This window comes from Streptomyces sp. NPDC086080 (genome assembly GCF_044540255.1).
Classification (GTDB): domain Bacteria; phylum Actinomycetota; class Actinomycetes; order Streptomycetales; family Streptomycetaceae; genus Streptomyces.
Genome location: NZ_JBITRU010000027.1, coordinates 1 through 56,660, shown reverse-complemented (window position 1 = coordinate 56,660; position 56,660 = coordinate 1). Strand labels below are relative to the sequence as shown.

Here is a 56,660-nt window from a genome sequence, read left to right as displayed (position 1 = left end):
AGACCGCGCCGGGGCAGCACATCGAGGAAGGCCTTGAGCAGGCCGGAGTACGAGGCCTTGTACACGGGGGTGGCGATGACGACGCCGTCGGCCTCGGCGAGCAGTTCCGCCGCCGCGGTCAGCCGGGGATGACCGGCGTCGCCGCGCAGCAGGGCGTCGGCGGGCAGGTCCCGCACGGCGAGGTGACGGGTCTCGTGGCCGTCGCCCGCCAGACGGGGCACGACCTGGGTGAACAGGACCTGTTCGGTGCAGGAGTCCGGCGAGGTACTGCCGGAGACGGTCAGAAACGTGGCCATGGCTGGTCTCACCTCACGACGACGGACGGGGGGAGCGGCTCCGGTGTGGGATGTGCTGCGGGACGGGGCGTCAGTTCGTGCTCGTGGGCGCGCCGGTAGCCGCGCCGGTCGTAGAAGTGCGAGCCCAGCAGCCCCAGCAGGACGGAGCCGAGCGCGTACGCTCCCAGGGCCAGCCACGCGGTGGTCACCTGTGAGGCGTCACCGCCGTAGAACAGCAGGGACCGGATGCCTTCGACGACATGGTGGGCCGGCAGGAGCTGTCCGAGCGCGTTCAGGCCGGCCGGCAGGGCCTCGGGCGGGATGGCGCCGCCCGACAGAGGAATGCCGATCAGGGTGACCACGAGGAGGGCGAGGATCTGGCCGGGGGCGCCGAGTACCGCGAACAGGGCGAGGTCAGCAGCGTGACGGCGGCGCAGGCAAGGCCGCAGAAGGCCACCAGCCGGCCGGGGGCCTGGGCGCCGAGGTCGATGCTGACGAGGCCCACCTCGGCGACCACCGCTCCGGCGGCGAATCCCATGACGGTGCCGATGACCGCCTTGGCGAGGAACGTCGAGGAGCGGGCGATCCCGACGACCGGCTTCAGCAGCCGGCGAGGGCCGATCTCCAGGGGGAGGTAGCCGAGCCGGGCATCGACGAGCATCGTCAGCAGGCTGGCCGGCAGGAGCCCGGAGATGAGCAGTGCGACGGCGAGGTAGAGCGGGACGGTGCCACCGGAGGACGCCGAGCCGGTGTCTGCGGGCTGCTGCTGCGCCGTGACCTGGACGGGGTCGTGGAGGAGGGCGAGGAAGCCGGGGGTGGCGGCCGCGCTCTGGGGCTGAGCGCCGGCGCGGGTGGGGTCGGCGGCGCGGCCTGCGGTGGCCGTGGGGTCGGCGGTGGCCTTCTGCGCCGCCTTGGCGCGGGCGATGAGCTGGGAGCCCAGCTGGGCGGAGGCCTTCGCCGCGGTCTGGCGTACGGCCTTGTCCGCCATCGAGGCCGCCATGCCGCCCACTCCCCGGTGGGTCAGTACGGCCAGCGCGGGACGTTCGGCGGAGCTGCCCGCGGTCAGCAGGGAGAGCGACTTCTCGGTGAAGTCGCGGGGGACCTCCAGTACGGCGTAGGCGTCCTGGTCGGCCAACGCCCGCTCGGCGTCCGCCCGGTCGGCCACGACGGTCCACTCCACCCGGTCGTCCCGCGCGGCGGCGCGGGTGATGCCCCGCACCAGCTGCGCCCCGAGGTCGACCTTCGTGCCGTCCGCCGCCGTGACGCCCTCGTCCTCGGAGACGAGGATCAGGGGCAGCCGGTGCAGATGACCCTCGGGGTCGGTGGCCGGGGCCAGATAGCTGAAGGTGCTCAGGGCGGCCAGCACACAGCCCACCACCACGACCAGCCAGGCGCGTGGCTGCTTCCAGACGTTGCTGGCTCGCACGGCGGCATCCTCTTTCGTGTTCGGGCTTGTCGTCATCACTGCGTCATCGCACCGCCGTCGCACGGTCGGTCCGCCGAGTGAGTCCCAGCCGGCCGCGCAGCGTACGGCGGACGCGTTCGGCCCGCGGCGGCAGCACTCCGCGCTCACGCAGCAGGGGCAGCGTCACGCGGGCGAAGATCTCCAGCGAGGCGGGCCCCGCGGGGAAGTCCAGCAGCAGGCCGTGCGGCCGCTCGGTGCGGACCAGCTTCTCCAGGAGGCCGGCGCTGTCCTCGGCGCTCTCCTCGGGGCGCGCGGACGGTGTCGGGGGCAGGGTCACGGGCGTCAGACGCGGCAAGGGCGCCCCGCTGTCCTCGACGGCCACGTGCCAGTCGGCGGCCGACGGCGACCACGAGGTCAGGACGACCGGCTGCTGCTCCGGGGTGCCCTCGAAGCTCTGCCGTACGGCCGCCAGGTACGCCTCGGCGTCCGGCGTACCGGCATCGTCCAGCAGGAGCCCGGCGCGGCCCTCGGAGACGAGGTCGAGCGTGGCAAGCTCACGGGCAAGGTGATCCGGTACGCAGGAGGCCGGAGACACCTCGGCGACCAGGCCGAGTGCGACGGTACGGGCGGCGACGTCGGCGAGGACGCCGACGGGCTCGACGGTGGGCCGGCCCGCCGGGTCGCTCCCGCGGAGGACCAGCGCGTCGACGCCGGCCCGGTCCGCGGTGACTGCGGCGTCGGCCAGCGCCCTGAGGCTCGCGCGTGCCGGCCGGTCCGGTGCCACGGTGGCGGACAGGGCCGCGAACAGCCGTACGGCAGAGGGGCGTCGGTCAGGCATGGACGCCTCCCGGGGCGAGTGTGGGGTCCGGCAGGCCGAGGGTGCCGCGCAGGTCCCGGCCGTCATAGGCGTTCGGGAACAAGCTGCGGCGCCACAGTTCGGGGACGACGTGGTCGACGAAGTCGACGAGCGGGCCGGTCTGCCCGGGGAAGGAGAGCAGGAAGCCGTCGGCCGCGCGCTCCTCGTACCAGCGCTGCATGTGGTCCGCGAGGTGCGCGGGGGTGTCCGTCCTCGACGGAGTCAACGCCGGCCAGATCAGTACGTGTTCGGGGTTCCGGCCCGCCTCGCGGACGCCGTCGGCGATCTCGGCGTAGCGGCGGCGGGCCGAGGGCAGGTCGGGCGGGGAGGTGAGGACGACGTCGGCGTACCGGGCGGTGAAGGTGTCCCCGGCGGTGGGATCGTCGGTACGGAAGAGCACCAGCTGCCGCTGTACGGGCGGTGCGATGCCGGGCGTGCCGTCGCGGTGGGCGGCGTCCCACAGTCGCAGCGTCTCGTCCACGGCCGTCCCCGCCGGACCCGTGATGTGCCAGCCGGCCCGGCCCGACGAGAGGACGTCCAGCGAGACGTGTCGACGGACCAGTCGGTGCGGGTCCCAGCCGCTCGGCGAGCCCGTAGCGACGAGCCCGATGTGTTCGGTGGCCCCCGACAGTCCGGACAGCAGGGTCACCGGGTCCGGCGCTTCGGGCGCGCGTGGTGCCGGGGCGAGGATCGCGTCGACGCGGCCTCGCTCCAGCTCCATGGCCAGGAACTCCTGGAACGGATAGTCGAGTCGGCCGGGCAGCAGGACGCCCAGCGTCAGACGCCCGGGCGGTGCGTGCAGCATGGCGGTGTCCCCTCGTTCAGCTCGTCTCGTACATGTCGTGGGCCGGGGTGGTGACCGGCGTGCGTCCCGCGGCGACCGACCGCACGAGTTCGCCCAGGAAGCGGGGCACGCTGTCGCTTTGCCAGGGGAAGAAGTGGTCGCCGGGCAGCACCCTGAGGCCTCTCCACAGCCGCGCGTGCCGCTGCCAGCCGGCCACCTCGTGCGGCGGGTGGACCGGGTCCTGGCCCCCGGCGAGTGCGTACAGCGGTACGGGGACCTCGCGGACTTCCGTCCGCCGGGCACGGCCCAGCAGACGGAAGTCCGCCTGAAGCGGGCGCAGCACCAGCGCCCGCATCCCGGGATCGGCAAGCACGGGGGAGGGAGTGGAACCCAGGCCTGCCACATGGTCCACGAGCGCCTCCGGATCCTCGGCGAGGGCGCGACTGGCCGCCGAGTCGAGGAGGTCGGGCGGGCCCATCGCGGAGACGACGAGCGCCTGCGGGGGAGTGCCCAGCCGGTCCAGCGCATCGCACAGCTCGTACGCCAGCAGGCCGCCCATGCTGTGCCCGAACACCACCAGCGGGGCCGACGGATCGCCGAGCCGCGGCAGCAGATCCGCGACGGCGTCCTCTGCGCGGTCCAGGGGCCGTTCGGGCAGTCGGCGGCCGTGCCCGGGCAGTTCCGGGGCGATCAGCTCGCCGCCCTCAGGCAGGGCGGACGCCCAGGGCCGGTAGACGTCGGCGCCGCCACCGGCGTAGGGCAGGCAGACGAGTCGGATGGTCGGATTCATGCGGTTCCCCCTGGGCGCTGAGCCGGACGCACGCGCACCGCCGTCACAGCAAATGCAACGCAACGGTGCGTTGCAATCCTAGAGTCCGGATAAGATCGATGCAACACAACGTTGCGTTGGCCTCTTGGGGCCGGTGTGGAGGCGACAGTGGTGGACAGCGTTACGACGCAGGTGCGGGCCGGGGAGCGGAGCGGCCCTCGCCGCAAGGAGGAGATCTTCGCGGCCAGTCTGGAGCTGCTGGCCGGGCAGGGATACGACGCCTTCACCGTCGAAGGGGTGGCTCAGCGGTCCGGCGTCAACAAGACCACCATCTACCGCTGGTGGCCGTCCAAGTCCGAGCTCCTGCGCGACGCCCTGCTGCACTCCGGGACGCTCGCCTTCGACTTGCCCGACACGGGGAGCCTGACCGGTGACCTGACCGAACTGGCCGCCCGGGTCGAGGGGTTGCTCGCCGAGCCGGAGACGCGGGTGGTGGTGGAGGCGGCACTGGTCGGCGCCGTACGCCATCCGGCCATGCGCGAGCTGGTGACCCAGTTTCTGGAGGACCGGCTCGGGCGCCACCAGCCGCTGTTCACCCGGGCCGTGGAGCGGGGCGAGCTGCCCGCCGACCTCGATCCGGCCCTGCTGGTCGACGCGGTGGCCGGTGCCCTGTGGATCCGGCTGCTGGTACGGCGAAGGCCGGTGTCGGACGCCTTCACCGGGCAGCTGGTCGCGCTGCTCGCCGACGGGATCAGCGCGGCGCGGGAGCGGGCCGGGCGACGGCGCGGGTGACCTCGTCGAGGTGGGCGAGGACCTCACGGTAGGAGCGGGCGGCGCCGACCTCGTAGTAGGGCAGGCCGATCTCGGCGCAGTACTCCCTGACCAGCGGTCGGCAGCGACGCAGATGCGGCCGGGGCATGGTGGGGAACAGGTGGTGCTCGATCTGGTAGTTGAGGCCGCCATAGAAGAAGTCGTGCAGGCGGGAGCTCAGGATGTTGCGGGAGGTCAGCACCTGGCGGGCGAGCCAGTCGGGTTCCTCGCCGTCATGAACCGGCAGACCCTTGTGGTTGGGGGCGAAGACACAGCCCAGGTAGACGCCGAACAGGCCCTGGTGCACCACTACGAACAGCACGGCCGGCAGCGGGGAGAGGGTGGTGAGAACCACCGTGCCGTAGGCGATCGCGTGCACCGCGAGCAGGGCGAGTTCCAGCCGCGGGCGGCGCACCACCCCGCGCCGGATGGCGATGATCGAGCCGATGCGCAGGCCGAGCGACTCCAGGCACAGCAGCGGGAAGAACAGGCGGGCCTGGTGGCGGATGACGAAGGCCCGCAGGCGGGAGACGCCCTCGGCCTGGCGCGGGGAGAAGGCGACCACCCGGCGCAGGATGTCCGGGTCGAGGTCCAGGTGGTTGGGGTGGTTGTGGTGGCGGGTGTGGTGGTTCATCCACCAGCCGTAGCTGAAGCCGAGGGCGAGATTGCCGTGCAGCAGTCCGAGGATCTCCATGGCCCGCCTGCTGTGGGTGACCTGGGCATGGCCCACGTCGTGGCCGAGCAGTCCGGTCTGGCCGTAGGCGAAGGCGAGCAGGGCGGCGCAGGCGAGCTGCCACCAGGAGTCGCCGACCAGGGCGAAAACGGTCCAGGAGCCGGCCAGCAGGGCCGTGTTCGTGGCGAACTTGGCCGCGTAGTAGCCCCGGCAGGGGGTGAGCAGACCGGCGGTGCGTATGCGTTCCTTGAGCGGTGCGAAGGACCGTCCGTCCGTCGTGAGGTTCATGAGCCGTGCTGCCTCTCTGTCGGTCTGTCGGTCGGTCAGGCCGCGAGGGCCTGCTGCAGCCGGCGCAGCGTGGTGCGCATGCCGGCCCGGTTGGCGGCCGCGCGAGCCTCGGGGCGGGTGCCGGTGAACACCAGGCCGAGCAGTTCCGTGACGCGAGCGCCGGGACCGCTGCGCAGGTCCTGCCAGTACTCGGTGACGCGGGTCCCCTCGCCGTCCGGCTCCAGCCGGTAGCCCCACAGGGCCACGGGCAGGCCGAAGGTGCTGACCCGGAACGCGAACTCGTGGGGCGCGTCGGCCACGGTGACCCGGCAGGTCGTGAACCACACCAGAGGGCCCTTGCGGTTGAACCCCACGAATCCGGTCCCCTCGCGCGCCGTCGTGCCGCGATACCATACGTAGAAGCATTCCGGGCTCCACTTTCCCATGTTCCGAAGAGGGGACAGGGCTGCGTAGACCTTCGTGCGGGGTGCGTTGACGACGATGCTCTCCTGGACTTTCCACAGGCGTTCCACAGAGTTCTCCCGGGTGGTTCTGAATTTCATTCAAGGAAAGGGGAGGCCGGGCCGGACCCGGCGGACTGTAGTGGCATACCGGCCGGTAATGCAACGGTTCAAGCGGAGCTCCCGGCTCCCCTTCTCGCGGGTAATCGAAAGCCCAGCCATTAACCAGGAAGTCACTTGACGCGATCGGGTCGCGACCATAGCTTAGAACGAGTCGGATCGTTCTAGGTTTCGGTCCAGGTGGTCGCCACCTGGCCGTTCTTGCACGTCAGAGACGTACCCACGGGGGGGGTGCGTCCTGGTCGGCGCGTGTCGACCTGTGACGCGTTCCCTCGTGGTCGAACCAGGGGGATACATGAACAAGATCGCGAACGCGGTCGGCAATGCACTCTGTGACATCGCGTCCGTCCTTCAGTTGCTCTGGAACAGCTGGGACCGAGCCGGCCGATGAGCGAATTCCGTGCCGAGTGCGCGGAACGCGATCCAGGACCTCTCTCTCATACGCCCGAAGGGTCGGCAACGGCGCCGCCGCGGGAACTCACGACCGTGTTCGGAATTCTCCACATGGTTGTCCGAGAGATGGAATTGCACATTCCGCGACCGAGTTTATCCATGCCTTCCTACGGCCTTCGAAAAGGTGGATGAGAGTGAGTCTCCTCATACAGAAATGCGCCTCCTACACACGGGCGCGTGACGCCAGGAACGCCGGCCTCTACCCCTACTTCCTCAACTTCGACGCGCGGGACGCGGGCGTCGCCCGCATGGTCGGCGGGCGTGAGGTCGTCATGTGTGGCTCCAACGACTACCTGGGGCTCAGCACCGACCCGCGGGTCGTCGCGGCCGCCGCCGAGGCCTCGGCCCGGTACGGTGCCGGGTGCACCGGCTCGCGCTTCCTCAACGGCAACCTCGACCTGCACGACCGCCTGGAGCGGGAGCTCGCCGACTTCTTCGGCAAGCCCGCCGCGCTGGTGCTGACCACCGGTTACCAGGCCAGCCTCGGGGCCGTTGCCGGGCTGTGCGGACCGGGCGACCTGATCCTCATCGACAAGGAGGCCCACGCCTCCCTGATCGATGCCGCCCGGCTCAGCCGCGCCAAGATCCAGTGGTTCGCGCACAACGACACCGCCGACCTCGCCGACAAGCTGCGGCGCACCGGTCACCGCGGCGGGGTGCTCGTCGTGGTCGACGGTGTCTACAGCATGGAGGGCGATCTGTGCCCGCTGCCCGAACTCGTCGACATCTGCGAGGAGTTCGGAGCCACCCTGCTCGTCGACGACGCCCATGGCGCCGGTGTGCTCGACAAGGGTCGCGGCACGTGCTCCCACTTCGGTCTCACCGACGAGGTCCCGCTGATCACGCTCACCTTCTCCAAGGCCTTCGGCTCCATCGGCGGTGCGATCCTGGGCGACGAGGAGGTCATCGACTACCTCCGCCACAACGCACGCGCGCTGATGTTCTCCGCGAGCGCCAGTCCCGCCAACACCGCCGCCGCGCTGGAGTCCCTCCGCATCCTGCGCGACGAGCCCTGGCGGTGCACGGCGGTCGCCGACAACGCCGCGTACATGCGCCGCGAGCTGACCGCGCTGGGCTACCGGGTCGGGGCGAGCGCCACCCCCATCGTGCCCGTGGACACCGGCGACGACCTGGCCACGCTGCACGCCTGGAACCTGCTGATCGAAGAGGGGGTGTACGTCAACGCCGTGCTGCCCCCGGCCGCCTCACCCCGGCTGCGCACCAGCTACACGGCCGTGCAGACGCGGGAGCACCTCGACCGCGCGGTGGCCGGCTTCGCGGCGGTGCGGGAGCGGGCGTTGGGGTTGTCCGTGGCGGCCTGAGGGTGTTCGGCGGGGTGAGGTTGTCGGGCAGGGGTGAGGTTGTCGGCCGGGCTGGGCTTGTCCGGCAGGGCTGGGTCTGCTCACCGGAGCTGGGTGTCACCTGCTGCGGCTGGGTCTGCTTGCCGGGGGCCGTTGCGCCCGCTGGGGCCAGGTGTTCCTGTCGCGGGCCGTCCCGGCCGGCCAGGGCTGGGCGTGTCCGCCACGGCTGTCCGCCCTCCGCGGTCCGAACTCGCCTGGACGGCTGAACAGCCCCACAACCGCAGCGCCCGCACAGCCGAACCGCCACCACAACTGCTCCGCGTGCAACAACTCCGGCGACTGTAAGTCGGGTTGCGTGCCGTGACTTGTCCGTCCGGTAGCCGGGTTGCGTGGCGTGACTCGTCTGCCCGTAACCCGAGTTGTGGACCGCAACCAATCCGCCCCACCACTCCGGAGCGCACGCCACAAGCGTCCCGTCAACCACAAACGTCCCAACCGCCACGACTGGGAGTCACCGCCATGCCCACCGCCCTCGTCACCGGAGCCACCGCCGGACTGGGCAGCGCCTTTGCCCGTCATCTCGCGGCGCGCGGCTACGACCTCGTTCTCGTGGCACGTTCCGAGACCGATCTCAAGGAACGTGCCGAACACCTGCGCGAGCAGGGAGTCGACGTCGAGACCATCCCGGCCGACCTGACCACCGACGAGGGCTGCGGCGCGGTCACCGAGCGCCTCAGGGCCGCGCCCGCCGTCGATCTGCTCGTCAACAACGCCGGCATCGGCTACGAACGGCCCTTCCTCGCCACCGGCATCGCCGCCGAGGAGCGCCTGCTCGACCTCAACGTCCGCGCCGTCCTGCGGCTGACGGACGCCGCCCTGACCGTGATGACCGAGCGCCGCGCCGGAGCCATCCTCAACGTGGCCAGCGTCGCCGGACTCGGCCCGGCCTGGCTCAGCTCCACCTACCCGGCCAGCAAGGCGTGGATCATCGCCTTCACCGAGTCCCTCGCCTCCTCGCACCAGGTCACCTCGGCCGGAGTGCGCATGACGGCCCTGCTGCCCGGCTACACCCGGACGGAGTTCCACCAGCGCGCGGGAATCCCCACCAGCTTCCCGCCGCCCTGGTTGTGGCTGAGCGCCGACGCCGTGGTCCATACCGCCCTGGAAGACCTCGAGAAGGGCAGGGTCGTCAGCATCCCCAGCCTCCGCTACAAGATCGCCGCGTGGGGCCTGCGTCATCTGCCGCGCAGCCTCGCGCGCACCGTCGCCTGGGACATCAGCAAGCCGGCTCACTGACCGGCCCGCGCACAACTCAACGACGAAGAGACGGACGAAGAGAGACCCGCATGACTGAGTGCCGCTCGGCACGGCCGGCCACTCCGGCGCAGCTGAAGCTCTACACCCATACCCAGCTCTTCACCAACAACGCGGCCTTCAACCTCGCCGGTGCCTACCGGATCACCGGCGACGTCGACACCGACCGGCTGCGCATCGCCCTCGCCCGGCTCGGCCGTGGTATCCGCGCCTTCAACACCGTCTTCGAACAGCGGGGCAGGCAGGTCCTCGCCGTACACCGGCCCGGACCCGAGCCCCGTGCCGAGGACATCCCGCTGATCAGGCTCAGCGGCGACCAGCGCGAGGAGGTCGCCCGGCGCCTGGCCGAGCGCGCCGACACCCCGCTGCCGCCGGACGCCCCCGAGCAGTACCACTTCACGCTCTACCAGGACGACCACGCCGTCTACGCGGCCCTGCTGTTCTCGCACATCGTTCTGGACGGCTACTCCTACTTCAACTTCGTCGCGGAACTGGAGCGCCTCTACGCCGACCCGGACGCCGAACTCTCCCCGGCCACCCAGGACGACCCCTCCGACCTGGTCGCCCCGCTCCCGCCACGCCCCGACGCGGTGGCCTTCTTCCGCAAGCAGCTGGAGCACCTCACCACCTTCGGCGACGACCGTCTCCAGGGCCGCCGCGCCCCCGACGGAGGCCTGCTCGGCGAGGAGCGGCGCCTGCGTCTGGACGCCGCCACCAGCGACCGCATCCGGCAGCAGGCCAAGGACCTCGGATGCACGCCCTTCTCCTACTTCCTCGCCGCCTACCTGGTGACCTACGCCCGCTGCACCGGCGGCCGCCGGCTGGTCACCGGGCTGCCGCTGGCGGGCCGGCGCGGACTGCGCCAGAAGCAGGCGTACGGCTACTTCGTGAACACCCTCCCGCTGGCCGTCGACCTCACCGAGCACGACACCTTCGCCGACCTGTGCCGCTCCGTGCAGGCCACGACGACCGGCATGCTGCGCCACCAGAACTTCGACCTCGCCGCCGCGGCCCGTGAGGTCTGCCCCCGGGCAGTCGGCGGCATCCTCAGCACCGACAGCACCTTCACCTACTACAAGGAGCCCCTCCAGCTGCGCCTGGCGGGCTGCGAGGTGGAGTGGCTCATCCAGCCCCGGCGACTGGTCAAGTACCCGCTGTCCATGAACGTGGAGGACTTCGGTTCCTCCTTCACCGTCAACGTCGAGTGCTCGCACGAGCAGTGGGCCACCGACCCGCTGTCCGTGATGCGCACCGTCCTCGACAGCGTCCGGGACGATCCCGCCATCGCCGTCACCGACATCCCGGCGCTCTCCCCGCCGGCCGAGGCCGAGCTCGACTACCTGGTCAACCCGTACGCGGCCCGCCCGGCGTACGCGGTCGACCGGTCGCTGGACGCCTGGTTCACCAAGGTCGCGCGGCGGCTTCCCGGCCGCACGGCCGTCACCGCGGGCGAGGACCGGCTGACGTACGCCGAACTCCACGAGCTGTCCGACCGGATCGCCGCCCGGCTCGTCCGGGAGGTGCCCGGACCGCACGTCGGCATCGCCATGCGCCGGGGCACCGCGCTGGTCGCCGCGATCCTCGGCGTCCTCAAGGCCCGCAAGGCCTACGTACCGCTGGATCCGGGCTCGCCCGCCGCGCGCATCGAACAGATCCTGCACAGCTTCCCCGACGGCCTGCCCGTCATCGAGGACGAGGCGCCCTGGCAGGACCTCGGCACCACGTCCCTCCACGCCGGCGACCTCCTCGCCCCCGGCCCCGCCGGACCCGTGCCGCGGCAGCCGGCGGACCCGGACGCCGACGCGTACGTCATCTTCACGTCCGGATCCACCGGCCGCCCCAAGGGCGTCCAGGTGACCCATCGCAACGTGATGCGGCTGATGCGCTCGACCGAGGAGCACTTCGGCTTCGGGCCGTGTGACGTGTGGAGCCTGTTCCACTCGTACGCCTTCGACTTCTCCGTCTGGGAGATCTTCGGGGCGCTGCTGTACGGCGGACGCCTGGCCGTCGTCCCCGAGACCGTCGCCAAGTCGCCCGACTCCTTCCGCGACTTCCTCGTGTGTGAGCAGGTCACCGTCCTCAATCAGACGCCGTCCGCCTTCGGCCAGCTCCTGAAGGTGCTGCGCCCCGAGGACCGTGACGCCCTCGCCCTGCGGTACGTCGTCTTCGGCGGCGAGGCGCTGCGGTACGCGGCCCCGCAGCCCTGGTTCGAGCTCATGGGTCGCCGCACCCGGCTGATCAACATGTACGGCATCACCGAGACGACCGTGCACGTCACCTACCACCCGGTCACCGAGCAGGACGCGCAGTACGAGACGGCCTCCGCCATCGGACGGCCGCTGTCCGACCTGACGGTGCGGGTCGTCGACGAGGACGGACACCTCTGCCCGCCGGGCGTGCCGGGCGAGATGATCGTCGGCGGCGCTGGTGTCACCCGCGGCTACCTGGCCCGCCCCGAGCTGACCGCCGAGCGCTTCCCGGTGCACGACGGCGCGGTCGTCTACCGCTCCGGGGACCTCGGCCTGGTCCGCCCCGACGGCACCCTGGTGCATCTCGGGCGCATCGACAAGCAGGTCCAACTGCGGGGCTTCCGCATCGAGTTGGGCGAGGTCGAATCGGCGCTGCTGTCGCTGCCCGGCGCCCAGGAGTGCGCAGTGCGTCTCGACGAACGGGACGCGGACCATCCAGCGCTCGTCGCCTTCCTCGCCGGCCGCGGGCTGCCCGGCGACGCCGAGGTGCGCTCCGTACTGCGCCGGCTGCTGCCGCCGTACATGATGCCGTCGCGCATCGTCCGGGTGGACGCGCTGCCGCTGACCGTCAACGGCAAGGTCGATGAACGGGCCCTGCCCTGGCCGCCATCGGCCACCGACACCGTGCCGCGGCCGGCCGCGGCTGACTCCGCCTCCACCGCCGATTCCGCCTCCACCGTCGACGCCGTCGAGGACGTCTGGCGCAGCGTGCTGCCGGCGGCGAGGTTCGGGCCCGACGACAACTTCTTCGACATCGGCGGCTCGTCCATGCACGTCGTCGAGGTGCACCGGCGGCTGCAGGAGCGGCTCGGTGTCGACGGCCTGGAAATGATCGAGCTCTTCACGCACACCACGACGCGGCAGCTCGCCGCCCACATAGACGCCATACGGGGGACCACTCATGCCTGACCAGCCCGATCCGCTCACCGCACCGCTCACCGGCCCGATCGCCGTCGTCGGCATGGCCGGCCGGTTCCCGGGCGCCGCGAGCGTGCCCGAACTGTGGGAGCTGCTCCTGTCCGGACACGAGGCCGTACGGCGCTTCTCCGCCGAGGAGATGGCGGCCGCCGGAGTGAGCCCGGCGGACATGGACGCACCCACCCGCGTGCCCTACGGCGCCGACCTCGCCGACGCCGACCTGTTCGACGCGGACTTCTTCGGCGTCACCCCGCGCGACGCCCGCCTGATGGACCCGCAGCACCGGGTGTTCCTCACCTGCGCCTGGGAGGCCGCCGAGGACGCGGGCCTGGTCACCGGGGGCGCGGCGAACGTGGCCGTGTACGCGGCCGGGAGCCTGTCCACGTACCTGCTCTTCAACGTCCTGCGCTCGGCCGAGCACGCGGACGGCACGATGACGTACCCCGTCCTGCTCGGCAACGACAAGGACTTCCTCGCCACCCGCGTCGCCTACAAGCTCGGCCTGCGCGGCCCCGCGATGACCGTGCAGACGGCCTGCTCCAGCTCCCTGACCGCCGTGCACCTGGCCTGCCGGGCCCTGAACGACGGCGAGGTGGATGCGGCGCTGGCGGGGGGCGTGAGCATCTCCTTCCCGCAGACCGCCGGTTACGACTATCAGGAGGGCGGCATCCTCTCCCGCGACGGGCACTGCCGGGTCTTCGACGCGGAGTCGTCCGGCACGATCAAGGGCAACGGCTGCGGGGTCGTCGTCCTCAAGCGGCTGGCCGACGCCCACCGTGACGGCGACCGGGTCTACGCCGTCATCCGCGGCAGCGCCCTCAACAACGACGGCTCGGCCAAGATCGGCTTCACCGCACCGGGCACGGCGGGGCAGCAGGCCGTCATCCGCAGGGCGATCGAGGTCTCCGGGGTCCCGGTCGGCGACATCGGCTACATCGAGACCCACGGCACCGGCACGGCGGTCGGCGACCCGCTGGAGCTGAGCTCGCTCGCCGCCGCGCACCGCGCCGCCGGCACGCCCGCCGAGGGTGCCCTCATCGGCAGCCTCAAGGCCAACCTCGGGCACCTGGACGCTGCCGCGGGGGTCACCGGACTGATCAAGGCCGCGCTCGTCCTGCACCACCAGACGGTGCCGCCGCAGATCAACATCGGCGAGCCCAACCCGTTCCTGCAGCTGGACCGCCTGCCGTACGAGGTGCCACGCGCCGCGGTCCACTTCGACGCCGAGCCGCTGCGGGCCGCCGCGGTGAGCTCTTTCGGGATCGGCGGGACCAACGCGCACTGTGTCCTGGCGCACGCGTCGGCCGCCCCGCTCGCCGATGAGGACCACACGGCGACGCCGTACCCGGTCCTCCTCTCCGCACGCGACGCCGCCGCACTCACCGACCTCGCCCGCCGACTGCGCGCCCACCTCGACGAGCACCCCGGCATCCGGCTCGTGGACCTCGCGTACACCCTGTTCGCAGGCCGTACCCGGCACCCGGTGGCGCACACCTTCACCGCCGGGGACCTCGCCGAAGTACGGGCGGGACTCGACACCCTGATCGCCGACGGAGCCAACGGGGAACTCCCCGCCGACGACGCCCCGTTCCCCCTCGCCCGCAAGATCTCCCTGCCGGGCCACCCCCTGCGCCCCCAGCGCCACTGGATCGAGCCGGACACCCCCCGGCCGGTCCCGCAGCAGCCGTCCACCGAGCGGCTGCCGGGCGCACCGGTGCCGGTCTCCGTCACCACCGCGACGGAGACCGGCACCGACGACGGCCTGCTGGAGCAGGTCACCGCCGTACTGGAAGAGCACCTGGGCGTCCGCGGGATCGCCCCGGACGACGGCTACCACGACCTCGGCGGGGACTCGCTGCTCGCCGTCGAGATCGTCAGCGTCTTCCGGAACCGTTTCGGCGTCACCCTCGACCTCGACGCCTTCGGCACCCTGCGCACCCCGAGCCGGATGGCCGAAGCCGTGCGCGCCGCCCGGGCCGGGGAACCCGCCGGACGCGGACTGGTCACGGTCCGCGAGGGCGACGGCCCACCCCTGTTCCTAGTGCACCCCGCGGGCGGCACCAACCTGCTGTACGTCAAGCTCGCCGAGGCCTCCCACTCCACCGTCCCGCTGACCGCGCTGTCCTTCCCCGCCGCCGAGGCCGGCCGATGGCCCGCGACCCTGCGCGGCCTCGCCGCCCTGTACGTCGAGCGCGTCCGGTCGGTGCAGCCCCACGGCCCCTACCGGCTCGGCGGCTACTCCTTCGGCGGCAACGTCGCCTTCGAGATGGCCGTTCAGCTCCAGGCCGCCGGCGAACGGGTCGAACCGGTGCTGATGCTCGACACCCACGTACCCGAGAGCTACGTCGGCGGACGCCTGAGCCCCGGGGAGTTCGACGCGGCGTTCGACGTGCTGTCAAAACAGACCTCCCTGATGCGCGGCGTCGACGTCGGCGTCCTGCGCGAGGAGGGGTTCCTGACGATCTGGCAGGCCAACCACGACATGCTCAAGACCTATTACCCAGACCGCCCCTTCGACGGCGACATCCTGCTGCTGCAGGCGGAGGAGTCCGAGCCGGAGGAACTGCTCGACGCCCTGCGCATCAACGTGCGCGACAAGTCGCTGTGGCAGGACCACATCACCGGCCGGCTGCGCGTCCAGAAGGTCCCCGGCCACCACTTCACGATGTTCGAGGACGGCGAGCGGATCACCGCGCTGGCCGCCGCCTTCGACGACGCCGTCGCCCGGTACGGGAAGCGGTGAGGCCCGTGCTCAGCTACGGCTCCTACATCGGCGGCACAGAACAGCCCGGGCAGCAGTGGATCTACACCCTGCGCGCCTCCGCCATGCTGGACGACTTCTTCGGCGCCATCCGCCTCAAGCGCGGCCTGGAGCGGGGCCGCGTCCCGCTCGACGAGGCCGGTACCGACATCGTCGGCCGGTGCGCCACCGCCGACGCCGACGACATGAACGCCGCCCTGGAACTCGCGGCCGGCGCCGCGCGGACCTGGTCGGCGGCGCCCCTGGAACGCCGTATGCGGGTCGTGGAGGAGTTCCACGACCTGGTGCGCACCCACCACGACACCCTCGTCGACCTGATGATCGCCGAGGGACACCCGAGGGCCCTGGCCCGCTGGGAGGCCGCCGGCATGCTCGCCAACACCGGCGCCACCACCCGGTCCTACCTCGCCCGGCAGATGCAGTACACCGCGGAACTCGGCGAGCGCACCCTCCAGGTCCGCCGGGTCGCCGACGGCGTGGTCTGCCTCAACCCGCCGCAGAACGCCACTGTCGCCAACGCCCTGCTCGGCATCTGGGCGCTCGCGGCCGGCAACGCCCTCGTCGTCCGCGCGCCCCGCAGCGCGCCCCTCGGCGTGATGTACGCGCTGCGCGAGCTGATCGCCCCCGCCCTCGAACAGGCGGAGGCCCCCGCGGCCGCCCTGTCGGTGCTGTGCTCCGACGCCCGCGGCACCCTCGATCAGTGGCTCGCCAGCCCCCTGGTCGACGACATCATGTACTTCGGCAACAGCGAGCAGGGCATCGCCTTCGGCGCCGAGTGCGTCGCCCACGGCAAGAAGCCCGTCCTCGAACTCGCGGGCAACGACACCTGCGTCGTCTGGCACGACGCCGACCTCGAGCTCGCCGCCGAGGCCCTCGCCGAGGCCTTCTACGGCTCCGGGCAGATCTGCATGGTGCCCAACTGCGCCGTCGTCCACCCCCGCGTCGCCGACGAACTCCTCGCCAAGCTGCGGGAGCGGGCCGCCGCGATCAGGCCCGGCCCCCCGGAGGCACCCGACGCGCTGCTGTCGCCCGTCCTGCGCCCCGACAAGTTCTACGACGTCCTCGGCCAGGCCACCGAGGCCGGCGCCGAGCTGGTGTGCGGCGGCCGCCGCCTGGACGTGCACGGGCGGCCCGACGACACCCGCGGGCTCTTCCTGGAGCCCACGGTGCTGCGCGTGAACGGCCTGAAGACGGCGCGCGACCTGGACGCCGTACGCCATGAGACGTTCTTCCCGCTGCTGCCCGTGGTCGTGCCCGAGGAAGCCGACGACGCCGAACTCCTCGTGGCCGTCGCCGACTTCGTCAACACCAACGAGTACGGGCTGCGCAACTCGCTGTGGTCCGGCAGCGAGCGGACCGTCGACGCCTTCCTGTGCCTGATCCGCAACGGCGGGCTGCTCAAGGTCAACGACTCCCACATCGGCTTCCTGCCCCTGCTGCCCACCCACGGCGGCACCGGACTGACCGGCGGCCCGGGCGGCGAGGCCAACTACCCGATCCTGCGCACCTCCCACCTGCAGGGAGTCAGCGTGGCCCGCGGAGTGCGGCCCGGCGCGGCGGTCTTCGCGCAGGTCGGGCCGGACGACGTCGACGTACAGGAGGTGTCCGCGTAATGCGCGGCATGGACAGCGCACGCGAGACGTGCGAGAAGTTCCTGCCGGGGCTCACCGAGGCCCTGGCCGAAGTGTCCCTGATGGAACTCGAGTCGTCCGGCAGCCCCGGCCCGGAGCTCTTCCGCCGGCACGCCGGACCGGGCCTGCTCGTGCCCACGCCGTACGGCGGAGCGGGCGCGAGCGCGCTTCAGGCGGCGCGGGTGTCCCGGGCGCTGGGCGCCCTGTCGCCCTCCCTCGGCGTGGCCACCGCGATGCACAACTTCTCCGTGGCGAGCCTCGTCGCACTGGTCGCCTCCACCGACGCAAGCGGCATGGAGTGGCTGGTCATCGAGGGCATCGCCCGCGACCGGCTGCTGGTCAGCTCCGCGTTCGCCGAGGGCCGCACCGGGGCGGGCGTCCTCGACTCGGGCGTCCTCGCGGTGCCCGTCGAGGGCGGCTACCTGGTCAGCGGCAGCAAGAAGCCGTGCAGCCTGTCGGCGTCGATGAACCTCATCACCGCGAGCGTCGCCCTGCCCGGCGAGAACGGCGGCACCGAACTCGGCGTGGCCCTGGTGCCCGCAGACTCCCCGGGCATCTCCCGCCGCCCCTTCTGGCAGGCACCCTTCCTGGCCGGCGCCGAGAGCGACGAGGTCGTCCTGGAGGAGGTGCGCATCCCCGAGGAGCTGATGCTGCGGCCCCAGGTCGAGCTGGGCACCGGTCTCGACACCCTGCAGACCGTCGGGTTCGTGTGGTTCGAGCTGCTGGTCACCAGCGTCTACACCGGTGCAGTGGCCCGGCTCGCCGAGAGTGCCCTGCGCACCGGCAGGGGCAGCGCCACCGACCGGGCGGCGCTGCTGACCGAGGTGGAGGCGGCGATCGGCCTGGCGGAGAACGTGGCCCGGATCGTCGACGAGCACACGGTCGGCAACGACGAGCTCGCCACCGTCCTCACCGCCCGCTACGCCGTGCAGGAACTCCTCGTCTCCGCGGCCGACCGGGCCGCCGAACTGCTGGGCGGCCTGGCCTTCGCCACGACGCCCGACGTCGGCCACCTGCTGGCCGTCAGCCGTGCCCTGGCCTTCCACCCGCCCTCGCGGGGGGCCACCGCCCAGGCACTGGTCGACCACCACGACGGCGCACCCCTGCGGGTGCGGTGATGGCGAGGGCCGAAGGCCGGGAGATCGCCCGCCTCTACAAGCGGCACCTCAGCCGCGGGCGCGGAAAGCTCGGCGAGATGTTCGGCGGACAGGTCGAGGTCGCCTCCGCCGGCTCCTGGGTGCGCACCGAGGACGGGCGCTGCTACCTCAACTGCGGCGGCTACGGCGTCTTCCTCGCCGGCGCCTGCCACCCGCGGATCGTCGCCGCCGTGGAACAGCAGCTGCGCACCCACCCGTTGGCGACCCGGCTGCTGCTGGAGCCGCGGGCCGCGCACGCGGCGGCGGCCCTGACCCGGGTGGCGCCCGAGGGACTGGAGCGCGTGCACTTCACCAACTCCGGTGCCGAGGCCGTGGAGACGGCCCTGAAGCTGGCCCGCAGCCGCGGCCGCCGGCGCATCGTGTCGACCTCGGGCGGCTTCCACGGCAAGACCCTCGGCGCCCTGTCCGCCACCGGGAAGCCGCTCTACCGCGATCCCTTCACCCCCCTGCTGCCGGACACCACGCATGTACCCTACGGCGACGCGGACGCACTGCGCGAGGCGCTGGGCGCCGACGCCTCCGACACCGTCGTGATCGTGGAGCCCGTGCAGAGCGAGGCGGGCGTCCTGGTACCTCCCGAGGGTTACCTCAAGGAGGTGTCGGCGGCCTGCACCGCCTCCGGCGCCTTCTTCGTCCTGGACGAGGTGATGACCGGCCTCGGCCGGCTCGGCGAGTGGTGGGGGGCCGACCGCGAGGACGTCACCCCCGACGTGCTGCTCGTCGGCAAGGCGCTCAGCGGCGGCGTGGTCCCCGTGGCCGCGGCCGTCGCCACCGCCGAGGCCTTCGCCGCCTTCGACCGTGACCCCTTCCTGCACACGTCCACCTTCTCCGCCGCACCCCTGGCCATGGCCGCCGCCGAGGCCGCGATCGGCGTCATCGAGGACGAGGGGCTCGTCGAGCGCGCTGCCGCCCTCGGCGGGCGCATCCTGACAGCGCTCAGGGCCGCCGTAGCCCGCCACTGCCCGCACCTGGTGCGCGAGGTCCGTGGCCTCGGTCTGCTCATCGGCATCGAGTTCGACGAGGCAGGCCTGGCAGGGGAGTTCCTGCTGGAACTCCTCGCCCGTGACGTGATCGCCAATCACTCCCTCAACGCGCACACCGTCGTACGTCTCACCCCGCCGGCCGTGCTCGCCGAGCCCGAACTGGACCACCTGGACGACGCGCTCGACGGCGCCTTCCGCGCGCTGGCCCAGCGCTTCCCGGCCGCGTAGTCCGGCAGCCCGCATCGAAAGGAACCCACCCCATGCGTTCGGTGGAACTGCTCTACGGCGACACCCGCCTGTCCCCTCACGAAGCCTACGAGCGGGTGCGCGACTTCGCCCGCTACCCGGACCTCGTCGACACGGTCCGCTCCGTCACCGTCCACCCGGCCACGTCCGGCTCGCCCGTCCTCAGCGACTGGGTGGTCGACTTCCGCAACGGAGTCCTCGCGTGGAGCGAGGAGGACGTCTTCGACGACCGGGCCCTGTCCATCGTCTTCCGCCAGACCGAGGGGGACTTCGAGTCCTTCGACGGCCGGTGGGACGTCACCGCCGGGCCGCTCGGCACCGCGCAGGTCCGATTCGCCGCGACGTTCGACTTCGGCCTGCCCAGCCTCGCCGGCATCGTCGACCCCGTCGCCGAACGCGTCCTGCGCGAGACCATCGAGCACATCCTGCGCGCCCTGCTCGCCGACGACGCCGACGACGTTCACCGGCCGGGCGAGGCCCGCGGAAGGGCCGCGTGATGGATGCCGTCAACCGCTTCGAGACGCCCACCACCTTCGGGCTGCTGCGGGCCGAGTACTGCGTCGGCCTGGCCCTGAGCGCGGGCCTGTTCCTGTGGCATCTCGACGAGGTGCGCTGGCCGGTCGCCCTCGCCCTGTTCGCGTACATCGACGTCATCGGCTACCTGCCCGGCGCCCTGGCCCACCGCCGCGCGGCTGGGGGCGAGATCCCGCGCGTGTACTACGTCCTCTACAACACCATGCACAGCTGGCTCACCGCGGGAGCGGTCGTCGCCCTGTGGGCCTGGCTGGTGCGCCCGGAATGGGCCCTGCTCGCGGTCCCCATCCACCTGTGCGGTGACCGCGGGCTGCTCGGCAACTTCCTCAAGCCCTTCGCCGTGGCCTTCGAACCCCAGCCGCACCCCGCCTTCGTACGACTGGAGAACGACCTCAAGTCCGCTGTGTCACCCGTGGGTTCACACGACGCGCGGCCCGCTCGGGCGGCGACATGAGCGCCCCCGCCGAGACGGCGTCCGCGTTCGATGTCCTCAGGGAGCACGCCGACCACCCCAGCGCCTTCCTCGCGGTCAACGCCGGCACCCGCCACTACCGCAGCGACACGGTGCCCGGGACCGTCGCCTACCGGCCCGGCCGCCGCCACCACATCCAGTTCGCCGCTCCCTTCGCCCCGCCGTCCGCCCGCGGCGATCTCCTCGACGACTATCTGCGGCACCTGGGCCGGGGCACCGTGCTGACGGCCGTCCAACTCCGCCAGGAGGACCTGCCGCTGTATGAACGGCGGGGCTTCGCGGCGAACCAGATCGGCAGTTCGTACGGCATCGACCTGGGCCGTTTCACACTCCGCGGCAAACCCCTGGCCAAGGTCCGCCAGAACGTCTCCCGCGCCCGCCGTGAGGGAGTGACGGTCGTGGAGGCGGGCCCCGACGACCTCGCCGACCAGCGGTCCCTGGACGACATCGACCGGGCCTGGCTGCGGGCCAAGGGCCGGCACGTCAAGGAGCTGTCATTCCTGATCGGCGAACGCGGGGGCCCGGGACGGCCGTTGCGCCGCACCTTCCTCGCCCGCCGGCACGGGAGCACCGTCGCCTACATCACCTACTCGCCCGTCTGGGGCAGCCGCCCGGGCTGGCTGTACGACCTCACCCGCCGCTCACCGCAGGCGCCGGTCGGCACGATCGAACTGATCAACCTGACGGCGCTGACCGCGTTCACCGAGGAGGGCGCGGGCTGGCTGCACCTGGGCCTGACGCCGTTCGCCGGACTCCACCGGGACCTCGAACCCCCAACGGCTTCCCCGCTGTTGACGCGGGCGCTGCGACAAGTGGCCCGACGCGGTACGGCGCTGTACCCCGCCCGCACCCAGGAGGCCTTCAAGCTCAAGTGGGCTCCGCATGTGATCGAGCCCGAGTACGTGGCTTTCCAGGACCGGGTCCGAATGGGGGCCGTATGGCATCTGCTGCGAGCGATCAGCGCCGTATGAACCCCACGGCTACCGAGACAGACTCCCAGCACGAAATGAGGATCACATCATGACCCAGCTCCCCGCGGTGCCCGTCGAGGCCGACTGGGATGCCGCTCCGGGCGTCCTGGAGGGTGCCCGCAGCCTGGAACTCACACCCGCCACCTGCAATCTGCCGTACTGGATCGAGCACGTGGCCGGTTCCATGCTGCGTCGGCTGGCGGACGGCACGGTGCGCGCGGACGCCCCGACCGAGGCGGTCACCCGCCCGGGCCCGCTGCACGATGCCCTCGTCGACGAGTTCACCTTCCGCACCCTCGCCGAGGAGAAGGCGGCCCGTGCGCTGTCCTTCCTCGTCTTCCACGCGCCGGACAACGACTGCCTGGAGTTCTTCTCCACGCAGCTCGTCGACGAGGCCCGGCACGCGCGCGTCTTCAGGGAGCACCTGCTCAAGGCAGGAGTCCCGGCCGGCGAGGTCGCGGGGGCGATCGCCCGGACCGCTGCCTCCTCGGGGGCGGCCGTCCTGGACCCACTGGAGGAGTTCGGCCTGCACGTCCTGCGCGACCAGGGGGACTTCTACGGCGGTGTGCTCGTGCTGACCGTCCTGGTGGAGGGTGCCCTCGCGCCCGCGGCCGAACTGAGCGAACGCAAGTGGAACTTGCTCGACCCTTCCGCAGCCCTCGTCGAACGGGGTGCCAACATGGACGAGATCCGCCATCTCGCCGTGGGCAGCGCCGTCATCCGCGACTACCTCACCCGCCATCCGGACCAGCGGTCCCGCCTCCTGGCCCTCATCCAGGAGGGCCGCCGCCTCTGGGAGAAACTACCCATGGCCGAGGTGCTCTTCCGCCGCGAGTCCCTGTTCCAGGAAGGCCTCGCCGAACACGGCCACCTGCTCGGCGACTACGAGATCTGGCCGGGCCGCCGCCTGGTGGACACCGGCGTCCAGGAGCGGATGGAGGCGGCGGAGCGGTGGTCCCGCGAGACGCAGGAGGCACGGCTGGCCTACATGCTGCTCGACGGGGCACTGTGATGCGCGGTCCGAAGGAGGGCGAGGCCTTGTCGGAGGTGTGGCGGATTCCGTTGACGGGGGCTTCGGGCGGGGCGGGCCATGAGACCGCACCGGCCCGTTTGCCGGAGGGCGCGCAGGAAACGCCCCCGCCCACGCTCTCGGCGCGCGTCAGCACCCCCGTCGGTCCGCCGCGCGCGGTGATCGTGATCTGGCCGGCACTCGGCGTGGACGCCTCCTACTACGACCCGTTCCGCGAACGTCTGGTGTCCCTGGGCATCGCCGCGGTCGCAGTCGACCTGCGGGGCCAGGGTGCGAGCGGCCCCCCGCCGGGGCGGGGTACTCGCTACGGCTACCACGAGCTGGCCTGCCGGGACTGGCCGGCGGTCCTCGACGCCGTACGCCGACGCTTCGGCCCGGGCGTGCCGCTCTACCCGCTCGGGCACAGCATCGGCGGCCAGATCAGCGTTCTGCATCTGGCCCGCGAGCCCAAGTCGGTGGACGGCCTGCTCCTCGTCGCGGCCGGCTCGGTGGACTTCCGAGGCTTCCGCGGCACGGCCCGGTACCGGGTGCTGGCGTCCACTCAACTCGTCGCCCTGATCTCCGCCCTCTGGGGATTCTGGCCGGGCCACAGGCTCGGCTTCGGCGGCCGTCAGCCGGCCCGGCTGATGCGCGACTGGGCCCGGATCTGCCGTACCGGCCGCCTCGCGCCTGCCGGAGCCGACTTCGACTACGAGGCACACCTCAGCGAGGTCACCCTGCCGGTGCTGGCGGTTTCGGTGGCCGGCGACCACCTCGCGCCCGAGGGTGCCGTCGACCGGCTGTGCGTGAGCCTCCCGGCGGCCGCCGTGACCCGCTGGCACTACCGACCCGACGGCGGGGACCGGGTGGATCATGTCCGGTGGGCCCGCCGCGGGGCGGCGATCGCCGAACGGATCTCCGGTTGGCTTGCGGAGAAGGAACTCACGGCTCGTTGACCTTCGTGGCTGGAGCTGGACTGCCCGCAACAGGCGCTACCGAGGCCTTCATGACTTCGAATCGTCATGAAGGCCCCGCGGCGGTTCGCTTTCAACCTTGTGGAATGGCTCGAAATCTTTCATCATGCAGGAACGAGACGGATCGTTCTGGGCGTCCGTCGCTACGGTGCACGCCGCGGCGATGCACGATCGGAGAAACCATCAACTCATGGGACACAAGAGAATCCTCTCTCCCGTGTCGGATGAACGAGGTCAGCGTATGCGGGACCTGGAGGCACGTGAGCGCATCCTCTCGACGACGCTGCGGATGCTCGGAGCCCTCGGCTATTCGCGGCTGTCGATCGGTGGCATTGCGCAGGAGGCGGCGGTCGGCAAAGCGACGATCTATCGATCGTGGGCCAACAAGGCGGCTCTGGTCCTCGACGCCGTACGCGTCCAATTGCCGGAGGTGCCCGTCGCCGACATCGGCGACAGCAAGGAGGAAATCGTCGCTGTGGCCGAGACGCTCGCGGAGATCTACGGTTCGCCCAAGGTCAGACTGGTCCTGCCGGCACTCGTCTCGGACGCGGCGGCCGACCCCGACCTCGGCCAGCGCCTGCGCGAAGAACTCATCGAGCAGCGCAAGAAGCAGTCGGTTGTGGTGCTCGACCGCGCGGTCGAGCGTGGCGCTCTTCCGCAGGACACAGACATCTCCACAGTGTTGGACATGTGGGCCGGACTGATGCTGTTCCGCAGCCTGTTCTACAGCGTCAGCCTCGACAAGCAGTCTGTACGCAACCTGGTGAGTGCAACGCTTGCCTCCCCACCGCGCACCACCTCCGGGGACGAAGCGCCTGGGAGCTGAGCCGCTTCCTCAGCCACTCCTGCTCAGTGCTCGTCTGCGGGTCTGGTGCGGTACGCGACCTGCCAGTAGGCGCATGAGCGCGCAGCGGCCACCGACTTCGACCCGGAGGCCATCGAATTGCCGATGGTGCCGCCGCCCGGCAGCGCAACCACCGTGTCCTTGCGCGTTCTCACTCCAAGCCGGGCATGCCGGCCGCGGCCACGTCGGGCTGTTCACTGCCGACAACGCCAAGACGATGGCTTTGATGCGACGGCTGCTCCGCCAGCACGGCCACGGTCCTCTGGCCGCAAGCATCAAGAGCCGGTACACCAGAACCATGCGCGAGCAGCAGCTGTCCAACGGCTGCGTTCACTGGGACGCGCTGGAGGGCAACTTTCCCGTCCACGCGAGGCACTGAGCCCGAGGCCGAGGGTCACCCGCTCCTTCAGATCCGCGACGAACGCCCTCGGGCTCAAAAGGCCGTCGAACCGCCGCGTAGTGCACGGCGCGGTCGCCTTCGGGGCTGAGTCGAGATCACGCCAGCTTGAAACAGCACACGCGCGGCGAGAAACCCCTGGTCAGCCCGACTCTCATTTCCCATGCCCCGGAACGACCTCGATTAGATGTTCATCAAATTAACAGTGACCAGGTCAGAGGACGTATCAAGTCTCATCTTCAGCGGCGGCTCTCAGTGGTGAGGGGCGGATATCACGCACTGTGCCCGGTCGGGGACAGATCCGGACCTCGACGATTTTGCTACGACCTCAGCGCATTGCGAAGGGGCCGGATAGCGTAACGCATCGAACAACTAAGCGCCTTGAGACGCAGGAGTCACCTGCGGCGCCCGACGGAGGACTGGTAGAAGCGTGGATGCGCCAAGTCGTGGACAGGCTGACGGGACCGATCCCGCCGACCAGTGGGTGCTCAATCCGAAGACCGGCGATTACGAACTGCGACCGACCGGTTCCCCGGAGCATCCGGTGGTCCCCCACCCGCGCGGAGCGCCCCACGACGCCGCCCGTCCCGCCCCCGCCGCCCCCACGCCGGACCGTGTCCCCGGACAGCGCGGGCGCGGCACCGCTCCCGCGCCCTCGTCCGATCCGGCCGACGCGGGCGAGCCCGGTCCCCGCGGGCACCGGCAGCGGAAACGCGGAAACGGAAAGAGGAAGGTGCTGATGTGGACCGGCGGTGCCCTCGGTCTGGTCCTGGTCGGCGGCTCGGCGTTCGCCTACTACTGGTACGACCGCCTCAACAACAACATCAACACCGTCGACATCGGCGACGCGGGCAGTGACAAGATTTTGGCGGACGGCCCCGTCAACATCCTGGTCATCGGCAACGACGTCCGCACCGGCAAGGGCAACGAGGCCTACGGCGACCGGGACAACGTCACCGGTCACGCCGATACCACCCTCCTCTTCCACGTAGCGGAGGACCGCACCAACGCGACCGTGATGAGCATCCCCCGGGACCTGATGACAGAGATCCCGGACTGCGAGACCAAGCAGCCCGACGGTTCGACCGAGGTCATCCCCGGCTCGACGGGCACCACCAGGTTCAACGAGTCCTTCGGCGTGAACGGCCGCGACCCCGGCTGCACGATGCGTACGGTCGAGGCGATCGCCGGCGTCGAGGTCGACCACTTCATGATGTTCGACTTCAACGCCGTGAAGACGCTGTCCACCGCGGTCGGTGGCGTCGAGGTGTGCCTGGAGAAGCCGCTCAAGGACCTGGACGGCGGGACCAAGCTGGACCTCCCGGCCGGCAAGAGCACGCTGGAGGGCGAGCAGGCCCTGTCGTTCCTCCGCAACCGGCACGGTCTGCAGAACGAGAGCGACCTGGACCGGATCAAGATGCAGCAGGCGTTCGTCGCGTCGATGATCAGCCGGCTGAAGGAGGACACGCTGGACAGCCCGTCGAAGATGCTCGACGTGGCCGACGCCGCCACCAAGTCCCTCACCGTGGACAAGGGCATAGGCAGTGCGCGCAAGCTCCTCACCCTCGCCAAGGAACTCACCAGGATCGACCTGAAGAACATCACGATGATGACGCTCCCGGTGATCGACAACCCGGACGAGCCCACGCCCGTCACCGTCGTCCCGGACCCGGTCAAGGCCCCGCAGGTGTTCGGCATGCTGCAGGACGACGTCTCCTTCACCGAGGTGAAGAAGAAGGAGAAGGCGGCCAAGGACAAGCAGGCCGCACTCCTTGAGGGCGCGCGGGCCGAGGCGTCCGCCGTACGCGTCGACGTCCTCAACGGCGGCGGTCCGCAGGGCGCCGCGCAGGAGACCCTGACCTGGCTGCAGACCAGCGAGGGCGTGTCCAGGTCCGCCAACCAGGGCAACGCTCCGGCGGAGGTGGGCAGGACACAGCTGGAGTACGCGCCGGAGCAGGCCGACCAGGCCCGCAAGCTCGCCGATCTGATGGGCCTGCCCGCCTCGGCCCTGAAGCCCGGCGGCGAGGACTCGGACCCGGCGCAGCCGATGACGCTCACCCTCGGCCCCGACTTCAAGGCGGCGGGCGTGCCCGTCGCCACTCCGAAGAAGGTGGATGTCGGGCAGTCCCGGGCCGACGAGAAAATGTGCAAGAAGTAGGGGAGCGGCGAACCCGAGTCCGAGAGGGGGGATACCCCCAGTGTCATCGGCCCGCCGCCTGCCTACCGTGGACCGCATGACCGGAATGGACGCGCGGGACGCCGAGCTGAAGAAGGAACTCAACGCCTCCCTGCAGGCCCGCAGGGAACTGGGCGAGGAGTACGAGTCCGCGCTGGTCGACTCGTTCCTGGAGAAGGTCGACCAGCGCATCGACGGCGCGGTGGAGCGCCGGGTGCGCCGGCAGCTCGCCGAGCACCAGATGACGGTGACCCGGGACGCCCGGTCGCCGAAGGTCACGGACTCCTGGGGGGAACGTTTCGGGTTCGGGATCGTCTCGCTGGTCCTGGCGATGCCGCTGTCCGCCATCGGCGGAGGTGTGGGCCATCTGCCGGGCCTGATCGTGGCCTGGCTGGGCATCGTCGGTGTCAACGTGGTCCAGGCGGCCCGCTCCCACCCGGGTCTGTTCGGCCGCCGCAAGGGCCGTCGGGACGGCGGCGACTGGGAGGACTGAGACAGGCTTGCGCGGGGACCGCCACACCCCCGGTCGCCCGGGGGGCGGGACGACGGCGGTCCCCGCGAGGGACGTGCGCCCGATGGGGGGCTGCGCGTCCGGGGCGTCCATGGAGGTCCGGGAGCCGCTCCGGAGATCCGTCGACGCCGTATGGCCGTCGGCCGGTACGGGGAACCTCCCCCAGTGCTCGACGCCTGGGAGGTACCTCCGCCGTTGCCTGCCGACAACCTCCAATCTGCCGCAGCCGTGTTAAGCGAGTGCTGCGCGGACGTGACACGCTCGTACCACTTCCGCGAAGTCCACGAAGATCACGTACGCGTCAACACCCGCCCGTTCACCTCAGGTTCGGCGGCACGGTGGCCGACGCCCGGTCACTTCCCGCCCTGTGGCTCACCGTTCTGCGGCTTCCCGCCCTACGGCTGCCCGTGCTACTTCCCGCTCTTCGCCAGGAAGGACAGCAGGTCCTGGCGGCTGACCACACCGGTCGGCTTGCCCTCGACCAGGACGATCGCCGCGTCCGCCTCGCCGAGGACGGCCATCAGGTCCGCCACCGGCTCACCGGAGCCGACCTGTGGCAGCGGCGCGGACATGCGCTTCTCCAACGGGTCGTCCAGGGATGCGCTCTTGCTGAACAGCGCGTCCAGCAGATCCCGCTCCACCACCGAGCCGACGACCTCGGCGGCCATCACGTCCGGGTGACCGGCGCCCGGCTTGACCACCGGCATCTGCGAGACGCCGTACTCGCGGAGCACCTCGATGGCCTGGCCGATCGTCTCGTCGGGGTGCATGTGGACGAGGGAGGGGATGTGGCCGCCCTCCTTGTCGTTCAGGACGTCGGCGACGCGGGCGCTGGTGCCGGTGTCCTCCAGGAAGCCGTAGTCGGCCATCCACTCGTCGTTGAAGATCTTGCTGAGGTAGCCGCGGCCGCTGTCCGGCAGCAGGACCACGACCACGTCGTCCTCACCGAGCCGCGCGGCCACCTCCAGCGCCGCCACGACCGCCATACCGCAGGAACCGCCGACCAGCAGGCCCTCCTCCTTGGCGAGGCGCCGGGTCATCTGGAAGGAGTCCTTGTCGGAGACGGCGACGATCTCGTCCGCGATGTCACGGTCGTACGCGGTCGGCCAGAAGTCCTCGCCGACCCCCTCTACCAGGTACGGCCGCCCGGAACCCCCGGAGTAGACGGACCCCTCGGGGTCGGCGCCGATCACCTTCACGGCCCCGTCGCTGACCTCCTTGAGGTAACGCCCGGTCCCGGAGATGGTGCCGCCGGTGCCGACGCCGGCCACGAAGTGGGTGATCTTCCCTTCGGTCTGCTCCCACAGCTCGGGGCCGGTGGAGTGGTAGTGGGAGAGGGGGTTGTGGGGGTTGGAGTACTGGTCCGGCTTCCAGGCCCCCGGCGTCTCCCGCACCAGCCGGTCGGAGACGTTGTAGTACGAGTCGGGGTGCTCGGGCGCCACGGCGGTCGGGCAGACGACGACCTCGGCACCGTAGGCCCGCAGCACGTTGATCTTGTCCGTGGACACCTTGTCCGGGCAGACGAAGATGCACTTGTAGCCCTTCTGCTGGGCCACGATGGCGAGACCGACACCGGTGTTGCCGCTGGTCGGCTCGACAATGGTGCCGCCGGGCTTCAGCTCCCCGCTCTGCTCCGCCGCCTCGATCATGCGCAGGGCGATGCGGTCCTTCACGGAACCGCCGGGGTTGAAGTACTCCACCTTGGCCAGGACGGTCGCCCTGATGCCCTTGGTCACGCTGTTGAGCCGCACCAGCGGGGTGTTGCCGACGAGGCTGATCATCGAGTCGTGGAATTGCACCGTTGTCTCCGGATGCTTGCAAAAGATGTGGTCGTCGTGGTCGAACCAGCCTAGGCCCTCCCCGAACGGAACCCGCCCGAGTCGTTCACTGCCCGTCGGGATTGGAGCACGGTGCGTACGGGGCAAGCACTGGGTACGGCTTCGAGGAGGTGGCGGCGGGCATGACGGGGATGTCGAGGGCGCGGGTGGCACGGCGGATCGCGGCCGGTGCGGCGTACGGGGGCGGGGGCGTCGGTCTGGCGGGCGCGGCCGCCATGGGCCTGCTGCTGGCGGAGGCGCGCGTGGCGCGGCGCCGCGTGGGCAACGGGACCAGTCCGTACGTACCGAACGCGGACGGCCTGTACGGCGCGGCCTACACCGTGCCCGGCGAACCGGCGCTGCGGCTGACGATGCTGGGTGACTCCACGGCGGCCGGGCAGGGCGTGCACCGGGCCGGCCAGACGCCGGGCGCGCTGCTGGCATCGGGGGTGGCGGCGATCGCGGAACGTCCGGTGGGGCTGAGCACGGTCGCGGTGCCGGGGGCCCGCTCCGACGATCTGGAGCGGCAGGTGACGCAGGCGCTCGCCGATCCGTCCCGGGTGCCCGACATGTGCGTGATCATGATCGGCGCCAATGACGTGACCCACCGGATGCCGGCCACCGAGTCCGTACGCCATCTGTCCGTGGCGGTACGGAGGCTGCGGACGGCCGGTGCGGAGGTGGTGGTCGGGACCTGCCCCGATCTCGGCACGATCGAGCCGGTGCAGCAGCCTTTGCGGTGGCTGGCCCGGCGGGCCTCGCGGCAGCTGGCGGCGGCGCAGACGATCGGCGCCGTGGAACAGGGCGGGCGGACGGTGTCGCTGGGCGATCTGCTGGGGCCGGAGTTCGCGGCGAACCCGCGGGAGCTGTTCGGGCCCGACAGCTATCACCCCTCCGTGGAGGGGTATGCCACGGCCGCGATGGCGGTGCTGCCGACGGTGTGCGCGGCGCTGGGGCTGTGGCCGGCGGAGGAGGAGCGTCCGGACGCCGCTCGCCGCGAGGGGTTCATGCCGGTCGCCCGGGCGGCGGCGGAGGCGGCGTCGGAGGCGGGTACGGAGGTCACGGCGGCGATGCCGACGGGGCCGCGGGGCGCTTGGGCCCTGCTGAAGCGGCGGAGGCGGAGGCGGGTGCCGGAGGCTGTGCCGGAGCCGTCGACTCAGGCGTCGCCCTAACCGGGGGTTGGCTGTGGCGCTGCCGTTGCTCTGGCCGCGGCCCGCGCCGCTGCGCGGGGGGAGGCACCCGGCAGGCGCCGGTGAGCCGGCGTGCGTGCGGGCGGGCCGGGGGGTGTCACGCAGCCCGGCGTCAACGGGGTGCCGTCGCGCCCACCCGTGCCGCCCTGCGGCACGCCTGCCCGCGGAGTGCGGCGACGCGGAGCGCGGAGGGCCGGGGTGGGGCAGCGCGGAGAGCCCGAGCGCGGAGAGCCGGAGTACGGCAGCGCGGAGAGCCCGAGCGCGGAGAGCCGGAGTACGGCAGCGCGGAGAGCCGGAGTGGGGCGGCGCGGCGGTGCCCGGCCGGGTTCGCTGTCGCGGGAGAACCCCCACCACCCCGCGGCACGACCGCCCGCGGAGTGCGGCGCGGGCCGCGAGGGGTGGCCGAGGCCGGCGCGGCCCGGGAGCGGCGTTGCGGCGGGATGCGGGGGCAAAGCAAGCGCTTAGACAGTTGCGGTCCATGTCACACCCTGGGAGCCGTGACCCGGACCATATGGCCGGGTAATTTCCCAGGGAGGTCGCACCAACCCATCGGTATGCCCACTTCCCTCTGGAGCCGTGATGCCCGAAGCCGTGATCGTCTCTGCCGCCCGCTCCCCCATCGGCCGCGCTTTCAAGGGCTCCCTCAAGGACCTGCGACCGGACGACCTGACCGCCACGATCATCCAGGCCGCCCTCGCCAAGGTCCCCGAGCTGGACCCGAAGGACATCGAGGACCTGATGCTCGGCTGCGGCCTCCCCGGCGGTGAGCAGGGCAACAACCTCGGACGTATCGTCGCCGTGCAGATGGGGATGGACCACCTCCCCGGCTGCACCATCACCCGCTACTGCTCGTCCTCGCTGCAGACCTCCCGCATGGCCCTGCACGCCATCAAGGCCGGTGAGGGCGACGTCTTCATCTCGGCCGGCGTGGAGACGGTCTCCCGTTTCGCCAAGGGCAACTCCGACAGCCTCCCGGACACCCGCAACCCGCTGTTCGCGGAGGCCGAGGCCCGTACCGCCGCCGTCGCGGAGTCGGAGGGCTCGACCTGGCACGACCCGCGCGAGGACGGGCTGGTGCCCGACCCGTACATCGCGATGGGCCAGACCGCGGAGAACCTGGCCCGCCTCAAGGGCATCACCCGCCAGGACATGGACGAGTTCGGCGTGCGCTCGCAGAACCTCGCCGAGGAAGCCATCAAGAACGGTTTCTGGGAGCGCGAGATCACCCCGGTGACGCTGCCCGACGGCACGGTCGTCAGCAAGGACGACGGCCCCCGCGCCGGCGTCACCCTGGAGGGCGTCCAGGGGCTCAAGCCGGTGTTCCGCCCGGACGGGCTCGTCACCGCGGGCAACTGCTGCCCGCTCAACGACGGCGCCGCCGCGCTCGTCATCATGAGCGACACCAAGGCCCGCGAGCTCGGCCTCACCCCGCTCGCGCGGATCGTCTCCACCGGCGTCTCCGGCCTCTCCCCGGAGATCATGGGGCTCGGCCCGGTCGAGGCGAGCAAGCAGGCGCTGTCCCGCGCCGGCCTGACCGTCGGCGACATCGACCTGGTCGAGATCAACGAGGCCTTCGCCGCCCAGGTGATCCCCTCCTACCGCGACCTCGGCATCCCGCTGGAGAAGGTGAACGTCAACGGTGGCGCCATCGCCGTCGGCCACCCCTTCGGCATGACCGGCGCGCGCATCACCGGCACGCTCATCAACTCCCTCCAGTTCCACGACAAGCAGTTCGGCCTGGAGACGATGTGTGTCGGCGGCGGCCAGGGCATGGCCATGGTCATCGAGCGCCTCAGCTGAGCCGGGCGAGCGCGGCGGCGACCGTACGGTAGCCGCCGCGGCACCCTCCGTGAGACATCGGCCCGGTACCCCGGTCGGCCCGGGGTCCGGGCCGTTTCGTGATCCAATCTCCCCCAGGATGTGACCTATCCCTCTCTCCGCGGGGATCCCGCAGGTCAGCGTCACACCCCTACCGGCCCCGGAAGCAAAGAGCTGTCCGTTTCGTGACGTTACGCACTGACAGAAGGTCAGTGCGCCCGTCAAGCTGAGGTAGGAAGTCGGGGGTCGACTTTGAACCGGGAGTACGTCAGTGAGCGCCATGCCGATCGCCCTGCTGGTCACCACGGCCGCCACCGGCGCCGTGGGCGTCGCTGTGCTGCGCAGCATCATGGTGCTGCGCCGACAGGTCGCGGCCCTGCACGCCGAACTGGCCAGGAGCCAGGGCACGCACGCGCGCGTTCCGGCCGCCCGCGCGGCCGACGCCGAGGGGATACGCGCGGCCGTGGCCGAGGCGCTCGCCGAGGAGCGGGAGCGTGAGCTCGCCGAGGCGCGGGCCTTCTGGGCCGCGCAGGAGGCGCGTGACGCCTCCGACGCACCATCCCTGCTGGGCCTGGCCGACAGCGAGCTGTTCCTGCCCCGGCAGGCCGACTTCGTGGGCCTGGAGCCGGTGAGCGAGCCCGCCGCGGACACCGAGGAGCACGCCGGGGACTCCCCCGAGCTGGCCGCGGCCCGCCGCCGCCACCCCTCGCACCCGGACTTCGTACCGCACCCCTCGCCGGTCGTGAACGACCATGAGCGCACCGTGAGCACCCTGGAGGAGCTGGCCGGCTCCCGCACCGAGCTGACCGATGTCCGCCCGGGCCCGCTGGGCACCCTGGACGTCTACGTGTTCGCCGACGGGACGACGCTGTGCATGACGCCGGGGCACCGGGAGACGGCGGAGCGCCTGGCCGCGGCCCTGCGCGCGGGCGAGACGCCGTTCCTGCTGGGCGGGTCCGGCATCTCGGGCGCGTACACGCTGACCTTCTCCTGCGGCGAGGAGAGCGTCTACATCCTCGCGGACCGCGTCATCGCGTCCTTCTGACCACGGATGACCGCGGACCCCGCCCCGGTCACCGGCCGGCTACACCCCGGCGCGTTCCCGCGCCTCCTCCACCAGCCGTACGGCCTCCTCGACGTCCTCGTCGCTCTCCAGCACGAGGGCGAAGTCGTGCCCGGCGACGGTGATCTGGTCGGCGGCGGCGAACATGCCCGCGTCGGGCATCTCGCGGGGTGCGCTGCCCGGCTCCTCGATCAGCTGGGCGCGTCGTGCCAGCTCCCTGGCCAGGGCGAGCGCCTCGGCGGCCCCGCCCCGTTGCAGCCTGCTCTGCGGCGCGGCCCGCAGACGGTCGGCGAAATGATCCACGGCACGGGTGAAGGGCGTCGTATCAACCACGCGGCGAGGGTACGCGGCCCGGCAGGACTGTTGCCAACGGGCGAACGCTCGGGCACGGTGACCTGAAGGACCGGCTTACATCCCAGCGTCCGGAGGCGCCGATGTCCCAAGTCTTCTCCGCAGAGACCCATCGCAACCTGCTCGCCCGCATCCCGCACTGCACCGGTCGTGAGGTCTCCGACTGGCTGCGCACCGTCGAGGAAGGCCCCTCGCTCTTCCGCTTCGAGGAAAAGGTCAGCTGGCTCCGGCACGAGTACGACCTGGCGTACGGCCACGCCAAGGCGATCGTCCACGAGTACGACCTGAGAAGGGCCGCGCGCAAGCTGCTCTAGCGCGCACGACGAAGGGCCCCGGGGGAACCGGGGCCCTTCGTCGTGCTGTCGGTGCCGTACGCGTGGCGTACGCGTGGCGTACGGCCGCCGTCGTCAGTCGCTGCTGTTGAAGATCGCGATGAGCCGCAGGAACTCCATGTAGATCCACACCAGCGTCAGCGTGAGGCCGAAGGCGGCGAACCAGGCCTCCTCGCGCGGCGCACCGTAGGCGATGCCGTCCTCGACCTGCTTGAAGTCCAGGGCGAGGAAGCAGGCGCCGAGGATGATGCCGACGATCCCGAAGACGATGCCGAGCGGTCCGCTGCGGAAGCCGAGGCCGTCACCGCCGCCGAACACCGCGAACAGCAGGTTCACGGCCATCAGCAGGATGAAGCCGAGCGCGGCCGCCATCACGAAGCCGTAGAAACGGCGGTTGACGCGGATCCAGCCCGCCTTGTACGCCACCAGCACACCGGCGAAGACCGCCATGGTGCCGAGCACGGCCTGCATGGCCGCACCGTCGGCGATGCGGTTGTCGACGATGCTGGAGATGACGCCGAGGAAGACACCCTCGAACGCCGCGTACGTCAGGATCAGCGCGGGAGTGGGCTTGCGCTTGAAGGACTGCACCAGCGCCAGGACCATGCCGATCAGAGCGGCACCGATACCGATGCCGTAGGACCGGCTGATGTTGGCGTCGTCGACCGGCAGCAGCGCCCAGGAGAGCGCGGCGGTCACGATGAGCAGGCCGAGCGTGCTTCCCGTGCGGATGATGACGTCGTCGATCGTCATCCGTCCGGCGGCCGCCGGTGCCATCGGCGGTGCGCCGTACTGCTGGTCCGTCTGCGCGTAGGGGTTCTGGGCGTACGGATTGCCCGTCGTCGGCTGCGCGTACGGGTTGGCCTGCGTGGCGACAGCGGGACCCCCGGCCTGCGGCGCGGTGTTGAAGCCCGCGTAGCCGTTGTCGCGGCTGAACCCCCGTCGCGAGAAGACCGGGTTTCTGCTTCTCATTGCACTCCTCCATGGCCACTCGGTGCGGCCTTGGGCTCAAGAGTAATGGGTAGGCAAAGGATTGACCCTAGTGCTTGGGAAGGATCTTTCCCTCGTCATCGTGCCCAACACGCTACGCGGTCGGGTGATTCCCCTCACCACGGGGGACCGAACCATGACCGACCCGGTACCCACCCGGAACCGGCAGGAAATCATCCGCTTGTCGGAGCGGAGAGCCCGTCCCGGGGGTCCGCGGAGTCGGGGGTCCGCAGGGAGCAGACCCTGCTCCGCGGGTCGAAGAGGCGCAGGTCCCTGATCATCTTGTGTGCCAGGAACAGATGGCCGCGCTGGTTCGGGTGGAGCCCGTCCCCCAGGAGGTCCAGGGGCACGCCGCCTCCGTAGGACTCCGTCCAGTGGGCGTGGTGATCGACGAGAACGACCTTCCGCTCCTCCGCGACCTCCCGCATGATCCGGGCGTAGTCACCGAGGGCCGAGCGTTCCGGCCAGCGCGACACGTCGATCGGGTTGGGTGTCTGGAGCAAAGGGATCGCCCCGCCCGGCAGTCTGCGGACCGCCTTGACCAGCTTGACGAGGTTCGCGCGGAAGACCGCCGGGCCGATGCCCGGGGTGGCGACGTCATTGGTGCCCAGCATGATCGACACGACCTGCGGCGAGAACGCCGTCACCCGCTGGGCCAGTCCGGCCACCAGATCGCCGGTGGTGGCGGCGCTCACCCCGGTGCCGAGCACGAAGTCGGTGTACTTGGGCGCGCCCAGCTCTTGACATCCTCGCCGCCCTGAGGGCGGCGATTCCCGCCTACCGCGCCGTTGCAGGCTGCGGTGTCGAGTGGGTTCCTGCTTCGCCGCGCGGTGCCGGGACGAGTCCCGGTCTTACCTGCGCTCCACAGGCTGACACGGCCAGTCCGGCCGCCTTGGCGATGTTGACCGCCGCGTTGATGTCCCGGTCCAGGACGGCCCCGCAGGCCCTGCACGTCCACACACGGACGTGCAGGGGCTTGGGGCCGTCCTTCACGCCGCACTGCGAGCACACCTGAGACGTGGGCTCGAAGCGGCCGATGCGGACGAAGGTGCGCCCGTACCGGGCGGCCTTGTACTCCAGCATGCTCACGAACGCCGACCATCCGGCGTCGTGCACGGACTTGGCCAGGCGCGTGCGGGCGAGCCCCTTCACCGCCAGGTCCTCCACGGCGACCGCTTGGTTCTCGCGGATCAGCCGGGTGGAGAGCTGGTGGTGGAACTCGCGGCGCGCGTCCGCGACCCGGGCGTGTGCCCGTGCGACGCGGACCCCGGCCCTGTCCCTGTTCCTGCTGCCCTTCTCCTTGCGGGAGAGGGCGCGCTGGGCCTTCTTGAGGCGCTTGGCGGCCCGGCGCAGGAAGCGCGGGCTGTCGATCTTCGTCCCATCCGAGAGGACCGCAAAGTGCCCCAGCCCGAGGTCGATGCCCACCTCGGGCATCGTCTGCGGCAGCAGTTCCCCGGGGCCGGTCTCGACGACGAAGCTCGCGAAGTACCGGCCCGCACTGTCCTTGACCACGGTCACCGTGGACGGGGTGGAGGGCAGGCTGCGGGACCACTTGACCTTGAGGTCACCGGCCTTCGGCAGACGCAGCTTCCCGCCCGGCGTGATCGACCAGCGGGCGTTCGCCGTGAACCGCACGGACTGCCGGGTGTCCCGCTTCGACTTGTACCGGGGCGCACCCATGCGCGGGCGCTTGCCCTTCAGCCCGTCGAAGAAGTTCTTGTACGCGGCGTCCAGGTCGCGCAGGGACTGCTGGAGGATCACCGCCGAGACCTCGCCGAGCCAGGCCCGCTCCGGGGTGTTCTTCGCCTCGGTGATGAGCCGCTTGGACAGGTCGCCGGTCCTGGGGAACGGCAGCCCCTGGCTGCGGGCGGTCTCCCGGGCGCGGAGCGCGTCGTTGTAGACCACCCGCGCACACCCGAACGCCCTCGCCAACGCGCTGCGCTGACCGGCGCTCGGGTACAGGCGGAAGCTGTACCGAAGCTGCACGAGGATCACGCTACACAGTTGGTTTATGGGTAACGATGAGAACATTCGTACAGGTCGTCACGCGTCTTCCGCATGCACGTCCATTTGATTTTCGCGACAAAGTACCAGCACTCCGTCTTCGCGGACCGGCACCTGACGCGGTGCGAGGAGATCATGCGGGCCGTGCGCGAGGACTTCGAGGCCGAGCTGGTCGAGTTCAACGGCGAGAACAACCACGTCCACCTCCTCGTGAACTTCCCGCCGAAGGTCGCCGTGTCCAAGCTGGTGAACTCCCTCAAGGGCGTGTCCTCGCGCAGGCTCCGCCTGGGGGCACCTCCCGGCCGAAGGCCGGGGGAGAGTTTCCCGACCTCGTCCGCTATTACTGGCGGGCACGGCGCCTGTGGTCCGGCTCGTACTTCGCCGGGTCGGTCGGCGGTGCGCCGCTCAGCATCGTGAAGCCGTACATCGAGCAGCAAAACCGGCCGCTCCGACCTGGGTCGAAGGTGAACAGTGCGGATCCATGCACACAGCTGAGGTCAGAGCAGTTCTCAGATTCGCTTCACCACCGGGCTGAAGCCCGGTGCACTGCGAATAGTCCCGGTAGCTGCGCCAGCCGCCGGTCCACCGGGCGCCATGCGTGATGCTGTCGCCCGTGAGCACCCAGGTCGCGGGAGCCGCCGAGTTCAGGATCCGGGAGAGCCCGCCGAAGTCCGCGAGGTCCACCCGTACGCTCTCCGCGCCGGCCTCGGCCTCGGTCAGCACCCGGTCGTAGACGGCGACCCGCTTGATGCCACCGGTGAAGAACCACTCCCCGCCGGGGTGGTCGCTGTCGAGGTTGCGGGCGACGCCGACCGAGGCCAGTCCGCCGACCGACGTGAAGAAGTCGCCGGCCGGCACGGTCAGCACCGGCCGCCCGTCGGCGTGGAAGGTGGTGCGCCGGCCGTCGACCGTCACGGCGACGGTGTGCCAGGCGCCGTCGTCGTACATGGTGCGGGTGAGGTGGTTCTGCCTGACGGTCCCCTTCTCCCGGACGGAGAACTGCAGCGCGCCCGCGCTCACCCCGAGGGTGATGTTGATGGATGGCTCCGACGGGTTCGACGCGCTGAAGAGCGCCATCGGCCGGTTGCGGCTGGTGGTCCTGAACGTGACGAGGACCGTCCCGGTGCGCAGCCCGCCGAGGGCGGCGGCCTGCGCGGACAGATCGGTGTACGACGCCCCGTCATAGGTCTTCTCGACACGGTGGTCCAGCACCGGCGGCCGGGTGCTCCGTCCGGCGGGCACCCGCGCCGGAGCGGCGACCCCGGTGGCCATCACACCCGCGGCGGTGAGCACGGCTCGTCTTCGCATCGTTCACCCCTCGCACAGGGAGACAGCTCCGGCGCGCCACGCCCACGCCCTCCGCCTCGGACTCGGAATCGGAATGGGACCCAGGTCACACGAGCAGACGATGCGTCATGGTAGTGAGGAGAGCCGTACTCCCGGCCGACTCCCGGTGAACAGTCGCGGTCGGACGCGGCTCGGCGGCCGCGGTGTCTTGTCCGCCCCGCCGCGGGCGGTCTGTGCGCGTTACGGAATGCGATGTGCCCGCGCCCCGTGGACGAGGGAGGGCGGGCGGCGCGGTGTTCTCGCCGATCAGGAACGACGGCGTGGTGGTGCCCGGAGCCGGACTTGAACCGGCACGCCCGCATAGGGGCAGCGAGGTTTAAGCTCGCCGTGTCTGCATTCCACCATCCGGGCAGGCCGTGGGCTCCGCTTCGCGGCTCCGAGCCTATCGGTGACCCTCTCCCCGCCGACGACGGGATGGCCCGATCTTGTCTTATTTTATTGGCGCCTGAGGGAGCATCAGACATCGGAACTCGCCGTCAGCACGTGCCACCACCCTTGCCGCTGACGCTCCGCCATGTATGCGGAATGACGGAATTTCACCGTACGAACAAGGGCGCTCCACCCGTTCCCGGCACGGCCCGCCGAGGGCTGCCCGTCATCCCCAGGTATGACACCGCGCCCCACGGTCCCCCCCGAGTCGCCCTCCGGAACCGGAGCAGCGGGTGACTACACGGCGGCAAAGCGGCGGAACGATGGACCACGTCCCCGAAGAGTCGTCGTCCCGACAGGAGCGTCCATCCCGTGACCACCGCACCCCCCGCCGACCGGACCACCACCGTGGCCGCCCGCGCCACGGAGCTGTCGAAGATCTACGGCCAGGGTGAGACCCAGGTGGTCGCCCTGGACCGGGTCTCCGTCGGTTTCCGGCAGGCCGAGTTCACCGCGATCATGGGCCCCTCCGGGTCCGGCAAGTCCACGCTGATGCACTGCGTGGCCGGGCTCGACACCTTCTCGTCGGGCTCCGTGCGCATCGGCGAGACCGAGCTGGGCTCACTGAAGGACAGGCAGCTGACCAAGCTGCGCCGGGACAAGATCGGCTTCATCTTCCAGGCGTTCAACCTGCTTCCGACGCTGTCCGCGCTGGAGAACATCACCCTCCCGATGGACATCGCCGGCCGTAAGCCGGACAAGCAGTGGCTGGACACCGTGATCCGGATGATCGGACTGTCGGACCGTTTGAGCCACCGGCCCTCCCAGCTGTCCGGCGGTCAGCAGCAGCGGGTGGCCGTGGCACGGGCGCTGGCCTCCCGGCCGGAGATCATCTTCGGCGACGAGCCCACCGGAAACCTCGACTCCCGCTCCGGCGCCGAGGTGCTGGGCTTCCTGCGCAACTCCGTGCGCGAGCTGGGGCAGACGGTGGTCATGGTGACCCATGACCCGGTCGCCGCCGCCTACGCGGACCGCGTGATCTTCCTCGCGGACGGCCGGATCGTGGACGAGATGGACGGGCCGACGGCCGACTCGGTCCTCGACCGGATGAAGCAGTTCGACGCCAAGGGCCGCACCAGCTGACCTCCCCCGGCGGCTCTCCCGCCGGCCCGCCCGTCCGCCCTCCCCCGTACGTCTGGACCCGAGAAGACTCCCATGTTCCGTACCGCCTTGCGCAATGTGCTCGCGCACAAGGCCAGGCTCCTGATGACCGTGCTCGCCGTAATGCTCGGCGTGGCCTTCGTGTCGGGGACCCTGGTCTTCACCAACAGCCTCTCCGAGGCCCTGCAGAAGCAGTCCGCCAAGGGCTTCGACCACGTCGACGTCGCCATCACCGCCCAGTGGGTGGAGGGCGAGAACGACGAGGTCGGCGAGTACTACGAGCTGACCCGCGAAGTGGTCGACGACAGCGCCGCCGTGCCCGGCGCCGCGTACGCCATCGGCACCGTCCAGGGCTTCACCGCGATCGCCGACAAGGACGGCAAGTTGCTCGGCAACGGCTTCCAGTCGCAGGGCGGCAACTACTGGGGCCCCAAGGACCCCCGCTATCCGCTGGTCAGCGGGCGCGCGCCGAAGGGCGAGGGCGAGATCCTCATCGACTCCGAGACCGCGAAGCGGGCCGGCTACGAGGTCGGTGACACCGTACGGATGTCGGTCGACGGTCCCGTCCTGGAACCGGAGATCACCGGCGTCTTCACCACCGACGACGGCAATGTCGCGGCCGGCGGCAGCCTCACGCTGTTCGACACGGCGAGCGCGCAGAAGCTGTTCGGCAAGGCGGGCATCTTCGACGAGATCGCCGTCAAGGCGAAGGACGGCGTCAGCGACACCGCGCTGCAGGCCCAGCTGGAGAAGGCACTGCCCTCCGACGCCGTGGTGACCACGACGGGCACACAGCTCGCCGACGACCAGGCGGAGTCCATCGCCTCCTCGATGAGCGGACTGAAGCAGGGCATGCTGGTGTTCGCCGGGATCTCCCTGTTCGTCGGTACGTTCATCATCGCCAACACCTTCACCATGCTGGTCGCCCAGCGCACCAAGGAGCTGGCCCTGATGCGCGCGGTCGGCGCCTCCCGGCGTCAGGTCACCCGGTCGGTGCTGATCGAGGCGTTCGTGGTCGGCACGGTCGCGGCCATCGCCGGACTCGTCGCGGGTATCGGTATCGGCGTGGGGCTGCGCTCGCTGATGGGGACGCTGGACGCGCCCATGCCCGACGGGCCGCTGGTGATCAGCCCGGGGACGGTCGCCTCCGCGTTCGCGGTCGGCATCCTGGTGACCATGCTCGCCGCGTGGCTGCCCGGTCGCCGGGCCGCGAAGATCCCGCCGGTGGCGGCGATGAGCGCGCTGCACGCCCAGGCGACCACCAAGTCGCTGGTGCTGCGCAACACGCTGGGCGCGCTGGTCTCGGCGGCCGGTGTCGCCCTGGTCCTCGCGGCCACGACGATGGTCCCCAAGGATGCCAAGGTCCCCATGGGGTTCGGAGCCGCACTGCTGATCATCGGCGTCTTCATCCTGACCCCGCTGCTGTCCCGCCCGCTGATCGCCGCCGCGGCGCCGGCACTCCGTGTCTTCGGGGTCTCCGGGAAGCTGGCCCGGCAGAACTCGGTGCGCAACCCGCGCCGTACCGCCGCCACCGCGTCCGCGCTGATGATCGGACTCACCCTGATCACCGGTATGACCGTGATGGCCGGCAGTCTGCAGAAGTCCATCGACAAGATGGCGGCCTCCGCGATCGAGGCGGACTACATGGTGTCCATGGTGAACGGGCACCCGCTGTCGCCGGACGTCGAGAAGAAGCTGAAGCAGGCCGACGGCGTCACTGCCACCAGCCCCATGCGCAACACGTTCGCGCTCGTCGACGGCGAACACCAGTACATCACCGGCGTGAACGGCGCCACGATCGGCGAGCTGACCGAGTTCCCGGTGGTGCAGGGCGCCTTCGAGGTCGGCGGCACCGGGATCGTCGTGGACGAGGACGCCGCGAAGTCGCGTGGATGGAAGGCCGGTTCGAAGGTCACCCTCACCCATGAGGACGACAAGAAGCAGCAGTTCACGATCACCGGTGTCTACCAGGCCAACGAGCTGGTGCGCGGCATCCTGATCGACACCGCGACCCTCGACCGGCACGAGTCGGCCGATGCGGAGCCGACCGACATGATGGTCATGGTGAAGACCGCCGACGGCACGTCCGACGCGGCGAAGGACTCGCTGGAGAAGGCTCTCGGCACCAACCCGGCGATCAAGGTCCAGGACAAGCAGGACCTCTCCAACGAGATCGCGAAGATGTTCACCCTGATCCTGAACATGGTCTACGGCCTGCTGGCGATGGCGGTGATCGTGGCGATCCTCGGCGTCGTCAACACCCTGGCGATGTCGGTGTTCGAGCGCTCCCAGGAGATCGGCATGCTGCGGGCGATCGGCCTGGACCGCACGGGCATCAAGCGGATGGTCCGGCTGGAGTCCCTGGTGATCTCCTTGTTCGGCGCGGTGCTCGGCCTCGGCCTGGGCGTGTTCTTCGGCTGGGCGGCCGGTGAGCTGCTGGGGGCGAGCATGGCGACGTACGAACTGGTCCTGCCGTGGGCCCGGATGGGGATCTTCCTGCTGCTGGCCGCGGTGGTGGGTGTGCTGGCGGCGCTGTGGCCGGCGCGGCGGGCGGCCCGGCTGAACGTGCTGCGGGCGATCAAGGCGGAGTAGCCGAAAGGGAAGGCCGCACTGTGCGGCGGGCCCCGTTCCGGGTGGAACGGGGCCCGCCGCCGTGTCAGTTCCAGGTGCGGGCGCGCAGGGGGAGCCCGGAGCCACCGGACTCGGGGGGCCGGACGGCGAGGACCTGGTTGACGCCGATGCGGTTGCGTTCGAAGCCGAGGGCGGAGGCGGCCATGTACAGCTGCCAGACGCGGGCCCGTCCCGGGCCGGTGAGAGCGACGGCACGGGCCCAGCCGGCCTCCAGGTTCTCCACCCAGCGGCGCAGGGTGAGCGCGTAGTGCTCGCGGATCGACTCCACGTCGCGCACCTCGAAGCCGGAGCGCTCCAGCAGGGACACCGTGGTGCCCAGCGGGGCGAGTTCACCGTCGGGGAAGACATAGGCGTCGATGAAGTCGTCCACCCGGTACGACGTCTCGTTCCGCTGCGGGCGGCGTGCGATCTGGTGGTTCAGCAGCCGCCCGCCCGGCTTGAGCAGGCGGTGCAGGACGGAGGCGTACTCCAGGTAGCGGTCGGATCCGACGTGCTCGGCCATGCCGATGGACGAGATGGCGTCGAACGGGCCGTCCGTCACGTCCCGGTAGTCCTGTACGCGGATCTCGACCCGGTCGGTCAGACCCTCGTCGGCGACGCGCTTACGGGCGTACGCGGCCTGCTCCTGGGAGAGGGTGATGCCGACGACGCTCACGCCGTGGGCGCGGGCGGCGTGGATGGCCATGGAGCCCCAGCCGCAGCCGACGTCCAGCAGACGCCGGCCCGGTTCCAGGGCGAGCTTGCGGGCGACCAGATCGAGCTTGTCCTGCTGGGCCTGTTCGAGGGTGCCCCGCGGGGGCGGGGCGGGCCAGTAGGCGCAGGAGTACACCATCGACGGGCCGAGGACGATCTCGTAGAAGTCGTTGCCGACGTCGTAGTGGTGGCTGATGGCGCGTCTGTCGCTGTGCCTGGTGTGCAGGCCGCGGCGGGGGCGGCGGGCCTCCTCGGGGGGCGGGGCGGGCGGCAGCGGGAGGCCCGCGAGCGCGACGAGGCCGCGTACGGCGGAGCGGAAGGCGGGATCGCGCAGCGCCTGGGTGAGGGGCCGGGCCTCCTCGTCGCGCTCCCAGAGAAGACCGGCGAGCCGGTCGAGGAGAGCGTAGAGGTCGCCCTCGACGGTGAGGTCGCCGGCCACCCAGGCACGGGCCAGGCCCAGCTCGCCCGGCTTCCACAGGAGATGGCGCACGGCGCGGCGGTTGCGCACCACCAGGGTGGGGGCGTCCGGGGGGCCGGCCTGGGAGCCGTCCCAGGCGCGGACGCGGACGGGGAGGGACGTGCCGGTCAACTGCTCGAGGAAGCCTGCCAGCCGCGGGGCGGCGTCTGCCATGGTGTACACCTCCGTGACGGGAATCCCGGAATGTCGTCTCCACGTAAACACCTGTGGGGCGCGTTGGCAGTCCCCGGTGCGTGTCATCTTCGGGCAAAACGCTGGTTCGCACGCGCCGGGCGGGACACCGGCCGCGATGGCATCCGCCAAGTGGTGCAGCCGATCAAGGCGATGGATTCGTCAGGTCGCAGCCCGGATCCGCTGCGTGTGAGGCCCCTGTGGGGGCTCGCTGAGCCGGGGCCAGCGGTCCCTGTGCGAAGGACCGCGGCAGCGCGTACCGGACAGCTCCGAAACGGAGGCGACGCACCGTGGTCGGCTGCACCACGACGGGGGCATGACCCCGGCCGCTCTCCTGCCCGTCGCACCGGTGGGCCGGGGCGACGGGCCGTCCGGCAACGCCGAAGGGGCCGCCCGCACCACGGATGGCGGACGGCCCCTTCGGGGAATTCGGTGACCGGTGGTCAGGAAGCCCTGACCTCGGTCCTCTTCGGCTCCTGCTTCGCCGCTGCCGGCATCGGCTTCGCGGCCTCGTAGAACTCCTCGCGCGGGGACTCGATCGCGCCCAGGGACACGACCTCGCGCTTGAGGAACATGGCGAGGGTCCAGTCGGCGAAGACGCGGATCTTGCGGTTGAAGGTCGGCATCGCCATGCCGTGGTACGTGCGGTGCATGTACCAGGCCAGACGGCCCTTCAGCTTGATCCTCATCTTGCCGACGACGATCATCGCGACGCCCTTGTGCAGGCCGAGGCCCGCCACCGCGCCCTTGTTGGCGTGGCTGTACTCCTTCTGCGGGAAGCCCCGCATGCCGGAGATCACGTTGTCGCCGAGGACCTTGGCCTGGCGCAGCGCGTGCTGGGCGTTCGGCGGGCACCAGGCGTTCTCGTTGCCGGCCTTGCGGCCCACGAGGTCCGGGACCTGGGCGTTGTCGCCCGCGGCCCAGATGTAGTCGGTGCCGGTGACCTGGAGGGTGGGCTGGGTGTCGATGTGGCCGCGCGGGCCCAGCGGCAGGCCGAAGCGGGACAGTGCCGGGTTGGGCTTGACGCCGGCGGTCCACACGATGGTGTGGGAGTCGACCTCGAGGCCGTTCTTCAGCACCACGTGGCCGTCGACGCAGGATTCCATCGACGTGGACAGGTAGACCTCGATGCCGCGGCTCTCGAGGTGCTCCTTGCCGTAGGCGCCGAGCTTGGGGCCGACCTCGGGGAGGATCTTGTCGGCGGCGTCGACCAGGATGAAGCGCATGTCCTCGCGGGACACCGTCTTGTAGTACTTGGCCGCGTCCCGGGCCATGTCCTCGACCTCACCGATGGTCTCCGCGCCGGCGAAGCCGCCGCCCACGAAGACGAAGGTGAGTGCCTTGCGCCGGATCTCCTCGTCCGTGGTGGAGTCGGCCTTGTCGAGCTGCTCGAGGACGTGGTTGCGCAGGCCGATGGCCTCCTCGACGCCCTTCATGCCGATGCCCTGCTCGGCGAGGCCGGGGATCGGGAAGGTGCGGGAGACCGCGCCCATCGCGATGACCAGGTAGTCGAAGGGCAGCTCGTACGCCTCGCCGACCAGCGGGGAGATCGTGGCGACCTTCCGGTCCTGGTCGATGGTGGTGACCCGGCCGGTCAGAACCTCCGCCTTGGGCAGCACGCGCCGCAACGGGACGACGACGTGCCGGGGGGAGATGTTGCCGGCTGCTGCTTCGGGGAGGAAGGGCTGGTAGGTCATGTACGACCGCGGGTCGACGACGGTGACGGTCGCCTCGCCGTAACGCATCTTCTTCTGGATGCGCCGAGCTGCGTACAGGCCTACGTACCCACCGCCTACTACGAGGATCCTGGGACGCTCCGTGGTGCTCATGCCATCGAGTATCCACCCGTCTGAGGGGGGTACCTCGTGCGCCCCTTCACAAGCTTCGACACACCCTGTGTTAACATCCCGCGCTTCTTGATCCACATCGCCGGATCGACGGGATCCGGAGCATGGCGCGGGGCACCGTCACATACCGCGTGAGCTGCCTCTCTGCCGGTTCCCGGCGGACGTGAGGCCGGCCGGCGGGTTTACGCGACAACCGTCGGCGGGACCCCTCACACCCCCTTCTGAACGTGTTCAAAGGGGGTTCGGGGCCTCGAACGGGTCAACACGGCGCACTTCTTCGTTCGACCGGGGCCAAATCCTTGTGAAGAACTTCACGAACTTCACCGGCGGGCCCCCGCCGAGGGGTCCGCGAAGACCCCCCGATCGCCGCTCAAACGGTATACCGACTGCTCAGCGGAGTGCTACCCACCAGTAGTAAAGGAGAGTCAGGCCACCGACCACGCGATGCCGTCGAGGATGTCGTGCTCCGACACCACGACCTCCTCCGCGCCGATCCGCTCCATGACCGAGAGGAGGACCAGAGCGCCGGCACCGATCACATCGACCCGGCCGGGGTGCATGGAGGGCACCGCCGCGCGCTCGGCGTGCGTGGAGCGCAGCAGCCACTCGGTGATCTCACGGACCCGGTCCCGGGAGACGCGTGAGTGGTGGATGGCCTCGGAGTCGTACTCGGGGAGGTTCTGGGCGATCGCCGACACCGTCGTGACCGATCCGGCCAGTCCGACCAGGGTGCGCGCCTCGCGCAGCGGGACCGTCTCCTCGGCCCGGTCGAGGGCCGCCTCGATGTCGGCCCGTATCGCCGCGATCCGCTCCGCGGTCGGCGGGTCCGTCACGGCCCCGTCCCGCACCAGGTGGCGCTCGGTCATCCGGACACAGCCCACGTCCACCGAGCGGGCGGCACGTACGTGGTCGTCGCCGACGACGAACTCGGTCGAGCCACCGCCGATGTCCACGACCAGGAAGGGGCGGTGCAGATCCCTCCGGCCGGTCAGCTCCCTGGTGGCCCCGGTGAAGGAGAACTCGGCCTCCTGGTCACCGGTGATGACCTCGGGCTCCACGCCCAGGATGTCCAGCACCCCGCGCACGAACTCGTCGCGGTTCTCGGCGTCGCGGGAGGCGGACGTCGCGACGAAGCGGAGGCGCTGCGCGCCGTGCTCCTTGACGACCTGCGCGTACTCACGGCAGGCGGCGAAGGTCCGCTCCAGCGCCTCGGGCGCCAGCCGGCCCGTGCGGTCGACACCCTGGCCGAGCCGCACGATCGTCATCCGCCGGTCCAGGTCGGTGAGTTCACCCGTCACCGGGTCGGCGTCGGCCACCAGCAGCCGGATGGAGTTCGTACCGCAGTCGACGGCGGCGACCCGGGTCATCGGTCCACCTCCTTCGCGGGAAGCGTCACGCAGGTGCCCTTGCGCCACCACTCCGGCAGCATCGCCAGCGCCTCGTCACCCAGGGGGTTCACCCCGGGGCCCGCGGCCAGCGAGTGCGCGACCAGCACGTGCAGGCACTTCACCCGGTCCGGCATGCCGCCCGCGCTCGGGAAGTCCTTCAGCTCCTCGATCTCGTCGCGGCGCCGGATGTAGTCCTCGTGCGCCGCACGGTACGCGGCCGCCAGCTCCGGATCGGTGGCCAGCCGCTGCGTCATCTCCTTCATCACGCCGTTCGCCTCCAGCGTGCCGATCGCGGAGTTCGCCTTCGGGCACGTCAGGTAGTACAGCGTCGGGAAGGGGGTGCCGTCGGGCAGCCGCGGCGCGGTCTCCACGACGTCCGGCTGTCCGCAGGGGCAGCGGTGGGCGATGGCGCGCAGCCCGCGCGGGGGCCGCCCGAGTTGCTGCTTGAAGGCCTCGACGTCCGCGTCGGTGGGCTCGGTGCGGGGGGTCGTGGGCGGAGGGGTTTCCATACTGTTCTTTTCTGCGGCTTTCACTCAAGGGTCACTGGTCGGCGGCGGCGTCGGCCTTGTCGACGCCGTCCCAGACGTTCGCGTACCAGGGGCGGTCGGCGGCCTCGAGATCCGTACGGGTCTTCTCGGCCGCACCCGGGTCGACGACGATGTAGCCGGTCTCGCCGGGCATGACGTAGTGCAGCCGCCGGCGGATCTCCTGCTCGGCGTACGCGTCGTCCTGCCAGCGCGCCTTCAGGTCGCGCAGTCGTTCGACCCGCTGACGGGTCTCGTCCTGCTCCTGCTGGAGATCGGCGATGTCGGCCCGCTGGGAGACGTACTGCCGCATGGGATAGGCGAGGGCCACGACCAGCGAGCAGACCACCAGGGCGAGCAGCGCCGCCCGGCCGGTCAGCCGGGAGCGGCGGGCCTGGCGTCTGGTCTGCGAGCGGTAGACCCGGGCCGCGGTCTGCTCACCGATCAGCCGGATCCTGGTCGCGGTGGAGAAACGGTCCCGGTCCTTGACCGCCATGTTCCCGCCTCCGGTTCGCCCTCATCCGTGTCCGTACGCGCGTACGTCCCCGCACACGGTACGGGACCGGGTACGGGGACGTACGTACGACGCTGCCTCGGGACGGGGCGGGTCAGCCCTCGCCGCGCCTACTGGTTCGCGGAGCGACGTGCCTGCTGGTTCGCAGAGCGACGTGCCTACTGGTTCGCGGAGCGAAACCGCGGGAAGGCGGAGCGGCCGGCGTACACCGCGGCGTCGTCGAGGATCTCCTCGATGCGCAGCAGCTGGTTGTACTTGGCGACGCGCTCGGAACGGGCCGGGGCGCCGGTCTTGATCTGGCCGCAGTTGGTGGCGACGGCGAGGTCGGCGATGGTGACGTCCTCGGTCTCACCGGAGCGGTGGGACATCATGCACTTGAAGCCGTTGCGCTGGGCCAGCTCGACGGCGTCCAGCGTCTCGGTCAGCGAGCCGATCTGGTTGACCTTGACCAGCAGGGCGTTCGCGGCGTCCTCGTCGATGCCGCGGGCCAGGCGCTCCGGGTTGGTGACGAACAGGTCGTCGCCGACGATCTGGACCTTGTCACCGAGCTTGGCGGTGAGGGCCTTCCAGCCCTCCCAGTCGTCCTCGAACAGCGGGTCCTCGATGGAGACGAGCGGGTACGCCTCGACGAGCTCGGCGTAGTACTCCGTCATCTCGGCGGCGGAGCGCTCCTTGCCCTCGAAGGTGTAGACGCCGTCCTTGTAGAACTCGGACGCGGCGACGTCGAGCGCGAGGGCGATCTGCTCGCCGGGGGTGTAGCCGGCTTCCTTGATCGCCTCGAGGATGAGGTCGAGGGCCTCGCGGTTGGAGCCGAGGTTCGGCGCGAAACCGCCCTCGTCACCGAGGCCGGTGGCCAGGCCCTTGCTCTTCAGGACCTTCTTCAGGGTGTGGTAGACCTCGGCGCCCCAGCGCAGGGCCTCGGAGAAGGACTCCGCGCCGATCGGGGCGATCATGAACTCCTGGATGTCCACGTTGGAGTCGGCGTGCGAGCCGCCGTTCAGGATGTTCATCATCGGCACCGGCAGCAGGTGCGCGTTCGGGCCGCCCAGGTAGCGGAAGAGCGGGAGGTCCGAGGCCTCGGAGGCGGCGTGGGCGACGGCGAGCGAGACGCCGAGGATGGCGTTGGCACCCAGCGAGCCCTTGTTGTCGGTGGCGTCCAGGTCGAACATGGCCTGGTCGATCAGGCGCTGCTCGGTGGCGTCATAGCCGACCAGCTCCGGGCCGATCTGCTCGATGACGGCCAGGACGGCCTTCTCCACACCCTTGCCCAGGTAACGGCCCGCATCGCCGTCACGGAGTTCGATGGCCTCGAAGGCGCCGGTGGAGGCGCCGGACGGGACGGCGGCACGACCCGTGCTGCCGTCGTCGAGGCCGACCTCGACCTCGACCGTGGGGTTGCCTCGGGAGTCCAGGATTTCCCGGGCTACGACGACGTCGATGGACGGCACGAGCATCTCCTTCATGAATCTGACGCGTGTGAGCGGGACCACGGCGGGCCCCGCGGGACCGAGCCTAACCGGCTCGGGGCGATCGGCAGGCGGTCGACCGCCCCATGGACAGAACCGAGAGTAAATTGTTTCCGAACGGAACAAAGGCGTTTTCGGCGAACCGTGACCGGAAAGCGCCAGAAAAAAGCCCCGCCCCGGTGCGTACGGGGGAAGACGCACCGGGGCGGGGAGCCCGTGGGGACGGGCGGGGAGGGACCTGCGACGCTGCCCTACTTCAGGTGCAGCTGCTGGCCCGGGTAGATGAGGTCGGCGTCCTGGACGATGTCGTCGTTCAGCTTGAACAGCTTGCCCCAGCCGCCCTTGACGTCGTGCTCCGCGGCGATCGAGCTGAGGGTGTCGCCCTTGACGACCCTGTACTCGCCGTCGCCCTTCTCGACCTTCTTGCCGGTCGGGGTGGTGACGGTCCTGTCGGCCTTCTTCTCGGCCTTCTTCTCGGTCTTCTTCTCGGCCTTCTTCTCGGCGGCCGGGCGCTCGGCGGAGCGGGAGGCCTTCTGCTCGCTCTCGCGGGTCCCGGTGGAACCGCTGTCCTGCGAGGAGCCGGCCGAGGAGCCGGTGTAGGCGGCGCCGGACAGGCCCTTGCCGCAGACCGGCCAGGCGCCCTTGCCCTGGCCCGCCAGGACCTTCTCGGCGATCTCGATCTGCTGGGCCTTGGTGGCCTGGTCGGCGGTGGAGGCGTACTTCGTGCCGCCGTATCCGGCCCAGGTGGAGGCGGAGAACTGCAGACCGCCGTAGTAACCGTTGCCAGTGTTGATGGACCAGTTGCCGCCGGACTCGCACTGGGCGACGGTGTCCCACTCCGAGGCGGTGGCGGCGGAGGCGGTGCCGGCCACCATCAGCGGGGCGGCGACGGCGGCGGAGGTGACGCCCGCGACGGCGATGGCGCGGCTGGCCTTGGACGGACGACGGTGCTTGCCCTTGCCGGAAAACAGCATGGATGGATCCCCTCACCGACGCCTACGAGGTGAGCTGTCGGGTTCGGGCCGGTTGAGTTGCCCGGCCACGCCCCTCCCGGGACGCGGCTTCACCCCAAGCCTTCTCCGGCGTCAACCGCCCGGATCCGGCGCCTACCTGGGTCCCCCGCTCCTGCCTACGGCGCATGACGCGACGACTGTTCCCGTGCTGCCACTGGCAGGATTCGGCGTGGCGGCAGCCGGGGCCCGCGGTGGCGAGCGGTCACGACCGTAGACACGCGATCCGCGGAATATCAAAGACGATCAGGGCTTCTGAGACCTATCTCTCACAGTCTTTAAGCCGGACATTCAGCGCGAATCGTGACGCCAACTGGCGCCACATCCGCACGTCTTCGGATACCGCCGCCGCTCGCCCGGATGCCGCCCGAACGCTACTGACCGGCCAGAACGAGGTCCGGTCCGCCACCGATGAGCTGCCCGCCCATCGCAGGGAGCACACCCACTCCGAAACCGACCACGTCGGATTCGGGGACGGACAGGGAGACGTCCTCCACGGACGCGGCGGGGTAGTCGGCGACCGTGCCACCCCAGGCGTTGAGACCGCCCGAGGCATGCCGGCCGGGCGATTCGGACACCGAACCCTGCGCCTCCTCGGCACTGGCGCCGCGATGACGTCCGGCTCCTTCGGCGTCGGTCGCCGTCGAGGACCCACCGGCCCGCCCCGCCGTGTCCGACTCGCCCGTCGCCGATTCGGCCGGAACGGAGGGGGAGGCGCTGGAGTCGGACCCCGCACCGGCGTCCGCCGCCTCACTCGAACCGGCGTCCGGATTGGCGGAATTGCCGGAACCAACCGGTTCGTCACCCTTGTCCTCCAGGGAGGACGACGGGTCGGGGGTGGCCGACGGAGCGGGCGAGGCGGACGTGTCACCGGATCCCTGCGACGCGGACGACCCCGTGGCGCCGGACCCGGCCTTGCCGGCGTCCGCGGCGGGCGCGTCCTGGCCCAGGCCCGCGAGCAGTCCGCAGGTGCGCCATGCGCCGACCCCCTGGTCGGCGAGGATCTTCTCGGCCACGGATATCTGCTGGCCGCGACTGGCCTGGTCGGGGCTCGTCGCGTGGTCCAGGCCGCCGTACTTCTCCCAGTCCTCCTGGGTCAACTGCAGACCGCCGTAGAAGCCGTTGCCGGAGTTCTCGCTCCACGCGCCGCCGCTCTCGCACTCGGCGATCCGGTCCCAGTTCACACCGTCGGCCGCGTTGGCGGCACCTGCCCCGAGAAGGGGGATCGCGATGGCGGAGCCGGTCACTCCGGCGGCAACGAGGAGAGCCGGGGCCTGGCGGGGGCGACGGTGTCGACCGTTCCCGGAGAGCATGCGGAGACCTTTCGCAGGAAGCAGGGGCCGGCGCGGTGAGTGAAGCTCTGGCCACCGCACTTGAGGAGTGAAGGTATCGGGAGAGGATCACTCATCACAAGTTAATGCCGCGCAGATCACGTGAAGATCACAGAGTTGAGGGAGTGTCACGTTTGCGTTGATCTGCTCGTGGGCACGGGAAGCAGTGCGTGGTCTGTCATGAGTCCGTCACTCTCCCGGGGGCGTGAATTCCACCGGAAGCGTGCGCAGTCCGCGCATGATGAGCCCTCCGCGCCAACGGAGTTCGGCCGGATCCGCGGCGAGCCGCAGGTCCGGAAGACGGGTCAGCAGCGTGGCGAGCGCGGTCTGACCCTCCATGCGGGCCAGCGGCGCACCCAGGCAGTAGTGAATGCCGTGGCCGTATCCCAGATGCTGGTTGTCGCGCCGACCGAGATCGAGGACGTCCGGGCCGTCGAACCGGTCCGGATCCCGGTCCGCGGCGGCGAGTACGACGAGCACCGGGTCGCCCGCGGCGATGTCCTGCCCGCCGATGGTGACCGGCTCGGTGGCGAACCGCCAGGTGGCGATCTCCACCGGGCCGTCGTAGCGCAGGAGTTCCTCCACACCGGTCTCCAGCAGCCCGCGGTCCCCCGCCGCGAGGGCACCCTGCAGACGCTCCCGCTGAACGGGATGAGCGAGCAGCGCGTAGGTACCATTACCGATCAGATTGACGGTCGTCTCGAAGCCGGCGAACAGCAGGATGAACGCCATGGCGGCGGCCTCGTTCTCGGTGAGGTGCTCACCGTGGTCGGAGGCACGGATCAGACCGGAGATCAGGTCCTCACCCGGGGCGGGCACCACGGGCAGCGCCTCGCGCTTGCGGTGGATGAGCTCCGCCAGGTAGCCGCGCATCTTCTTCACGGAGCGGGCGACCCCGCCGCGCGGGGCTCCGCCGTGACGGATCATCATGCCCGCCCAGTCCCGGAAGTCGTCCTGGTCCTCCCGCGGGACGCCGAGCAGGTCACAGATGGCGTAGATGGGGAGGGGAAAGGCGAAGTCGTGGATGAGGTCGGCGGAACCGCTGTCCGCGAAACGGTCGATGAGCCCGTCGGTGAGCTCCTGCACGCGGGGCGCGAACTCGGCGACCCGGCGCGGGGTGAACGCCTTGCTGACCAGCCGGCGCAGCCGGGTGTGGTCCGGCGGGTCGATGTTCAGCAGATGGGTCATCAGGTCCGCCTGGCGCTCACCGGGGATACCGGTCCTGCCCTTGGCGTGCGCGGGTTCGTCGTGATGCGCGGGGTTCTTGGACAGCCGGTTGTCCGCGAGGGTCTGCTTGGCGTCGGCGTACCGCGTGACCAGCCAGGCCTCCACCCCGCTGGGCAGCCGGGTCCGGTGCACGGGCGCGTGCTCGCGCAGCCAGGCGTAGGAGGGGTACGGATCGGCGGCGAACTCCCAGCTGAACAGCGGGGGGACGGGGCCGTGCGGGGTGGGAGGGGCGGGCTGGTCATGCATGCGGCGACCCTAACCGGGGGTGGGCCGTGCGGGGTGCCGTGCGGCGCGGGTGCCGTGCGGCGCGGGGGAGCTCGGATGGCTGGGGGCGTGGGGCGGGTGCCGGTCGGTCGTGGTTGTTCGCGCAGTCCCCCGCGCCCCTGGCGGTCGCGCCCCTGAAGGGGCGCGGGGAACTGCGCACGGGGTCCGGGGCGGAGCCCCGGGGACGGGACGGGAAGGGGCGGCGGGGGCGAAAACCCCCTGCTGCCCACGCACCCCCGCTCAGCCCTCGCCCCGCCCGCCCTCCGCGAAGCGGATCGCGTCGCGATACACCCGCGCCGCCGCCCGCAACGCCGCCTCCGGATCCACCCCCGCCTCCTCCGCCCGCGCCGCCAGCGCCAGCAACTCGTAGCCGACCCCCTCCCCCACCGGCAACGGCACGTCCAGCCCCGCCGTCCGCACCCGCGACACCAGCTTCGCCGCCAGCGCCAGCCCCGGCTGGCCCAGCGGCACCCCCTCCGTCACCGAACCGCGCCGCTTCTCCTCCGCCTTCGTCCGCAGCCAGTGCGCCTTGACGTCCTCCGGCGTGTCCGCCGTCTCCTCGCCGAAGACATGCGGGTGCCGGTGGATCAGCTTGGCCACGATGCCGCCCGCCACGTCGTCGACGGAGAACGGTTCCTCCGGGTGTTCCTCGGCGATCCGGGCGTGGAAGACCACCTGGAGAAGCACATCCCCCAGCTCCTCCCGCAGCTCCTCCCGGTCGCCCTCCTCGATGGCCTCGACGAGTTCGTACGCCTCCTCGATGCCGTACTTCGCCAGGCCCTTGTGGGTCTGCAGGGACGACCACGGGCACTCCACCCGGATACGGTCCATCACCTGGACGAGGTCGAGCAGACGGGCACCCGGCAGGTCGTAGGAGGCGGGCAGCAGCTCCAGCTCGGGCATCCGCACCCGGCCGGTCCCGGCCATCCGCGCCAGCCCGTCGGTCAGCGCGGGCTCGCCCTCCCCCGTCGCCACGACCACCACCGTGCGCCCCCCGGCGCAGGCGTCGACGATCTCCCCGGCGCTCGGCGCGGCCTCCTCGACGGCTATCCCCGCCTCCCGCAGATACGGCAGTTGCGGATGGGCGTCGTCCGCGCACAGCACCCGGTCGGCCTCGTGCAGCAGCTGCCAGGCCGGCCAGGACAGCAGGCCGGGTGCGACGCGGTGGCTGGTGGTGAGCAGGACGACACGGCCGGGGTCGTCGCCGGGCTTCGGTGCGGGGCTGTTGGCGTTCACACTCCGAAACTAGCCCACTCCACCGACAGCTCCCGAGTTGTCCACAGGCCGGTTGTCCACAGGCCCGCCGGCCCTCGTCAGAAGGCCTGCGGAGCCCCGGCCGCCGCCGTCACGTCCTGGACCCACGGGGTCTTCGCGTCCACCCGGCTGCTCTTCTCCACGTCCCAGTCGCCGTAGCGCGGGTTGAGGTCGACGTCGAGTTCCTTGCCCGCCTCGGACAGCGCCTGCCAGAACGCGGGCTGGCTGGTGTCCGTACCGAGCTGCTGGGCGAGCTTCTGGGCCTGGATCTGGAGGCGGAGGTTCTCCTCCAGACGCTGCGGCGGGATGCCGTACTGCTGGAGCCAGGCGGCCTCCAGCGCCTCCGCACCGCCGGCCTGCTCCTCCAGCCCTGACCGCATCTGCTGGATCTCGCGGTCCGTGACCTTCACGCCGGCGTCCTGGGCGGCCCGCTCCAGCACCCGGTCCAGGACCATGCCGTGCAGGGTGTCGCGGGTGAGGCTGCCAGTCCGCGCGATGGCCTGGTGGTACTGCGCCTCGTCCGGTACGGCCGCCCGCTGCGCCTCGCGGACCTCGTCGACCCGGTTCTCCAGCTGCGACACGGTGATCCGCTCGCCGCCGACCACGGCCGCGGCACCGGGGTGGGCGTCGTTTCCGCAGGCGGTGAGCAGGGGTGCCGCAGCGGCGATCGCGGCGGTGAGGAGAAGCGCGGTGCGACGACGGCGGTGCAAGGAAACCTCCTGAGGAGAGCTTGTGCGGCGGTGCACAAAGTCTTGCGATGATCGATGGTAGGCACTGGACAAGCTCTGGCCAACCCATTCGACCAACGATTCGCCACGACTTCCGGTACCGCCGCGCCACGCCCGCCCACGGGGGCGGCCCGCAAATTCGGCGCAGCACCGCCGGGGAAGCACCGACCCCAGGTCAAGCGGTGGCCGGCTCACACCAGCGACCGTGCCCCGGTCGCCCTACCTCGCCGCCGACTGCCATCTCCGCAGGTCGACGCGGAGAGCAGCCGGCCCGGCGCCCGTCACACCCGCACGGTGCGGCGCAGGATGCGGACGGCCGGCCAGCTCACCAGGCCGGTGAGCCCTTACATGAAGCCCGCGATGGCGACCCACTTACCGACACCGGTGTCCGGCTCATCGCCCCCGAAGACCGAAACCGCGAGAGCCAGGAAGCCGAACACGGCGCAGGACAGCACGGAGACGACCAGGGCCGCCGTCTGGAGGCCGGTCCGCCGGGTGGTCGCGGCAGGCTCCGACGAGCCGACACGGGGCGCGCCGCTCGCCTCGGGCGCCGGCTCCGGCGCGGGTGTCCGCTCCCGGGGCGGCAGCGGCACCACCACGGATGACGGCACGGCGGCATCCACGGCGGCCATGGTGCGCGCGTCGACGCCGTACAGGCCGGGTTCCACGTCGACGACCAGGCCGTCGGTTCCGATGAGCCGACGGCCGCCGTCGGGCCAGCTCAGCATGACCGCGCAGGCTCGGTAGGACACGGTTACCGCACGCGGTGCCTCCCAGACCGTTACCGTACGGAGCAGTAAAGCCGGGCTCCCTGGGCAGTGGCAGTGCGGGCCAGAGATGCCAGCTCAGCAAGGTGGCTGACAGCCTCGCCTTCCTCGACGAACTCCCCATCAGCCCACCGCAGGTGCGACCACTTACGAGCTACATCTTCAAGTCGCAGCGGATCCTCAGTCGCAAGCAGGGCCTGGAGCCGCTCCGAAATCACGAAGACGTAGCAGCCGTCGTTCGTGATCTCAGTCAGTACTTGAGGCTCGCCGGCCCGCATGAGCTCTTGCGGACTGTCTCCAGCGAAGAGGCTCTCCCAGTCGACTACGGCGTCCGCAGGATCGTAGATACCCACAGGGACGATCTTGAACGCTGGGCGGGGGCTGACGCCCTTGACCGCAGCCGCCGACTCGTCATCAGGCGCGATGAAGAAATCTGCCCACTCTTCCACTCCAGCATCATGCCCGGTGCCCAGACCACGTGACCAGCAAGATCCGCCGGACAGGTCCTAGCTAGTACTCCAGCCGTAGATCGTGATCTTGCCGGTGGGGTCGGCTGAGAGACAGGTACAGCCACCGCTGATCATCGGTGTGTGAAGACTGAAGA

Annotated in this window: 50 protein-coding genes, 1 tRNA gene, 1 pseudogene and 1 riboswitch (1 of these 53 running past the window's edge); of the genes and pseudogenes, 24 read left to right on the top strand and 28 right to left on the bottom strand. The window is 70.9% G+C overall.

Annotated elements, in window-relative coordinates; translation table 11 throughout:
- The 6 genes in view from ACIF9R_RS27440 to ACIF9R_RS27415 are tightly spaced (at most 43 nt apart) and all read right to left on the bottom strand, a layout consistent with a single transcriptional unit that may run on beyond the window.
- On the bottom strand, positions 1-296 hold the 5' portion of the coding sequence (locus ACIF9R_RS27440) for an NAD(P)H-dependent oxidoreductase (protein ID WP_399985046.1). 262 nt of this gene lie to the left of the window's left edge; 296 of the gene's 558 nt are visible here — the first part of the coding sequence; the start codon lies at positions 294-296; its stop codon lies off the left edge, out of view.
- A gap of 8 nt (positions 297-304) precedes the next feature.
- Positions 305-637, bottom strand: coding sequence for a hypothetical protein (locus ACIF9R_RS27435; protein ID WP_399985045.1), 333 nt, complete (start codon positions 635-637; stop codon positions 305-307).
- Positions 625-1,701 carry a YhgE/Pip domain-containing protein gene (locus ACIF9R_RS27430; RefSeq protein ID WP_399985044.1) on the bottom strand — a complete coding sequence of 359 codons (1,077 nt, stop codon included), beginning with the start codon at positions 1,699-1,701 and terminating at the stop codon, positions 625-627. The genes ACIF9R_RS27435 and ACIF9R_RS27430 overlap by 13 nt, the downstream gene beginning before the upstream one ends.
- 43 nt (positions 1,702-1,744) lie before the next feature.
- Positions 1,745-2,518: an LLM class flavin-dependent oxidoreductase gene (locus ACIF9R_RS27425; protein ID WP_399985043.1), complete on the bottom strand. Its 774-nt coding sequence runs from the start codon at positions 2,516-2,518 to the stop codon at positions 1,745-1,747.
- Positions 2,511-3,341, bottom strand: coding sequence for an LLM class flavin-dependent oxidoreductase (locus ACIF9R_RS27420; protein ID WP_399985042.1), 831 nt, complete (start codon positions 3,339-3,341; stop codon positions 2,511-2,513). The genes ACIF9R_RS27425 and ACIF9R_RS27420 overlap by 8 nt, the downstream gene beginning before the upstream one ends.
- A gap of 16 nt (positions 3,342-3,357) precedes the next feature.
- Entirely contained in the window at positions 3,358-4,110 is a 753-nt protein-coding gene (locus tag ACIF9R_RS27415; RefSeq protein WP_399985041.1) for a thioesterase II family protein, read from the bottom strand.
- Between the two features lie 147 nt (positions 4,111-4,257).
- Here ACIF9R_RS27415 and ACIF9R_RS27410 point away from each other — a divergent pair, with 147 nt between their 5' ends.
- The gene (locus tag ACIF9R_RS27410) at positions 4,258-4,881 is read left to right on the top strand and encodes a TetR/AcrR family transcriptional regulator (protein ID WP_399985040.1); all 624 of its coding nucleotides are present in this window, start codon (positions 4,258-4,260) and stop codon (positions 4,879-4,881) included.
- Here ACIF9R_RS27410 and ACIF9R_RS27405 read toward each other — a convergent pair.
- Positions 4,841-5,860 carry a fatty acid desaturase family protein gene (locus tag ACIF9R_RS27405; protein WP_399985039.1) on the bottom strand — a complete coding sequence of 340 codons (1,020 nt, stop codon included), beginning with the start codon at positions 5,858-5,860 and terminating at the stop codon, positions 4,841-4,843. The genes ACIF9R_RS27410 and ACIF9R_RS27405 overlap by 41 nt on opposite strands.
- Positions 5,861-5,895: 35 nt before the next feature.
- Positions 5,896-6,402, bottom strand: a complete 507-nt coding sequence (locus ACIF9R_RS27400; protein WP_399985038.1) for an SRPBCC family protein — start codon at positions 6,400-6,402, stop codon at positions 5,896-5,898.
- A gap of 605 nt (positions 6,403-7,007) precedes the next feature.
- Here ACIF9R_RS27400 and ACIF9R_RS27395 point away from each other — a divergent pair.
- The 16 genes from ACIF9R_RS27395 to ACIF9R_RS27320 all read left to right on the top strand — a co-directional run bounded on the left by ACIF9R_RS27395 (position 7,008) and on the right by ACIF9R_RS27320 (position 27,303).
- Complete coding sequence (locus tag ACIF9R_RS27395) at positions 7,008-8,195, top strand: aminotransferase class I/II-fold pyridoxal phosphate-dependent enzyme (protein WP_399985037.1); 1,188 nt, start codon at positions 7,008-7,010, stop codon at positions 8,193-8,195.
- Between the two features lie 498 nt (positions 8,196-8,693).
- On the top strand, positions 8,694-9,470 hold the full coding sequence (locus ACIF9R_RS27390; protein WP_399985036.1) for an SDR family NAD(P)-dependent oxidoreductase: 777 nt from the start codon (positions 8,694-8,696) through the stop codon (positions 9,468-9,470).
- 50 nt (positions 9,471-9,520) lie between these two features.
- On the top strand, positions 9,521-12,646 hold the full coding sequence (locus ACIF9R_RS27385; protein ID WP_399985035.1) for an amino acid adenylation domain-containing protein: 3,126 nt from the start codon (positions 9,521-9,523) through the stop codon (positions 12,644-12,646).
- Positions 12,639-15,398, top strand: a complete 2,760-nt coding sequence (locus ACIF9R_RS27380) for a beta-ketoacyl synthase N-terminal-like domain-containing protein (RefSeq protein WP_399985034.1) — start codon at positions 12,639-12,641, stop codon at positions 15,396-15,398. Before ACIF9R_RS27385 ends, ACIF9R_RS27380 begins: the two co-directional genes overlap by 8 nt.
- Positions 15,399-15,403: 5 nt before the next feature.
- A complete protein-coding gene (locus ACIF9R_RS27375; RefSeq protein ID WP_399985033.1) occupies positions 15,404-17,029 on the top strand; it encodes an aldehyde dehydrogenase family protein in 1,626 nt (541 codons plus the stop codon).
- Positions 17,030-17,037: 8 nt separating this feature from the next.
- Positions 17,038-18,165: an acyl-CoA dehydrogenase family protein gene (locus ACIF9R_RS27370; RefSeq protein ID WP_399985032.1), complete on the top strand. Its 1,128-nt coding sequence runs from the start codon at positions 17,038-17,040 to the stop codon at positions 18,163-18,165.
- Positions 18,165-19,415 (top strand): aspartate aminotransferase family protein, encoded by a 1,251-nt coding sequence (locus tag ACIF9R_RS27365; RefSeq protein WP_399985031.1) that lies wholly within the window; start codon positions 18,165-18,167, stop codon positions 19,413-19,415. Before ACIF9R_RS27370 ends, ACIF9R_RS27365 begins: the two co-directional genes overlap by 1 nt.
- Before the next feature lie 32 nt (positions 19,416-19,447).
- On the top strand, positions 19,448-19,930 hold the full coding sequence (locus ACIF9R_RS27360) for a type II toxin-antitoxin system RatA family toxin (protein ID WP_399985030.1): 483 nt from the start codon (positions 19,448-19,450) through the stop codon (positions 19,928-19,930).
- Positions 19,930-20,421, top strand: a complete 492-nt coding sequence (locus tag ACIF9R_RS27355) for a hypothetical protein (RefSeq protein WP_399985029.1) — start codon at positions 19,930-19,932, stop codon at positions 20,419-20,421. The genes ACIF9R_RS27360 and ACIF9R_RS27355 overlap by 1 nt, the downstream gene beginning before the upstream one ends.
- The gene (locus ACIF9R_RS27350) at positions 20,418-21,410 is read left to right on the top strand and encodes a phosphatidylglycerol lysyltransferase domain-containing protein (protein WP_399985028.1); all 993 of its coding nucleotides are present in this window, start codon (positions 20,418-20,420) and stop codon (positions 21,408-21,410) included. Before ACIF9R_RS27355 ends, ACIF9R_RS27350 begins: the two co-directional genes overlap by 4 nt.
- A gap of 49 nt (positions 21,411-21,459) precedes the next feature.
- On the top strand, positions 21,460-22,422 hold the full coding sequence (locus ACIF9R_RS27345) for a VlmB-like protein (RefSeq protein ID WP_399985027.1): 963 nt from the start codon (positions 21,460-21,462) through the stop codon (positions 22,420-22,422).
- Complete coding sequence (locus tag ACIF9R_RS27340; RefSeq protein WP_399985026.1) at positions 22,422-23,375, top strand: alpha/beta fold hydrolase; 954 nt, start codon at positions 22,422-22,424, stop codon at positions 23,373-23,375. Before ACIF9R_RS27345 ends, ACIF9R_RS27340 begins: the two co-directional genes overlap by 1 nt.
- Positions 23,376-23,634: 259 nt before the next feature.
- Positions 23,635-24,219: a TetR/AcrR family transcriptional regulator gene (locus tag ACIF9R_RS27335; protein ID WP_399985025.1), complete on the top strand. Its 585-nt coding sequence runs from the start codon at positions 23,635-23,637 to the stop codon at positions 24,217-24,219.
- Between the two features lie 244 nt (positions 24,220-24,463).
- Complete coding sequence (locus tag ACIF9R_RS27330; protein ID WP_399985024.1) at positions 24,464-24,616, top strand: hypothetical protein; 153 nt, start codon at positions 24,464-24,466, stop codon at positions 24,614-24,616.
- A gap of 448 nt (positions 24,617-25,064) precedes the next feature.
- Positions 25,065-26,792, top strand: coding sequence for an LCP family protein (locus tag ACIF9R_RS27325; protein WP_399985023.1), 1,728 nt, complete (start codon positions 25,065-25,067; stop codon positions 26,790-26,792).
- Positions 26,793-26,877: 85 nt separating this feature from the next.
- Positions 26,878-27,303 carry a hypothetical protein gene (locus tag ACIF9R_RS27320; protein ID WP_399985104.1) on the top strand — a complete coding sequence of 142 codons (426 nt, stop codon included), beginning with the start codon at positions 26,878-26,880 and terminating at the stop codon, positions 27,301-27,303.
- A 428-nt stretch (positions 27,304-27,731) separates the two neighbouring features.
- On the opposite strand, the gene ACIF9R_RS27315 is transcribed toward ACIF9R_RS27320, so the two are convergent.
- On the bottom strand, positions 27,732-29,120 hold the full coding sequence (locus ACIF9R_RS27315) for a cystathionine beta-synthase (RefSeq protein ID WP_399985022.1): 1,389 nt from the start codon (positions 29,118-29,120) through the stop codon (positions 27,732-27,734).
- 161 nt (positions 29,121-29,281) lie between these two features.
- On the opposite strand from ACIF9R_RS27315, the gene ACIF9R_RS27310 reads away from it, so the two are divergent.
- The 3 genes from ACIF9R_RS27310 (at position 29,282) to ACIF9R_RS27300 (ending at position 33,191) form a co-directional block, all read left to right on the top strand.
- Positions 29,282-30,310 (top strand): SGNH/GDSL hydrolase family protein, encoded by a 1,029-nt coding sequence (locus ACIF9R_RS27310; protein WP_399985021.1) that lies wholly within the window; start codon positions 29,282-29,284, stop codon positions 30,308-30,310.
- 597 nt (positions 30,311-30,907) lie between these two features.
- Positions 30,908-32,128 carry an acetyl-CoA C-acetyltransferase gene (locus tag ACIF9R_RS27305; RefSeq protein ID WP_399985020.1) on the top strand — a complete coding sequence of 407 codons (1,221 nt, stop codon included), beginning with the start codon at positions 30,908-30,910 and terminating at the stop codon, positions 32,126-32,128.
- Between the two features lie 289 nt (positions 32,129-32,417).
- Positions 32,418-33,191 (top strand): hypothetical protein, encoded by a 774-nt coding sequence (locus tag ACIF9R_RS27300; protein ID WP_399985019.1) that lies wholly within the window; start codon positions 32,418-32,420, stop codon positions 33,189-33,191.
- Between the two features lie 39 nt (positions 33,192-33,230).
- Here ACIF9R_RS27300 and ACIF9R_RS27295 read toward each other — a convergent pair whose 3' ends face one another.
- A complete protein-coding gene (locus ACIF9R_RS27295) occupies positions 33,231-33,542 on the bottom strand; it encodes a hypothetical protein (protein ID WP_399985018.1) in 312 nt (103 codons plus the stop codon).
- A gap of 101 nt (positions 33,543-33,643) precedes the next feature.
- On the opposite strand from ACIF9R_RS27295, the gene ACIF9R_RS27290 reads away from it, so the two are divergent.
- The gene (locus tag ACIF9R_RS27290; RefSeq protein ID WP_399985017.1) at positions 33,644-33,874 is read left to right on the top strand and encodes a DUF4287 domain-containing protein; all 231 of its coding nucleotides are present in this window, start codon (positions 33,644-33,646) and stop codon (positions 33,872-33,874) included.
- 93 nt (positions 33,875-33,967) lie between these two features.
- Here the strand turns inward: ACIF9R_RS27290 and ACIF9R_RS27285 are convergent, their stop codons facing one another.
- The 3 genes from ACIF9R_RS27285 to ACIF9R_RS27275 form a co-directional block, all read right to left on the bottom strand.
- On the bottom strand, positions 33,968-34,864 hold the full coding sequence (locus ACIF9R_RS27285; RefSeq protein WP_399985016.1) for a Bax inhibitor-1/YccA family protein: 897 nt from the start codon (positions 34,862-34,864) through the stop codon (positions 33,968-33,970).
- 191 nt (positions 34,865-35,055) lie between these two features.
- Positions 35,056-35,592 (bottom strand): SGNH/GDSL hydrolase family protein, encoded by a 537-nt coding sequence (locus tag ACIF9R_RS27280; protein ID WP_399985015.1) that lies wholly within the window; start codon positions 35,590-35,592, stop codon positions 35,056-35,058.
- A gap of 67 nt (positions 35,593-35,659) precedes the next feature.
- Positions 35,660-36,868, bottom strand: a complete 1,209-nt coding sequence (locus ACIF9R_RS27275; protein WP_399985014.1) for an RNA-guided endonuclease InsQ/TnpB family protein — start codon at positions 36,866-36,868, stop codon at positions 35,660-35,662.
- A gap of 25 nt (positions 36,869-36,893) precedes the next feature.
- Here ACIF9R_RS27275 and tnpA point away from each other — a divergent pair.
- Positions 36,894-37,332, top strand: a pseudogene (gene tnpA, locus ACIF9R_RS27270) (IS200/IS605 family transposase); the annotation flags it as partial.
- Here tnpA and ACIF9R_RS27265 read toward each other — a convergent pair.
- Together ACIF9R_RS27265 and ACIF9R_RS27260 are read right to left on the bottom strand one after the other, a co-directional pair.
- The gene (locus tag ACIF9R_RS27265) at positions 37,292-38,158 is read right to left on the bottom strand and encodes a laminin G domain-containing protein (protein WP_399985103.1); all 867 of its coding nucleotides are present in this window, start codon (positions 38,156-38,158) and stop codon (positions 37,292-37,294) included. The pseudogene tnpA and the gene ACIF9R_RS27265 overlap by 41 nt on opposite strands.
- Positions 38,159-38,497: 339 nt before the next feature.
- Positions 38,498-38,584: transfer RNA gene (locus ACIF9R_RS27260), tRNA-Leu, on the bottom strand.
- A 390-nt stretch (positions 38,585-38,974) separates the two neighbouring features.
- Here ACIF9R_RS27260 and ACIF9R_RS27255 point away from each other — a divergent pair.
- Together ACIF9R_RS27255 and ACIF9R_RS27250 are read left to right on the top strand one after the other, a co-directional pair.
- A complete protein-coding gene (locus ACIF9R_RS27255; RefSeq protein ID WP_399985013.1) occupies positions 38,975-39,745 on the top strand; it encodes an ABC transporter ATP-binding protein in 771 nt (256 codons plus the stop codon).
- Positions 39,746-39,817: 72 nt separating this feature from the next.
- Positions 39,818-42,355, top strand: coding sequence for an ABC transporter permease (locus ACIF9R_RS27250; protein WP_399985012.1), 2,538 nt, complete (start codon positions 39,818-39,820; stop codon positions 42,353-42,355).
- Positions 42,356-42,419: 64 nt separating this feature from the next.
- Here ACIF9R_RS27250 and ACIF9R_RS27245 read toward each other — a convergent pair whose 3' ends face one another.
- The 13 genes from ACIF9R_RS27245 to ACIF9R_RS27185 all read right to left on the bottom strand — a co-directional run bounded on the left by ACIF9R_RS27245 (position 42,420) and on the right by ACIF9R_RS27185 (position 56,505).
- Positions 42,420-43,718 (bottom strand): class I SAM-dependent methyltransferase, encoded by a 1,299-nt coding sequence (locus ACIF9R_RS27245; RefSeq protein WP_399985011.1) that lies wholly within the window; start codon positions 43,716-43,718, stop codon positions 42,420-42,422.
- A gap of 461 nt (positions 43,719-44,179) precedes the next feature.
- Positions 44,180-45,565: an NAD(P)/FAD-dependent oxidoreductase gene (locus ACIF9R_RS27240; RefSeq protein ID WP_399985010.1), complete on the bottom strand. Its 1,386-nt coding sequence runs from the start codon at positions 45,563-45,565 to the stop codon at positions 44,180-44,182.
- A gap of 443 nt (positions 45,566-46,008) precedes the next feature.
- Complete coding sequence (locus ACIF9R_RS27235; RefSeq protein WP_399985009.1) at positions 46,009-46,950, bottom strand: exopolyphosphatase; 942 nt, start codon at positions 46,948-46,950, stop codon at positions 46,009-46,011.
- Complete coding sequence (locus ACIF9R_RS27230) at positions 46,947-47,480, bottom strand: DUF501 domain-containing protein (protein ID WP_399985008.1); 534 nt, start codon at positions 47,478-47,480, stop codon at positions 46,947-46,949. Before ACIF9R_RS27230 ends, ACIF9R_RS27235 begins: the two co-directional genes overlap by 4 nt.
- Before the next feature lie 31 nt (positions 47,481-47,511).
- Positions 47,512-47,991: a septum formation initiator family protein gene (locus ACIF9R_RS27225; protein WP_399985007.1), complete on the bottom strand. Its 480-nt coding sequence runs from the start codon at positions 47,989-47,991 to the stop codon at positions 47,512-47,514.
- A 176-nt stretch (positions 47,992-48,167) separates the two neighbouring features.
- On the bottom strand, positions 48,168-49,457 hold the full coding sequence (gene eno / locus ACIF9R_RS27220; protein WP_399985006.1) for a phosphopyruvate hydratase: 1,290 nt from the start codon (positions 49,455-49,457) through the stop codon (positions 48,168-48,170).
- Between the two features lie 269 nt (positions 49,458-49,726).
- A complete protein-coding gene (locus tag ACIF9R_RS27215; RefSeq protein WP_399985005.1) occupies positions 49,727-50,449 on the bottom strand; it encodes a transglycosylase family protein in 723 nt (240 codons plus the stop codon).
- 4 nt (positions 50,450-50,453) lie between these two features.
- A riboswitch (cyclic di-AMP (ydaO/yuaA leader) is annotated at positions 50,454-50,622 on the bottom strand.
- A gap of 237 nt (positions 50,623-50,859) precedes the next feature.
- Positions 50,860-51,732 carry a transglycosylase family protein gene (locus ACIF9R_RS27210; protein WP_399985004.1) on the bottom strand — a complete coding sequence of 291 codons (873 nt, stop codon included), beginning with the start codon at positions 51,730-51,732 and terminating at the stop codon, positions 50,860-50,862.
- A 273-nt stretch (positions 51,733-52,005) separates the two neighbouring features.
- Positions 52,006-53,289 (bottom strand): cytochrome P450, encoded by a 1,284-nt coding sequence (locus ACIF9R_RS27205; protein WP_399985003.1) that lies wholly within the window; start codon positions 53,287-53,289, stop codon positions 52,006-52,008.
- A gap of 258 nt (positions 53,290-53,547) precedes the next feature.
- Positions 53,548-54,543 (bottom strand): nucleoside triphosphate pyrophosphohydrolase, encoded by a 996-nt coding sequence (locus tag ACIF9R_RS27200; protein WP_399985002.1) that lies wholly within the window; start codon positions 54,541-54,543, stop codon positions 53,548-53,550.
- A gap of 77 nt (positions 54,544-54,620) precedes the next feature.
- Positions 54,621-55,271, bottom strand: a complete 651-nt coding sequence (locus ACIF9R_RS27195) for a SurA N-terminal domain-containing protein (RefSeq protein WP_399985001.1) — start codon at positions 55,269-55,271, stop codon at positions 54,621-54,623.
- Between the two features lie 362 nt (positions 55,272-55,633).
- Positions 55,634-56,017, bottom strand: a complete 384-nt coding sequence (locus tag ACIF9R_RS27190; protein ID WP_399985000.1) for a hypothetical protein — start codon at positions 56,015-56,017, stop codon at positions 55,634-55,636.
- 53 nt (positions 56,018-56,070) lie between these two features.
- The gene (locus tag ACIF9R_RS27185) at positions 56,071-56,505 is read right to left on the bottom strand and encodes a hypothetical protein (protein WP_399984999.1); all 435 of its coding nucleotides are present in this window, start codon (positions 56,503-56,505) and stop codon (positions 56,071-56,073) included.
- Positions 56,506-56,660: the final 155 nt, after the last annotated feature.

What these genes read in the sequence shown, in the direction of transcription:
- ACIF9R_RS27240 (WP_399985010.1), bottom strand. Translation starts at nt 45,565, where the DNA reads ATGAGCACCACGGAGCGTCCCAGGATCCTCGTAGTAGGCGGTGGGTAC.
- ACIF9R_RS27215 (WP_399985005.1), bottom strand. Translation starts at nt 50,449, where the DNA reads ATGCTGTTTTCCGGCAAGGGCAAGCACCGTCGTCCGTCCAAGGCCAGC.
- ACIF9R_RS27290 (WP_399985017.1), top strand. Translation starts at nt 33,644, where the DNA reads ATGTCCCAAGTCTTCTCCGCAGAGACCCATCGCAACCTGCTCGCCCGC.
- ACIF9R_RS27225 (WP_399985007.1), bottom strand. Translation starts at nt 47,991, where the DNA reads ATGGCGGTCAAGGACCGGGACCGTTTCTCCACCGCGACCAGGATCCGG.
- ACIF9R_RS27350 (WP_399985028.1), top strand. Translation starts at nt 20,418, where the DNA reads ATGAGCGCCCCCGCCGAGACGGCGTCCGCGTTCGATGTCCTCAGGGAG.
- ACIF9R_RS27370 (WP_399985032.1), top strand. Translation starts at nt 17,038, where the DNA reads ATGGACAGCGCACGCGAGACGTGCGAGAAGTTCCTGCCGGGGCTCACC.
- ACIF9R_RS27285 (WP_399985016.1), bottom strand. Translation starts at nt 34,864, where the DNA reads ATGAGAAGCAGAAACCCGGTCTTCTCGCGACGGGGGTTCAGCCGCGAC.
- ACIF9R_RS27235 (WP_399985009.1), bottom strand. Translation starts at nt 46,950, where the DNA reads ATGACCCGGGTCGCCGCCGTCGACTGCGGTACGAACTCCATCCGGCTG.
- ACIF9R_RS27415 (WP_399985041.1), bottom strand. Translation starts at nt 4,110, where the DNA reads ATGAATCCGACCATCCGACTCGTCTGCCTGCCCTACGCCGGTGGCGGC.
- ACIF9R_RS27345 (WP_399985027.1), top strand. Translation starts at nt 21,460, where the DNA reads ATGACCCAGCTCCCCGCGGTGCCCGTCGAGGCCGACTGGGATGCCGCT.
- ACIF9R_RS27400 (WP_399985038.1), bottom strand. Translation starts at nt 6,402, where the DNA reads ATGAAATTCAGAACCACCCGGGAGAACTCTGTGGAACGCCTGTGGAAA.
- ACIF9R_RS27335 (WP_399985025.1), top strand. Translation starts at nt 23,635, where the DNA reads ATGCGGGACCTGGAGGCACGTGAGCGCATCCTCTCGACGACGCTGCGG.
- ACIF9R_RS27190 (WP_399985000.1), bottom strand. Translation starts at nt 56,017, where the DNA reads ATGCTGAGCTGGCCCGACGGCGGCCGTCGGCTCATCGGAACCGACGGC.
- ACIF9R_RS27265 (WP_399985103.1), bottom strand. Translation starts at nt 38,158, where the DNA reads ATGGCCACCGGGGTCGCCGCTCCGGCGCGGGTGCCCGCCGGACGGAGC.
- ACIF9R_RS27420 (WP_399985042.1), bottom strand. Translation starts at nt 3,341, where the DNA reads ATGCTGCACGCACCGCCCGGGCGTCTGACGCTGGGCGTCCTGCTGCCC.
- ACIF9R_RS27230 (WP_399985008.1), bottom strand. Translation starts at nt 47,480, where the DNA reads ATGGAAACCCCTCCGCCCACGACCCCCCGCACCGAGCCCACCGACGCG.
- ACIF9R_RS27310 (WP_399985021.1), top strand. Translation starts at nt 29,282, where the DNA reads ATGACGGGGATGTCGAGGGCGCGGGTGGCACGGCGGATCGCGGCCGGT.
- ACIF9R_RS27320 (WP_399985104.1), top strand. Translation starts at nt 26,878, where the DNA reads ATGGACGCGCGGGACGCCGAGCTGAAGAAGGAACTCAACGCCTCCCTG.
- ACIF9R_RS27245 (WP_399985011.1), bottom strand. Translation starts at nt 43,718, where the DNA reads ATGGCAGACGCCGCCCCGCGGCTGGCAGGCTTCCTCGAGCAGTTGACC.
- ACIF9R_RS27390 (WP_399985036.1), top strand. Translation starts at nt 8,694, where the DNA reads ATGCCCACCGCCCTCGTCACCGGAGCCACCGCCGGACTGGGCAGCGCC.
- ACIF9R_RS27250 (WP_399985012.1), top strand. Translation starts at nt 39,818, where the DNA reads ATGTTCCGTACCGCCTTGCGCAATGTGCTCGCGCACAAGGCCAGGCTC.
- ACIF9R_RS27405 (WP_399985039.1), bottom strand. Translation starts at nt 5,860, where the DNA reads ATGAACCTCACGACGGACGGACGGTCCTTCGCACCGCTCAAGGAACGC.
- ACIF9R_RS27305 (WP_399985020.1), top strand. Translation starts at nt 30,908, where the DNA reads ATGCCCGAAGCCGTGATCGTCTCTGCCGCCCGCTCCCCCATCGGCCGC.
- ACIF9R_RS27340 (WP_399985026.1), top strand. Translation starts at nt 22,422, where the DNA reads ATGCGCGGTCCGAAGGAGGGCGAGGCCTTGTCGGAGGTGTGGCGGATT.
- ACIF9R_RS27380 (WP_399985034.1), top strand. Translation starts at nt 12,639, where the DNA reads ATGCCTGACCAGCCCGATCCGCTCACCGCACCGCTCACCGGCCCGATC.
- ACIF9R_RS27360 (WP_399985030.1), top strand. Translation starts at nt 19,448, where the DNA reads ATGCGTTCGGTGGAACTGCTCTACGGCGACACCCGCCTGTCCCCTCAC.
- ACIF9R_RS27425 (WP_399985043.1), bottom strand. Translation starts at nt 2,518, where the DNA reads ATGCCTGACCGACGCCCCTCTGCCGTACGGCTGTTCGCGGCCCTGTCC.
- ACIF9R_RS27205 (WP_399985003.1), bottom strand. Translation starts at nt 53,289, where the DNA reads ATGCATGACCAGCCCGCCCCTCCCACCCCGCACGGCCCCGTCCCCCCG.
- ACIF9R_RS27365 (WP_399985031.1), top strand. Translation starts at nt 18,165, where the DNA reads ATGGCGAGGGCCGAAGGCCGGGAGATCGCCCGCCTCTACAAGCGGCAC.
- ACIF9R_RS27385 (WP_399985035.1), top strand. Translation starts at nt 9,521, where the DNA reads ATGACTGAGTGCCGCTCGGCACGGCCGGCCACTCCGGCGCAGCTGAAG.
- ACIF9R_RS27355 (WP_399985029.1), top strand. Translation starts at nt 19,930, where the DNA reads ATGGATGCCGTCAACCGCTTCGAGACGCCCACCACCTTCGGGCTGCTG.
- ACIF9R_RS27330 (WP_399985024.1), top strand. Translation starts at nt 24,464, where the DNA reads ATGCGACGGCTGCTCCGCCAGCACGGCCACGGTCCTCTGGCCGCAAGC.